Raw genomic sequence first — 45,692 nt, forward strand, 5'->3', positions numbered from 1 at the left:
TGCACATCGGCACCTCCGGCTGGTCCTACGACCACTGGACGGGACCCTTCTACCCGCCGGGCCTGCCCGCGCGGGAGCGGCTGGCCTATTACGCCCGCCGACTCGCCAGCGCGGAGATCAACGCGAGCTTCTATCGGCTGCCCTCCCCGCAGACGCTGGAGGGCTGGCAGCGCAGTGTCCCCGATGGCTTCGTCTTTGCGGTCAAGGCCAGCCGTTACATCACCCATCTCAAGAAGCTCAAGGACCCGCGCGAGGGGCTGGACCGGCTGCTCGATCGCATGCGTCTGCTCGGGGATCGGCTCGGTCCCGTTCTGTTCCAGCTCCCACCTCACTGGCATTTCGATCAGGGCCGTCTCGGGCAGTTCCTGGCCGAGCTCCCGTCCAGCGGTGCGCCGGCCATGCGGTTCGTCTTCGAGCTGCGGGACCGGACCTGGCTCAACGACGAGGCGCTCGATCTGCTCGAACGCTCCCGGGCCGCCTTCTGCATCTACGAGCTGGACGGCTTCCTGTCCCCGCGGTCCGTGACGGCGGATTTCGTCTATGTCCGCCTGCACGGACCCGACGGCCCCTACCGGGGGAGCTACGATCACCTGGCCCTCTCGGCCTGGGCGGCCCGGTGCGCCGCCTGGCTGCGTGAGGGACTCGACGTCTATTGCTACTTCGACAATGACGAGGCCGGCTATGCGGCGTCGAACGCCCTCGCGCTCAGGCGGATGCTCGAGCCGGGGGGCGCGGCGAGCGACTCCTGAGGGGCTCGGCCCTGCTTAGCGCACCGGCGCCGGCCGAGACGCCTTCGGCCGCCCCCGCATCAGAGGTAGATCGCCGATGCGACCAGGAAAAAGACCAGCACGGCGATGATGTCATTGCCGGTGGTGATGAAAATGCCGGTGGCCATGGCCGGATCGATGTGGAAGTGGTGCAGGATCAGCGGCACGGCAGCGCCCATGGCGACGGCGAGAAGCGTGACGCCGGTCAGGGCGAGGCCGGCGGTGAATGCCAGGCGCACGGGGTCTCCGACGCCGACCAGGGGGCCTGCGAGGACCACGACCCCGCCCAGGATCGTGGCGGCGGCCAACCCGTTCAGAAGCGCCCCGAGCATCTCCTTGGCGAGCCGCCACGGCAGGTCGCCGATCCAGAGCGTGCCGGCGGCCAGACCCTGGATGGCCACCGTGGCGGCCTGGATCCCGGCGTTGCCGGCCATCGACATGACGATCGGGATGAAGCTCGCGAGGATGGCCGCGGCGGCGATCTGAGTCTGATAGGCCCCGACGATGCTGCCGGACAGGGTTGCGCCCATCAGCCCGGCGAGCAGCCAGGGCAGGCGGTTCCTGACAAGACTGAGCACCGGGTCGTCGGGGCGCGCGGCGGGGGAGACCCGGCTCATGAGGTGCATGTCTTCCTCGGCCTCGTCGCGGACGACGCGCTGCAGCTCATCGGCGGTGATGCGCCCGAGCAGCCGGCCGTCGGCGTCCACGACCGGGACCGAGCTGAGCTCGTTCTCCAGCGTCACGCGGACGACCTCCTCCTGGTCCATATCGGAGCGGACCGCGACGTAATCGGTGCGCATGACCTGCGACACGCTGCGGTCGCTGGGCCGCAGCAGCAGGTCGCGCAACTTCAGGTAGCCGATCAGCCTGCGCTCGGCATCGACGACGTAGACCGCGGAGAGCTTCTTGATCAGATGGGCACGGCGGCGCACCTCCGCGACCACCTGCTCGACGGTCCAGCCCGGGGGCACCGCGACCAGCTTGCGCGTCATGATGCCGCCGGCGGAATCCTCCTGATAGTCCTGCATCTCGCGGATGACCGCCGCCTCCCTCAGCTGCGGCATCAGCCGCGCCTGTACCTCCTCGGGAAGCTCGGTCAGGGCGTGTGCGGCGTCTTCGGCGTCCAATGAGTCGAGGATCTCGGCCAGCCGCTCGATGGTCGCGTCTTCGAGCAGGGCCGCGCGGAAGTCGTCGTTCAGCCCGGCAATCACCTTGGCCGCCGGACCGGCCGGCAGGAGCAGGAAGAGCCTGCGGGCGCGCTTCAAGGGCAACTGCACCAGGAGCTCGACGATGTCGCGGGGATGCCAGGTCCGCAGCAGGCGGCGGACCCCGTCGCGCTCGCCGGCCTTGATCATCCGTGCGATCGCCTTGACCACCGGGCGGTTGACATCGAGGCTCTCACCGGGCCGGCTGCGGGTCCAGCGCAGCGGTTGGACCGTTTCGTTGCCTTCTGTCATGGCTCGGGTCGCACGGTAGCTGAGGTGGAAGTAGGATGGGGCCTCTCGCGGTCTTGCTCAGAGACCGGTCTGACGCCGCTCGGCGCCGATCATCGGACGGCTCGGCACGCGTACCGCGAACGCACGCCTGCAGATTACTGGATGCGAGACGAGCGGTCGAATCCCGTCTCCCGTGCCCGGCGCCCCTGCAGGGGGCGCGGGCCGAACGCCGGCGGCCGATGTCCCACCGATCCCGGATCGCTGGTATCCTGCCGTGGCACTGAACCCGTGCCCGGGCGCGTGCGACGCCTGGGCCTCCGATCGAGGGCCTCCCATGTCCGACCTGCGCGTCGAGCGCGTCACCGGCGCCGCACTCGGGACCTGTCTGCCCGAGCTGGCGCGCCTGCGCATCCGGGTCTTTCGCGAGTACCCGCAGCTCTGCGAGGGCCGTGCGGAGTTGCGGACCACCTTCTCGTGGCGCGACCTCGATGAGGCGGCGGAATCGCCCAAGCCGTTGGCCTTCTGGCTGAAGCGGCTCAACGGGGGTTGAACCCAAGGCCCGTCGGGCTCGAGGCTGCTCGGCCGGGCCGGCGGGCGGTCAGGGATCCGCGGTGTTGTGGATCCTTCGTGCACAGGATGACGCAAGCAGCGGTCATCAGCGGTTTCCAGGTTCCATAAGGACAGACAATGCATCGAACGACTGCGTCGCACCGCGACTGGATCCCTCAGGCCGTCGCGATCCTGCTGGTCGCTTTGGCGGGCACCGTGCCCTTCTGGCTGACCGACCTGGATATCCGGGTCGCCGGGGTGTTTTATCACCCGGAGGCGGACGACCCCTGGTTCGAGGCACAGGCCCCGCTCTGGGCCTTCCTCTATGTCGCCTCGCCGCTCTTGACCGGTCTCGTCATGCTCGGCGCTTTGCTCGTGCTCGCTGCCAGCGGGATCTGGGAGGCGTTTCGGCGTCTGCGCTGCTACGCGATCCTGCTGATCGCGGCCACGATCCTCGGACCGGGGCTGATCGTGAACGGCGTCTTCAAGGAGAACTGGGGCCGGCCGCGACCCCATCAGGTCGAGCAGCTGGGTGGGACGACCCAGTATGTCCCGCCGCTGGCGCTGTCCGAACGGGGCAAAGGCAAGTCCTTCCCCTGCGGCCACAGCTCGGTCGGCTACATGCTCGGTGTCTTTTTCCTGATCTGGCTGAGACGACGTCCGGTGCTCGCCTGGACCGCGCTGGCGGGCTCGCTCGTGCTCGGCACACTGCTCGGGATCGGGCGAATGGCGGCGGGCGACCACTTTCTTTCGGACGTCGTCTGGTCCTGGGTCATCGCGTTTGGCGTGGTCTGGGCGCTCTACTATTTCGCCTTGCGCATCCCGCAACGCGAGGCGGCCTGGGCGGCCGCATCTCCATCGCCCATGACGACCTTGCGCCGACCCAGGGTGACGGCGGCCGCCTACGCGGGGGCCGCGGCCTTGATGGTCGGCGGGGTCCTGCTCGCAACGCCCCTGAAGAACGTGCAGACGCTTCTGATCCAGCCGGGGGAGTTCGAGCCGCCGCCCAGGGTCCTGCGTCTGGTCGCCGATCAGGCCTATGTGATCCTGTTCTGGCCCGAGGGCGCACATCGTACGGCGCAGATCCGCCTCGAGGCGCGCGGCTTCGGCCTGCCCTGGAGCAAGGTCGAGCCGGAGCTGACGGAGGATCACCAGGTGCTGACGTATCGGATCAGCCATCGGGGACTGTTCACCGAGAAGGACACCAAGGTGGTCATCGGGATCGTCGCCAGCGAATGGGATCGCGTCGAGGTGCGGGTCGACGCCGGTGACATCCGGGTCCATCCCTCGCAGCAGCCGCTTCCGGAGATCGATCTGCAGACCGCCGACGGGGAGGTCATCTGGGTCGAATCCTGACCCGGGATCGGCTGCGGGTCGCGCTTGCGGGGGTCGCTTGCTTGACGCATCCTGTCGGATCCGCATGCTTGAAAGGCGGCCGCCCCTCCGCGGAGCCTTACGCAGTCGTGAACGAGCCGGGATCGCAGCCTTGCCGAAGTCCGAACCCCTGATCCGATTCATCCGCGCGACCACGGTGCCGATCCCGGCGGATGTGACCCTCACGCTCACCCTGGAGCAGCGAATGCGTTGCCGCCTGCGCGTGCTGCTCGATGATGGCCGGGAGGCCGGGCTCTTCCTGCCGCGGGGCAGCGTCCTGCATCACGGGGACTGCCTGATCGCCGAGGACGGGCTGGTCGCGGGGATCATCGCGGCACCTGAGCCGCTCGCGCGCGTCGAGACCACCGACCCCTTGCTGCTCGCACGAGCCTGTTATCACCTCGGAAACCGCCACGTACCGCTGCAGATCGAGCCGGGGCGTCTGAGCTACCGAGCGGATCCCGTCCTTGACGCCTTGCTGCGCGGCCTCGGACTCGCTGTCACACCCGTGCAGGCGCGCTTCGAGCCGGAGACCGGCGCGTACGGCGGGCACGGCTCGGATCAGCCGGCACATGGCCACGAGCATTGAGGGGGACTTGCCCCTTCTGCGCCTGATCCATCTGGTCAGCCCGTCGCTGCCAGTCGGCGGCTTCACCTATTCGCAGGGCCTCGAATGGGCGGTCGAGGCCGGTTGGGTCCGCGGCGCCGAGGACCTCGAGGCGTGGTTGGCCGATCAGATCGAGACCGGCGTCGTCTACCTGGATCTCCCCCTGCTGGTTCGCATGCAGGCGGCCGCGGCGGAGCGAGACCAGGCGGCGATGGCCGGCTGGATCGATTGGCTGTTGGCCGGGCGCGAGACCGCGGAGCTGCGGCGCGAGGAGGGCGATCGCGGGCGTGCGCTCGCCGATCTGCTGGTCGCATGGGGGTTGGACCAGGCGCTCACCTGGAAGCCGCAGCTCGCTCGCAGTCAGGCGGCCGGCTTCGCCTATGCCGCGGCGGTCTGGCGGATCGGCCCGACGGCGGCGGCCGCGGGCTATGCCTGGGCCTGGCTCGAGAATCTCGTCCTGGCCGCGGTCAAGCTGGTGCCCTTGGGACAGACCCAGGGCCAGCAGGTGCTGGCGCGGCTCGCGGCCCTCGTCCCGGGTGCGGTCGAGACCGCGATGGCGATCCCGGACGATGAGATCGGGGCCTCCCTGCCGGCGCTGGCGATCGCCAGCTCGGCCCATGAGACCCAGTACACGCGGCTGTTTCGTTCCTGAGGGAGAGACCATGCTCGATGCATCACCTTTGCGCGTCGGGGTCGGCGGCCCGGTGGGTTCCGGCAAGACGGCCCTGCTCGACGCGCTCTGCAAGCGCCTGCGCGGGCGCTATCAGCTGGCGGTGGTCACGAACGACATCTACACGCGAGAAGACGCCGAGTTCCTGATCCGCTCGCAGGCTCTGGAGGCGGAGCGCATCATCGGCGTCGAGACGGGCGGCTGCCCGCACACCGCGATTCGGGAAGACGCTTCCATGAACCTTGCGGCGGTGGAGGATCTGCAGATCCGCTTCCCGGGCCTGGACCTGATCTTCATCGAGAGTGGCGGCGACAACCTGGCCGCGACCTTCAGCCCGGAGCTCGCCGATCTGACCATCTATGTGATCGACGTCGCCGAAGGGGAGAAGATCCCGCGCAAGGGCGGCCCCGGAATCACCCGCTCGGATCTATTGGTCATCAACAAGATCGATCTCGCGCCGTACGTGGGTGCCTCGCTCGAGGTCATGGACCAGGACGCGAGACGGATGCGCGGTGAGCGCCCCTTCGTCTTCACCAATCTGCGCACCGCCGAGGGGGTCGACGCGGTGGTCGACTTCATCGAGCACCAGGGGATGCTCGAGCCCGGGCCGCTATGACTCTGGCCGTGACGGGTCCCGCCCGCGGGCCCAACGCCGCGCCGCCTGGTCGTCTGCCGGGCGCGCATCCACCCAGCGCTCGCCCTGTCTGGTCTGCTCCTTCTTCCAGAAGGGTGCGCGTGTCTTGAGGCAGTCGATCAAAAACTCGCAGGCGCGGAATGCCTCTCCCCGGTGCCGGCTGCTGACCCCGACGAAAACGATCGGGTCCTGGGGCCGCAGCACACCGACGCGATGCAGGATGCTGATGTCTTCCAGCACCCAGCGCTCGGCAGCCTCCCCGGCAATGGCGGCCAGTGCCTTCTCGGTCATCCCGGGATAGTGCTCCAGGGTCATCGAGAGCACGTCCGCCCCCTCGTTGATGTCACGCATCAGCCCGACGAAGGTCACCAAGGCACCGACCTGCGGCTTGCCCCGCCGCAGGGTCTCCTGCTCAGCGACGATGTCGATCGGTCCGGACTGAACCTGGATTCGCTGCATCGGGGTGCCTCCCGGAACCTCGTCCCATGCTATTTCGCGCTTCGAGCGACCCGATCATGCTCGGCTGCCGTACCGGCGCGCAAGCGCCGGCAGCTTGTCTAAGCTTAGGGTGAGGCCGAGTGGAGGAACGCGTGGACATGCCGAAACGAATCAGACGCTGGATGCCCGCGCTGGTGATGGGTCTGATGATGGTGATTCCGGCCGGCCTCCTCGCCCGGGAGGCCCTGCTGATCGGCGTCGAGGGCGCCATCGGACCGGCCAGCGCCGCCTTCGTCGAGGACGCGGTCTCGGCCGCCGAGGAGCAGGGCGCAGGTCTGCTCATCCTGCGTCTGGATACACCGGGCGGGCTCGATACCTCCATGCGCTCGATCGTCAAGGCGATCACCGCCTCGCGCGTGGCGGTGATCGGGTACGTGGCGCCGACTGGCGCACGGGCCGCCAGCGCCGGGACCTACATCCTCTACGCCTGCTCAGTCGCCGCGATGGCGCCGGGAACCAACCTGGGGGCGGCGACCCCGGTGCAACTGGGCGGACTCCCCAGCCCTGCGCCGAAGCCGACGACCCCGGCGTCGCCGGATGACACCTCCGACGCGGAGCCGGCTGCCACCCCGGGCGAGTCCCCGGACCGCACACAGCCGGCCGAGCGCGAGCCGCCCGCGGAGGCGTCCGGGGATGCCGGCTCGCGCAAGGCGATCCACGATGCGGCCGCCTACATCCGCAGCCTCGCCGAGCTTCACGGCCGGAACGCGGACTGGGCGGAGCGCAGCGTGCGGGAGGGCGAGAGCCTTTCGGCCGAGGAGGCCCTTGAGCTGGGCGTCGTGGATCTGATCGCACCCGACCTGGACGCCCTCCTGGAGGCATTGGACGGGCGCTCTGTGCGTGTCGGGGAGGCGCGGGTCGTCCTCGAGACGGCCGGGATGCAGGTCGTTGCACGCGAGCCAAGCTGGAAGACCCGTCTGCTCGCGATCATCAGTGACCCGAACCTGGCCTACATCCTCCTGCTGGTCGGCATCTACGGGCTGGTCTACGAGTTTTCCAATCCGGGCGCGGTCCTGCCCGGCACCGTCGGCGCGGTCAGCCTTCTGCTCGCGCTCTACGCCTTCCAGCTCCTGCCCATCAATTACGCGGGCGCGGGTCTCATCCTGCTCGGGTTGGCCCTGATGATCGCGGAGGCCTTCGTGCCCAGCTTCGGTGCCCTGGGGCTCGGTGGGGCCGCCACCTTCGTCATGGGCTCCTTGATCCTGATCGACACCGAGGTCCCGGGATTCGGGATCTCGCTCCCGCTTATCCTCGGTTTCGCGCTCTCCAGTGCCCTGCTCCTGTTTTTCGTCATCGGCATGGCCCTGAAGGCCTATCGGCGGCCCGTCACGAGCGGCGCCGAGGAGTTGGTCGGTGCCATCGGCGAGGCCGTCTCCGGGTTTCCGGGCGCGGGCAGCGTGCATCTGCACGGGGAGACCTGGAGTGCTCGAAGCGAGCGGGGCATCGCACCCGGGGCGCGGGTCAGGGTGGTCGGTCGTGACGGTCTGACCCTGCTGGTGGAGCCTGTATCGGACGCCTAAGCGCTGCAACGTTCAGCGCTTCCCGTGTGGGGCAGGAGGCCCCGCCATCTGAAGCGGCTTGGTCGCGGAAACTGAAGGAAAGCGGAAGCCGCGTGTTCGCTTTCCGTGCTGATTTTGTCCATGGACGGCCAATCATCAGCATCGCCCTATGGAGCCCATCTGATGTTCTTCGAAGCCTATCTGATCCCGCTGACTCTGATCGCCGCGCTGCTGGTGGCGTCGATCAAGATCCTCCGTGAGTACGAGCGTGGCGTCATCTTCACCCTCGGGCGCTTCACCAGCGTCAAGGGACCGGGTCTGATCATCGTCATCCCGGCGGTGCAGAAAATGGAGAAGGTCGACCTGCGGGTGCAGGTGATGGACGTGCCGAGCCAGGATGTGATCTCACGCGACAACGTGTCGGTGAAGGTCAACGCGGTGGTCTACTTCCGCGTCATCGAGCCCGAGAAATCCATCATCCAGGTGGAGCAGTTTCGCGACGCCACCAGCCAACTGGCGCAGACCACCCTGCGTTCGGTGCTCGGCCAGCATGAGCTTGACGAGATGCTTGCCGAACGGGACAAGCTCAACGACGACATTCGCCAGATCCTCGATGCGCAGACCGATGCCTGGGGAATCAAGGTCGCCAACGTGGAGATCAAGCACGTCGACCTGGACGAGTCCATGATCCGCGCGATCGCCCGCCAGGCCGAGGCGGAGCGTTCGCGTCGCGCGAAGGTCATCCACGCGGAGGGCGAGCAACAGGCCGCGGAGAAACTCATGGAGGCGGCCAGTGTGCTGTCGCAACAGCCTCAGGCGATGCAGCTTCGATTCCTCGAGACGCTGACGGCGATCGCCGGCGACCGGACCTCGACGATCGTCTTCCCAGTCCCGATTGACCTGATCGAGCCCTTGATGCGGAATGCAGGTGCGGGCAGGCGGCCGGGATCCTGATCGCCACCTTCGTGAGCTTGGCGCTCCTCGACGCCCACCGCTGATGCGATTGGACGCTGGCCGCAGCCTCCCGGGATGCCGGGTCAGCCGATCGGCGCGACTCCGATCAGGACCCGATGCAGCCAGAACATGAAGAGGAGGTAAAGGCCAACGCCGCCGATGATGGCGATGGCGTCGTTGACCTGGCTCGGCGGCGCCCCGTGCACAGGGGGGGCCACGCGGTGCTTCAATGAGATACGATCCGCGACCGCCCAGATGAGAAAGCTCCCGAACAGCAGGAGGTCAGCCAGCGTCCCATTGGCCAACAGATGGCCGGTGGCCCAGATCTTGACTGCAAGGAGCATCGGGTGCTTGGTGGCGGACTGGATCCGGCCCGGCAGATAGGCGGCGAGCAGCAGCGGGAACACCGGCAGCATCAGCAGCAGATTGATGTGCCGGAGCCAGGTCGGCGGGTCATAGATGACGATCGGCGATTGGCGCGCGAGCCCATAGCCCGAGGCGATCAAGTAGAACCCCGCCACGGCGACGAGTCCGTAAACCGCCTTCCATGGGATCTCGCCGAATCGGGCGATCAGGTCGCTGCGCCATTGGCTGTTGATGATGGACACCGAGTGGACCCCGAGAAACAAGAGCAGCCCAAGAATGAGTACCGCCATGGGATGGTTCCTCCTAGCGAGCGATGTGAAACCGGGTCGTCATTGCCGTGCGGGCGGCACCCTCGATCTGGCCAGGATCCCGTCCAAGGCATTGGCAAAGGCCTGCCGATCGCGGGATCCGAACGCAGATGGGCCGCCGGTCTGGATGCCGCTTCCGCGCAGGGTGTCCATGAAGTCGCGCATCGTCAGCCGTTCTCGGATGTTCTCCGTCGTGAAGAGGTCGCCCCGCGGACTCAATGCCTGCCCCCCCTGGCCGATGACCCCGGCGGCAAGCGGGATGTCCGCCGTGATGACCAGATCGCCGGGGTTCAACCGCTTGAGGATCTCGTCGTCGGCGACATCGAATCCCGGTGAGACCTGGATGGTGCGGATCAGACGCGATGGCGGCGAGCCCACCGGTGCGTTCGCCACCAGGGTCAGGCGCACACCGACGCGCTCAGCCGCGCGATAGAGGATCTCTTTCACGGCATTGGGGCAGGCGTCGGCGTCGACCCAGATCTCCATTCCGGCGGGAACCGTCAGCTCGACTCCGGATTGTCCACTGTCGGTCCCGGGGCCTCGGAATCGGCTACCCTCTCGCCGGCCACACCGTCAGCCGACTCGACCACTATCGGCTCATGGACCAGGACCAGACCGGCGAGCGGGGGAAGGGCGATGGGGATGGAGTAGGGTCGGCCCATCCAGCTCACCGGCTCGGCCGCGACGCCACCCTGGTTGCCGACGTTGCTGCCGCCGTAAAGCTCGGCATCGGAGTTGATCGCCTCACGATAGAATCCGGCCTTGGGCACACCGATTCGATAGTTGGTCCGCGGGACCGGGGTGAAGTTGAACACGGCGGCAACGGTCTGCTCGCCGCTTTGGTCCTTCCGCAGATAACTCAGAACGGACTGCGAGCTGTCGTGACAGTCGATCCACTCGAAGCCGGCGTTCTCGAAATCGAGCTCATGCAGGGCGGGCTCCTCGCGGTAGAGACGATTCAGATCGGAGACGATCTGTCGAACACCCTGATGCTGCGGACGCTCCAACAGCTCCCACCCCATCGCGGCATCGAAATCCCACTCCGATCCGTGGGCAAATTCGCAGCCTTGGAACAGCAGCTTCTTCCCAGGATAGGTGAACATCAGGGTGTAGAGCAGGCGCAGGCTCGCGAACCTCTGCCAGGCGTCGCCGGGCATCTTGTCGAGCATGGATTTCTTCCCGTGAACCACCTCGTCGTGCGAGAACGGCAGCACGAAGTTCTCCGTAAATGCATAGAGGAGCCCGAAGGTCAGCAGGTCATGATGGAAGTGGCGATAGATGGGGTCCTTCTGCATGTAGGACAGGGTGTCGTGCATCCAGCCCATGTTCCACTTCATACTGAAGCCCAGACCGCCGAGATAGGTCGGGCGTGAGACAGCCGGCCAAGCCGTGGATTCCTCGGCGATCATCAGGGTTCCCGGGTGCTGCTCGTGGGTGACGGTATTGAGCTGCCGGATGAAATCCACCGCCTCCAGGTTCTCGTTGCCGCCGTATTTGTTGGGGATCCATTCGCCTGCGTTGCGCGAGTAGTCGAGATACAGCATGGACGCGACCGCATCCACCCGCAGACCATCCAGGTGGAACTCATTAAGCCAGTAGAGCGCACTGGACAGCAGTAGGTTCTTGACCTCGTTGCGGCCGAAATTGAAGATCAGGGTGCCCCAGTCCTTGTGCTCGCCCAAACGAGGGTCCTCGTGCTCATATAGGGCGGTGCCATCGAAACGGGCCAGGGCATAGGCATCCTTCGGGAAATGGGCGGGTACCCAGTCGAGCAGCACCCCGATGCCGCGGCGATGCAGATAGTCGACGAAGAAACGAAAGTCGTCGGGTGAGCCGAATCGTGCCGTGGGTGCGAAGTAGCCGGTGCACTGATAGCCCCAAGAGGCGTCCAGCGGATGCTCCGTGATGGGCAGCAACTCGATGTGGGTAAAGCCCAGATCATGCACGTAGTCCGCGAGCTGTCTGGCCAGGACCCGATAATTGACGAAGTCGCCGTCCGCGGTCCGCTGCCAGGATCCGAGGTGGACCTCGTAGACCGAGAAGGGCCGGTGCTGCCAGTCCGTCTCGGCGCGTGCCTTCAGCCAGTCCTGATCGGCCCAGCGGAAGCGGCTCTCGGGGCAGATCACCCCGGCGGTCTGGGGTCGTTCCTGGAATGCCCGCGCATAGGGATCGATCTTGATGTGCAGGTTGGTGGCGCGGTCGCGGATCTCGTACTTGTAGAAGCCGCCTTGCGCGATCCCGGGAATGAACAGCTCCCAGACCCCGGTGCCACCGCGCACGCGCATCGGATGGGCGCGCCCGTCCCAGCGGTTGAAGTCGCCGACCACGCTGACCCGCTCGGCGCTGGGCGCCCACACCGCGAATCGGACACCCTCGATCCCCTCGACCTCACAAACGTGCGACCCGAGAAAGCGGTAGGCGTGCCAATGGCGGCCCTCGCCGAAGAGATGCAGATCGAAATCCGGGAGCTGAGGCGGAAAACAGTAGGGGTCGTAGTGGAGATGCCGGCCACCCGTCGTATCGACCCAATCGATCCGATAGCGTTCCGGGACCTTGGACGCCGCGCCTTCCCAGACGAAGAAATCCGTCCCCTCGATCCGGGCGAGCGGCTCATCGGCCTCGACCAGGGTCACCGCTTCGGCGTTTGGCAGGAAGACGCGCACGACCGCCCGGTCGCCGTCGAGATGCCTCCCGAGGACCTCGAAGGGATCGTGGTGGCGAGCCTGGATAATCCGCTGCATCGGCTCCGGGAACGCGGGAGCCTGGTGTGTCGCGGTTGCCATTCTTGGGATTTCCTTCACTGTGAGCTCTTGATGTCGCCCCGGAGCGGCGATCTATCCGATCGCCGCGCATCGTCGGGCTGCCTCCGAGATTCTGAGCACGGGGCGCCTGCCGGGAGCGGCGGCGGTTGGGGATCTCGCAGGGCCGGAGGTCGCCGCGACCGGGCGGGCGCCGGGGGACCGACCGGCAGGAACCCAATCGGGGGGCCGCTGCTGCAACGTTCCGCACGCCCTTGATGTTACCATAGGCGCGCCAATCGAGATGCCGATGACCACCCGACGGAAGGAGTGATCGATGCCCCAAGACAACCCTCGGTTCGTCAGCCGCCTGACCCGCAATACCCTGGCGCTGATCCTGGCCGGCGGACGGGGCTCACGGCTGATGCACCTGACGGCCTGGCGATCCAAGCCCGCCGTCCCCTTCGGCGGAAAGTTCCGGATCATCGACTTTCCTCTATCCAACTGCATCAATTCCGGGATCCGCCGCATCGGCGTCCTGACCCAGTACAAGGCCCACTCTCTGATCCTGCACATCCAGAAAGGGTGGGGGTTCCTGCGTGGGGAATTCGGCGAGTTCGTGGAGTTGTGGCCCGCCCAACAACGCGTCGCCGAGGCTGCCTGGTATGCGGGCACGGCCGACGCGGTATTTCAGAACCTCGACATCATTCGCGATCACGACCCGGACTACGTCCTGGTCCTGGCCGGGGACCACGTCTACAAAATGGACTACGGCGGCATGATCGCCTACCACGTCGAGTCCGGCGCCGACATGACGGTCGGCTGTCTGGAGATGGACACGGAGCGGGCGCGCGAGTTCGGGGTCATGTCCGTCGACACCACGGGACGGGTGCGCCAATTCGCGGAGAAGCCGAAAGACCCCGCGAGCGTCCCGGGCTCCCCGGGCCGAAGTCTGATCTCGATGGGCATCTATGTCTTCAATCGCGACTTCCTCTTCGAGCAGCTCATCAAGGACGCCGACACCCCGCGCTCCTCACACGATTTTGGCAAGGACGTCATCCCGTCGGTGATCCAGCACTATCGAGTGATGGCCCATACCTTCCGCGACCCCCGAAGCGGCGAGCAGGCCTACTGGCGTGACGTCGGGACGGTGGATGCGTTCTGGGAGGGCAACCTGGAGCTGATCGGCGTGACACCGCCCCTGAGCCTCTACGACAAAAGCTGGCCGATCTGGACCTATCAGGAGCAGCTGCCGCCAGCCAAGTTCGTCTTCGACGATGAGGATCGCCGGGGCATGGCGGTCGACTCGATGGTCTCCGGCGGCTGCATCATCTCCGGGTCCACGGTCCGCCATTCCTTGTTGTTCTCCAATGTCCGGGTCAACTCCTACGCCTACGTGCAGGATTCGGTCGTGCTGCCCGACGTCGTGATCGGGCGTAAGTGCACCGTGCGCAACGCCGTGATCGACCGGTACTGCCAGGTCGAGGAGGGGATGGTCATCGGCCTCGACCCCGAGGCCGATCGCCGCGCCGGGTTCTATGTCAGCGAGCGCGGTATCACACTCGTGACCCCGGAGATGCTCGGCCAAGATGCCAACCATGTCCGTTGAGGGGCGATACAGATGCAGATCATTCTGAACGGCGCCGCCACCGAGGTGTTCGAAGGGATCAGCATGGCGGAGCTGATCAATGAGCTGCAGCTTGCCAACCGCCGACTGGCGGTCGAGGTCAATGCGGAGCTGGTTCCCCGCAGCCAGTTTCAGGAGCGCAGGCTCCAGCCCCAGGACCGGGTCGAGATCATCCACGCGGTCGGCGGTGGATGAGGGGATTTGGGCATAGCTCGCCGAATCCGATATCCTGGTTGTTTTACGCATCCGCCTACCGGACACACATGCCCACCGATACCGCCGCTACCGATCACTTCGCCATCGCCGGCCGGGAGTATCACTCCCGGCTTCTGGTCGGCACGGGAAAATACCAGGACCTCGACGAAACCGCACGGGCGATCGAGGCGAGTGGTGCCGAGATCGTCACGATCGCGGTGCGTCGCTCCAACCTCGGCCAGACACCAGGTGAGCCGAACATCCTCGATGTCCTGCCGCCCGACCGCTACACGATCCTGCCCAACACTGCCGGCTGCTATGACGCCGAGACCGCCGTGCGCACCTGCCGTCTGGCCCGCGAGCTGCTCGACGGCCATCAGCTGGTCAAGCTCGAGGTCCTCGGGGACGAGAAGACCCTGTTCCCTGACGTAATCGCCACGCTCAAGGCCGCTGAGGAGCTGGTCAAGGATGGCTTCCAGGTCATGGTCTACACCAACGACGATCCGATCATCGCCCGACACCTCGAGGAGATCGGCTGCATTGCGGTCATGCCCTTGGCGGCTCCGATCGGCTCCGGCCTCGGCATCCGAAATCCGCTCAACATCCGCACCATCGTCGAGAATGCGCGGGTCCCGGTCTTGGTGGACGCCGGCGTCGGCACCGCGTCGGACGCCGCGGTAGCGATGGAGCTCGGCTGCGACGGTGTCTTGATGAATACCGCGATCGCCGCGGCACGTGACCCGGTCCTGATGGCCAGCGCGATGCGCAAGGCGATCGAGGCAGGGCGCGAGGCCTATCTCGCTGGCCGGATGGCACCGAAGCGCTTCGCCTCTGCATCCTCGCCGATCGAGGGGCTCTTCTTCTAAGCCGCCGAACGGCGTCCCGGTGAAGATGACGGCCGAACCGACTGTGAAGCCCCGACGCCCGATCCGCAGCTTTGTGCTGCGCGAGGGGCGGCTGACCCCGGCACAGGAGCGGGCCTTTCGAGATCTCTGGTCACGCTATGGGGTCGCTTGGATACCCGGCTCGCCGATTCGTCTGGCCCGCCTCTTCGGCAACGCACACCCGGTCGTCATGGAGATCGGCTTCGGCAATGGCGACGCACTTGCCACGATGGCCCAGCAGGATCCGGACACCAACTGGCTCGGGGTGGAGGTGCACCGCCCCGGCGTCGGTCACCTGCTGCTCGAGATCGAGCGTCGGGGCCTGGACAATCTCAGACTGATCCGCCACGATGCGGTGGAGGTGCTCGCCCAGGGCATCGCTCCCGGCTCCCTGGCCCGCGTTCACCTATTCTTCCCCGACCCCTGGCCGAAGCGGCGCCACCACAAACGCCGGATCCTCACTCCCGAGCTCGTCGCACTGCTCGCTCGGACGATCCGTCCAGGCGGGACCTTTCACGCGGCCACGGACTGGGTTCCCTACGCCGAGCAGATGCTTGCGGTCCTGGAGGCGTCTTCGGAGAGCTTCGAGAACCTCGCCGGCCAAGGTCGCTTCTCGCCGCGTCCGGCGACGCGTCCGCTGACCCGGTTCGAGCGGCGCGGCGCCCGTCTTGGACACCACGTCCGTGACCTGATGTTCCGACGGCGCTGATGTCCGAGCTCAGACTGGATGGGATCCGCTCGCGGGCCCTCGGCCCGCTCGAGCTGACCCTTGCCGCCGGAGAGCTGGTGTTTGTCTCCGGACCGTCCGGCTCGGGGAAGAGCCTCTTGCTGCGGGCGATCGCTGACCTCGATCCGCATGCCGGTGAGGCCTGGCTCGGCGAGGAGCCGCGCTCGAGCATGCCGCCCGCAGTCTGGCGCCGGCGGGTCGGTCTCCTACCGGCCGAGGCCTTCTGGTGGGCGGAGACGGTCGGAGAGCATCTTCCCCATGACGCGCGGGGACCGGGACGGGGCGCGCGCAGTGTATCCCGGCTCCCCCCGGGGCGTCTGGGCGAGTGCGTGCTTCCACAGCACGCGGCGCACACCGGCACACCCCGGCCTGCCATCGCGATTCCGGTCACCGTCACCGCCTGGCTCGAGCGGCTCGGCTTCGAGTCCGACGTCCTCGGCTGGTCGGTTGCGCGTCTGTCCACCGGCGAGCGTCAGCGCCTGGCCCTGGTGCGGTTACTCGCTCAGTCCCCTGACGCCCTGTTGCTCGACGAGCCAACCGCCAATCTGGATCCCATCAATACCGACCGCGTCGAATCCCTCGTCCAATCCTACCGGCACGCGCATGCGGCGGCCGTGCTCTGGGCCAGCCACGACCCGGCGCAGCGGACGCGACTGAGCGGTCGTTCCCTCGTCATCCGCGACGGACAGCTGGAGTCGGAAGGGTGACCCTCATCCACCTCAGCCCGGTTGATCTGGGGCTCGCCTCCATCCTGGTGCTGCTGCTCGCCGGCATGTCCTGGCGGCTGCGCCTCGGGGTCGAGCGCCGTGTCCTGGTCGCGGCGGCCCGGAGCTCGGTTCAGCTCATGCTCGTGGGGCTCGTCCTCAAGGTGTTGTTCGGCCAGACCAGTCTGCCCCTGATCGGGCTCATGGCCCTGGTGATGCTTTCGGTTGCCGGGTTCGAGGTGATGCAGCGGCAGAAACGCCGTTATCGAGGACTCTGGGGGTACGGAATCGGGGCACTCTCCATGTTCCTGTCGGCCTTCAGCGTGACCTTGCTTGCCTTGATCGTGATCATCGGTGTCGAGCCTTGGTACCAACCCCAGTATCTCATCCCGCTGCTGGGGATGCTGCTCGGCAACACCATGAGCGGGATCGCCATCGCACTCGACAGCCTGACCCGTCAGGCGTGGGACTCGCGTGGAAAAATCGAGGCGAGACTCCTCGGCGGGGGAACCTGGGACGACGCGATCGAGGAGGTCCGTCGCGACGCCCTGCGCGCGGGGCTGATCCCCATCATCAATGCAATGGCCACCGCCGGCCTGGTGAGTCTTCCAGGCATGATGACCGGCCAGATCCTCGCCGGCAGTCCGCCGATGGAGGCCGCCAAGTACCAACTCCTGATCATGTTCCTGATCGCGACCGGCACCGGCCTCGGCTCCATGGCCGCGGTCTGGATCGGCTCCCGACGCCTGTTCGACGAGCGACAGCGCCTGCGCCTCGACCGGCTGGGCACGGCCGCTCGTGCCTGATTCAGCGTCCATGCTGGAGCGGAATCACCCGGGAACACCAAAACGCGGCTCAGCGGTGATAGGGTCGGCTGAGCTCATGGACGGCCGTGACCATCGCCCCGGCGTGCTCGGGCGCCACGTCCGGTGTGATCCCGTGTCCGAGGTTGAAGACATGCCCGGGACCTTGCCCGTAGCTGGCCAGGACGCGCGCCACCTCCTCTCGGATTCGCTCGGGTGATGCATAGAGCGCACAAGGGTCCAGATTACCCTGGAGCGCGACCCGATCGCCGACCATGCGGCGAGCGTCCGCCAGGTCCGTCGTCCAATCCACGCCGAGGCCGTCACAGCCGGTCTCTGCCATCCGATCCAGCCACTGCCCACCGTTCTTCGTGAACAGGATCACGGGGACACGCCGGCCCTCGGCCTCGCGGCGCAGGCACTCGACCACCCGCTGCATGTAGGCCAAAGAGAATTCGCGGTAGTTCGCCGGCGCCAAGGCACCGCCCCAGGTATCGAAGATCATCGTCGCCTGCGCCCCCCTGGCGATCTGGGCATTGAGATAAGCCGTGACGGCATCCGCGGTCTTCGCGAGCAGGCGGTGGAGCAGCTCGGGGCGGTCAAACATCATCCCCTTGATGTGCGAAAAATTCTTCGCACCGCCCCCCTCGACCATATAGGTCGCCAAGGTCCAGGGGCTGCCGGAGAAACCGATCAGCGGCACCCGGCCGGCGAGCGCGCGTCGAATCACCGACACCGCCTCCATCACGTAGCCCAGCTCCGCCTCCGGATCCGGTACGGCGATCCGGTCGACATCCGCCTCGCTACGCACAGGCCGCTCGAAATGCGGTCCCTCACCCTCGGCGAAATAAAGCCCCAGGCCCATGGCATCCGGGACCGTGAGGATATCCGAGAAGAGAATGGCGGCATCCAGGGGAAAACGTTCGAGGGGCTGGAGGGTCACCTCGCACGCGAGCTCCGGGTTTTGGCAAAGCTCCATGAAGCTACCGGCCCTGGCCCGCGTCGTGCGGTACTCCGGAAGATAGCGCCCAGCTTGGCGCATCATCCAAACCGGAGTGTATTCAACAGGTTCGCGCAGCAGGGCACGAAGAAAGGTGTCGTTGGTGAGTGGCGTCATGAAGCTGGGACTCGGGTGTCGAGGGTGAACGAACGCGGATTGAGGGTCGCCATTCTACTACGGCTTCCAGGCAAGACGCCGCTGGTGCCGGATGGGTGTGCGAACAGCCCAACGGACCCACCGAAATGGTCGGGGCCCAGTCCCTCTCGCCCCAGCGATTGGACAAGCTGTTCAAAAGAGGCCGCCCGGTTTGTGGATAACCTGTGGCCAGGTTAGAAGGCCTGTTTTGGCCACCGATTATCCACAGCTTCAGCAGCGCCTATCCAATCAGGCATTTCAATATAAGAAAATGTTTTATATAAATAAATTCTGTTTTCGGGCTTATCCACAGAGCTTACTATATCTACAGACTGATTAGTTTCTTTTGTTTAGATACACAACCAATACGCGGCCGCCCGGATGTTCGGGCTGACCGATTCTGCAGACCTCCGGTTAGGGCTGGAGGTCTGAGATTGGTAGAATCCGGTCGATGGATGTCTCGATCCTTCTCGACTCCCTCAACGACGCTCAGCGTGCAGCTGTCGCGGCCGAGCACGGAAGCCTCCTGGTGCTTGCCGGGGCGGGCTCCGGCAAGACACGTGTGCTGGTGCACCGCATCGCCTGGTTGATTCAGGTGGAGCAGGTGCCGCCCTACGCGGTGTTGGCCGTGACCTTCACCAACAAGGCCGCCCGCGAGATGCGCACCCGGATCGAGACCATGCTCGGAACCCCGGTGGGAGGAATGTGGGTCGGGACCTTTCACGGGTTGGCCCACCGTTTCCTGCGCGCCCACTGGCAGGACGCCCAGCTCCCACAGCATTTCCAGATCTTGGATTCCGATGATCAGCTCCGCCTGATCAAGCGGATCATCAAGGCGTTGGAGCTCGACGAGAGCCGTTGGCCGCCGCGCCAGGTTCAAGGGTTCATCAATAAACAGAAGGACGAGGGCCTGCGGCCGAGTCACCTGGATGACGCAGGGGATTTCTTCCTGGAGAAAATGATCGGCATCTATCGCCAGTACGAGGAAGCGCGTGCCCGTGCCGGCCTGCTCGACTTCGCCGATCTGCTCCTCACGAGCCTGGAGTTGCTGCGTGAGCGCCCGGACCTTCTGCATCACTATCAGCGCCGCTTCGCCTGCATCCTGGTCGATGAGTTCCAGGACACCAATGCGATTCAGTACGCCTGGCTGCGCCTGCTGGCGGGGAGCAACGACAACCTGTTCGCGGTCGGCGACGATGACCAGTCGATCTACGGCTGGCGCGGTGCGCGCGTCGAGAATATTCAGTCTTTTCAGCGGGACTACCCCAAGACCCGGGTCATCCGCCTGGAGCAGAATTATCGCTCGAGCGGCAACATCCTTGCCGCGGCGAATGCCCTCATCGCCAACAACCCGACCAGGCTCGGGAAGACTCTCTGGACCCAGGACAGCGAGGGTCAGCCCATCCGCCGATACACGGCCTTCAACGAGGTGGACGAGGCACGATTCGTGGTCGAGCGGATACGCCGTTGCGTTGCGGACGAGGGCCGCCGACGCGATGAGTGCGCGATCCTCTATCGGACGACCGCCCAATCACGCCTGTTCGAAGAGGCGCTGATCCAGGCCCAGATCCCCTACCGGGTTTACGGGGGGTTGCGGTTCTTCGAGCGTGCGGAGGTCCGGGACGCGCTCGCCTACCTGCGCTTGGTCGTCAACCCTGACGATGATGCGGCCTTCGAGCGTGTGGTCAACACGCCCACCCGCGGGATCGGAGCCCGCACCCTCGATCTGCTGCGTCAACAGGCGAGAGAGACCCGCGTCTCCCTCTGGCAGGCCGCACGCGATCTGACCACGACGGCCCTCCTGGGTCCGCGGGGCGGTGGCGCCCTGTTGGGCTTTCTCGAGCTGATCCAGGCGCAGCGGCGGGGCCGCGAGGGGACTGCGTTGCCCGATCTGGTCACTGCCGTCATCGAGGCGGCGGGTTTGTCCAACTTCTACCAGAAAAGCAAGGACGGCAGGGGGCAGGATCGGATTGAGAACCTCGAGCAACTGGTCGACACGGCGGGGCGCTTCGAGCACGAGTTGGATGAGGCGGAGAGCGACGCCCTCGCCATCTTCCTGGCTCATGCCGCACTGGAGGCCGGGGAGGCGCAGGCGGATGGGTTCGAGGATAGCGTTCAGCTCATGACGCTGCACAGTGCGAAGGGTCTGGAGTTTCCGGTCGTCTTTCTGGTCGGGATGGAAGAGGGGCTCTTTCCACACAGTCTCTCGGCCGAGGACCCCAGCCGGCTCGAAGAGGAACGACGGCTGTGCTACGTCGGCATGACCCGGGCCATGCGAGAGCTCTATGTGAGCCATGCCGAGAGCCGGCGCCTCTATGGTCGCGAGGACTACCCGCTGCCGTCGCGTTTTCTGCGCGAGGTGCCGTCCGGCCTGATCGAAGATGTCCGGGCGCGCGGTGTGGCCCGTGCGGCAACCCCGCCCCCGGAAACGATGGCCCGGGACGATGCCGGGACGTTTTCGCTCGGCCAGCGCGTCGTGCATCCCAAGTTTGGCGAGGGGGTGGTCTTGAGCAGCGAGGGGCGCGGCGCCGCGGCTCGGATCCAGGTGAATTTCCAAGGGGTGGGATCGAAATGGTTGGTCTTGGCCTACGCCCGCCTTGAGCCGTTAGGTTGACCGAGAGCCCTCCCGGCAATTGGCGGGCGGCTGGGCTGTCAGGGTGCCGGTCGAATGCCATCCAGGCGTGATCCCGTTCGTCGTTGAGGCCGAACGGGCAATCGGGCCTACAATAGGCGGAATCCGCAACCCCACGATGGCGTCGTGAAACCATGTCCGAGAGCGAACGCTTCGCAGACCTCCTGAAGGAGTTTGACGAAACCCATCCGCAGCGCGGCGCACAAGAGCCGGGAATCGGGGAATCCGTCCAAGGAGTCCTGGTATCCATCGGGGAGGAGTACGCCTTCGTCGATCTGGGCGGCAAGGCGGAAGGTCGGATCGAGGTCTCGGCGCTCCAGGATGTGGGGGGTACGCTGACCTTGACCGTCGGCGACGTCGTCGAGACGCGCGTGACAGGAAAGGACGAGGAGAGCGGGACGCTGCTGCTCGGCTCCCAGCACGGTCATCGCTATCACGGCCTCCATGAGGTCGAGCGAGCCTACCGTCAAGGTCTGCCGGTGCAGGGTCAGGTGAGCGCGGCCGTCAAGGGCGGTTTGGAGGTGCAGGTGGCGGGTCTGCGCGCCTTCTGTCCGGCTTCGCAGGCGGACATCCGGTTCATTGAGGACCTCTCCGAGCTCGTCGGGCAGCGGCTGGATTTCCGCATCACCAAGCTCGAGGGGGGGCGGCATCCAAATCTGGTCCTTTCGCGTCGTGCCCTGCTGGAGGAGGAGCAGCGTCTCCTGGCTGAGCAGACGCGAGCACGACTTCGCGAAGGAGCGGTGTTTTCCGGGACCGTGACATCCCTGAAGGATTACGGCGCCTTCGTCGACATCGGCGGTCTTGAAGGCATGGTCCACGTGAGCGAGCTGGCGTTCGGCCATGTGAAGCACCCCAGCGAGGTGCTGTCGGTGGGTCAGGCCGTGGAGGTCTCGGTCCTGCGGATCGAGCCGGCAAGCGGTCCGAAAGGCCGCGACAAGATCGCGCTGTCGATCCGTGCACTCGCGCGCGACCCCTGGCAGGATGTGGTGAGGGACTTCCCGGTCGGCAAACGTGTCACCGGGACCGTGAATCGGCTTCAACCCTTCGGCGCCTTTGTCGGGCTCGGTCCTGGAATCGACGGCCTGGTGCACATCAGCGAGCTCGGCGGGGGGCGGCGCGTGAGCCATCCGAGCGAGGTGGTGAATGTCGGCGATCGCGTCGAGGCCACGGTTCTGGGAGTCGATCCGGAGCGGCGGCGGATCAGTCTCTCACTCGATCTGAGCCGGTCCATCGAGGCCGCCTCCCCGCGTTCTGAGCCTGTGCCGCACCCTGCGGCCGCCGAGGCAGAGGGGTCGGATGGAACCATGGGGAGCTTTGGTGAGCTCCTTCGGGAGACCATGAACAAGTCTCGGTGATCGAGCAATTGCCTCGCGCGCCGCTGTCGGCGTTTCGCCGCGGGTCGCGAAGGCACGACACGCGCCGTATCAACGACCAAAGAGGAGGCAGGGCATGCAACGTCGTGGGTTCATCAAGGGCCTAGGGGCCGGCTCATTGGCGGTCGGGAGCCTGGCCGGTGGCATCGGTTCGGCACGGGCCAAGGCCGAGCACAAGTGGAAGATGGTCACGACCTGGCCGAAAAACTTTCCCGGCCTTGGCACGGGCGCGAACAATCTGGCCTCGTTGATCGGCGAGATGAGCGGCGGTCGCATCGAGATCAGGGTCTTCGGGGCCGGCGAGCTTGTCCCCGCCTTCGAGATCTTCGATGCGGTCTCCCGCGGAACCGCCGAGATCGGCCACGGCTCCGCTTATTACTGGAAGGGGAAGAGCGAGGCGGCGCAATTCTTCTCGACCGTTCCGTTCGGCCTGACGGCGCAGGAGATGAACGGCTGGATCTACCATGGGGGCGGCCTGGAGCTCTGGACCGAGCTCTATGCAAAGTTCGGCCTGGTCCCCGCCCCTGCGGGGAACACCGGTGTGCAGATGGGCGGTTGGTTCAATAAGGAGATCAATTCGGTCGAGGATCTCAAAGGCCTCAAGATGCGCATACCCGGACTCGGCGGCGAGGTGCTGGCCCGCGCCGGGGGTACCCCGGTGAACCTGCCTGGCGGCGAGCTGTTCACTGCGTTGCAGAATCGGACGATCGATGCGACCGAATGGGTCGGCCCTTACAACGATCTGGCGTTTGGGCTCTACAAGGCAGCCAAGTATTACTACTATCCGGGTTGGCACGAGCCGGGAACCATCTTGGAGGCGATGGTCAACAAGCAGGTCTACGACGCGCTTCCGGCCGACCTGCAATCCATCGTCATGAATGCGTGTAAGGTGGTCAATCAGGATATGCTCGCCGAGTATACCGCCCGCAATCCGGTGGCGTTGCAGACCCTGATCACCAAGCACAACGTGGAGCTGAGGCGGTTCCCGGACGACGTGATTCTCAAGTTGCGGGCGCTCTCCGACGAGGTCGTTGCCGAGATCGCCCAAAAGGATGATTTTTCGTCCAAGGTATACAGCTCTTACAAGAAATTCCTCAGTCAAAGCAAAGAATGGAGCGGGACCACAGAGCTCACTTACCTTCGGGCCCGCGACCAGGCATGACCCGCATCTCGCGCAGTGGCAGCGCGGATGCGCTGCCGCTCGCCCTGTACGTGCACACCCCCTGGTGCGTCAGCAAATGTCCGTACTGTGACTTCAATTCCCATGCGGCAGATCAGCCGCCGTTCGAGCGCTACGTGTCGCACCTGCTGGCGGACCTGGATCGGGAGGTCGGTTCGGCGGTTGCGCGACGCGCGTTGCGGTCTGTTTACATCGGGGGTGGGACGCCCAGTCTCTTTCCCGAACCGGCGATCCGCCGTCTACTCGACGGGATCCGCGCCCGCGCCGATCTGGCCTCCGATGTCGAGATCACGATGGAGGCCAATCCGGGGAAAAGCGAATGGCGTCGGCTTGCAGCCTATCGTGAGGCCGGTGTGAATCGGCTTTCGATCGGAGCGCAGAGTCTCTCGACGGTCCGGTTGCGTGCCCTTGGCCGTGCGCATGCCGCAGATGACGTGCGCCGGACCGTCCAGGAGGCTCGGGAAGCAGGATTCACGAACGTCAACCTGGACATGATGTATGCCTTGCCGGATCAGAGCCTCGGAGAGGCGGAGCGGGATCTCGCCGCATTGATCGATCTGGGACCGGAGCACATCTCCTACTATCAGCTGACCCTGGAGCCCAACACAGGGTGGCGTGTCCACCCCCCGCATTTGCCGGATTCGGATCTGGCTGCCGACATGGCCGAGCAGGGACTGGAGCAGCTGGGGCGAGCGGGGTATCGGCAGTATGAGGTCTCCGCTTACGCGAGGGACGGTCTGCGCTGTCGCCACAATCTGAACTACTGGGAGTTCGGCGACTATCTGGGGATCGGGGCCGGCGCTCACGGGAAGCTCACGTCTGAGGCCGGCGCGACGGGCGACCGGCGGCGCGTGCGTCGCACCGCCAAGCGGCACCAACCTAGGGCCTATCTGAGCGCCTCACCGGATGAGCTGACGAGCAGCGTACGGGATCTCGATGAGGACGATCTGGTCGTCGAGTTCGCACTCAATGCCTTTCGTCTCACGGAGGGCTTCGATCGGGGCCTGTTCAGCCTGACCACCGGCATGCCATGGGCGCGGATCTCGACTGAGCTGGGGCGCGCCGAGCTGGACGGGATGGTTAGGGTCTTGCCCGACCGCGTCGAGCCGACCGCGCTCGGTCGTCGCTTCGTCAACGAGCTGGTTGGGCGCTTCGTCGCCGGCGGATGACCGTGATACCGGTTGTTGAGTCCGATGGCACCATCATCCTAGAAACGCGGGTTATCATGGCTCTGGGGATCTCAGGGACGGCACTCCCAGGTTGAGAGTGCGTCGACAGGTTTGTAGACTATCCCGTTCGACTGGTTTTTTTGCGCGCGAGCTGCGCTCACATGAAGGTCATCATGAAAGACGGAATCCACCCCAACTACGCCGACGTCAAGGTGGTCTGTAGCTGCGGTAACGAGTTTACGACCCGGTCCACCTTGGGGAAGGAGATGCACGTCGAGGTCTGCTCGTCCTGCCACCCCTTCTACACTGGAAAGCAGAAGGTCCTGGACACCGCCGGGCGTGTCGACAAGTTTAGGCGCAAGTACGCGCGCTGAAGCGATGCTGATTCATGGCCATCCGGGCCATCATCAGCTCGCCTTCCGCGAGGCGCGACGCTCGGAAGTCTGCATGTTCAGGCACCGGGGTGCCTGAACATGCTGAAGCCTCCCGTCCGGGGTGGCTGCTTCTTTGATCGGTCGGATACCCGACCGTGCGCGTCCTTGGGCCAGACAGCCGATCTGGCCTGATCTCGATCAATACGGGTCTCAAGCGGTCCCGCGCTGCAGTCAGCGAGACGGAGACCTTCCGGAAAAGCCGGAGGCTGCGAGTGTAAGATGGGCGCTCCGGAGCGGGGTACTGGCCACGGCCAAGAAGTTGACCCGCGCGACCGTGGTTATTAGACCACTGATGGGAGAAACAGTCACTTGAACAAGATCACCATCATCGGCGCGGGCCGGGTCGGCGAGACGACGGCCCAGATACTGGCAGAAGAGGAGCTCTGCCGCGAGATTGCCCTTTTCGATGTGCGCGAGGGTGTCCCCGAGGGCATCGCGCTCGACATCCTTCAGATGGCGCCCTTCTTCGAATTCGACTGTGTCATCAGCGGCAGCAATGATCCTCGGATCCTGGGGGATTCAGAGCTGGTCATCGTCACCGCCGGACTCCCCCGCAAGCCAGGCATGTCACGTTCCGATGTCCTTGAGGCGAACGTGCGCATCATCGATACCGTCACCGACGAGATCATGCGGTATGCGCCGAACGCCATTGTGCTGATGGTCTCCAATCCCGTCGATGCCCTGACCTATCGCGTGGCCCGGCGTACCGGTTGGAACCGCAGTCGCGTCCTTGGACAGGCGGGCGTGCTCGACGCGTCCAGAATGGCGAGCTTCATTGCCCAGGAGACCGGATTTTCGGCCCTCGACATCACGACCATGGTGTTGGGGGGGCATGGGGACACCATGGTGCCGGTGCCGCGTTATTGCACCATTAACGGGATACCGATCACCCAATTCATTTCCGAGGAGCGCATCGCCGCCATCATGGAGCGCACTCGTCAAGGCGGTGCCGAGATCCTTGCGTTGCGAAAAAACTCGAGCGCCTACGATGCCCCGGGTGCCGCGGTTGCTACCATGGTCGACGCCATCGTCAACAACCGGCGACGTCTGCTCTCGTGTGTCGCCCTGCTCGAGGGCGAGTATGGTGAGACCGACCTGGCGATGGGCGTCCCTTGCGTGCTTGGTGAGAAGGGCATGGAGTCGATCGTCGAGGTCGATCTAAGCGCTCGTGAGCGCGCCGACTTCGACCGTTCGGCCAGCTCGGTTCGCGCGGACATTCAACGCCTGCGCGACATCGCCTAGGAAGGCGCTGAAGAATTCAGCGCTTCCCGTGCGGGGCCGGAACCCCGTCAGTAGGGAACCGCGTTTTCGACTTCCGTGCTGATTTCTGGTCACGCTGGCCAATCAACCAGCGTCTCCCTCGAAGTCTGCCAGGCTCCTACCTGGCCACGCATCAGCACGGAACGGCCCCGGATCCGTCGAGACTCGAAACCGAAAATCAATGCCGCTGGGGTTCCTTACTCAGCGCGGTCAGGAGCGAGCTTATGGCGAACCAAACCATCACCATCACCAACAACGTCACCGGTGAAAGCTTCGAATTCCCGCTGCGTCTCGGCAGCATTGGACCTGCCGCCGCCGACATCTCGTCATTGTATAAAGAAGCCAGGATCTTCACCTATGACCCCGGCTTCATGTCGACCGCGAGCTGCCACAGTGCGATCACCTATATCGACGGTGAGCAAGGGGTGCTTCTCTATCGTGGATACCCCATCGAGCAATTGGCAACCAAGGCGAGTTTTCTGGAGGTCACCTATCTGCTTCTGTACGGTGAGCTGCCGAATGAGAGTGAGCTCGTCAGCTTCGAGAAGCTGATCACGCGTCACACCATGATCAATGAGAATCTAAAAGATTTTCTTGACGGCTTCCATTACGATGCTCATCCCATGGCGATCCTGGTCGGCGTGGTCGGATCCCTTTCTGCATTCTATCACGACTCACTGAGCGTCAATGACGCGGATCATCGCGAGATCTCGGCTCATCGTTTAATCGCGAAGCTTCCGACGATCGCCGCTGCGGCTTACAAGCACAACGTAGGCGAGCCGATCATGTATCCGCGCAATGACCTCCGGTACTGCGCAAACTTCTTGCATATGATGTTTGCAACACCCTGCGAAGACTATAAGCCGACGTTGATTGCGGAAAAGGCGATGAATCTTCTGTTCATTCTGCATGCAGACCATGAGCAGAATGCGAGCACGTCGACGGTTCGACTTGCCGGCAGCTCAGGGGCGAACCCCTTTGCCTGCGTGGCCGCCGGGATCGCTTCACTGTGGGGTCCGGCACATGGGGGCGCCAATGAGGCGGTCTTGGACATGCTCCAGGAAATCGGGGATGTGAACAATGTCCAGAATTATATGGAGAAGGCGAAGGACAAAGACGACCCGTTTCGGCTGATGGGTTTCGGACACCGTGTCTATAAGAACTATGATCCGCGCGCGAAGATCATCCGGGAGGTTTGTCACCAGGTCCTCGATGAGCTAGCCGACAGTAACAATCCACTGTTCGAGTTGGCCATGAAGCTGGAAGAGATTGCGCTGAGCGATGAGTATTTCGTTGAGCGGAAGCTCTATCCGAACGTCGACTTTTATTCCGGGATCATCTACCAGGCTCTCGGCATCCCGCGCAACATGTTCACCGTCATGTTCGCCGTCGCTCGGACGGTCGGTTGGGTATCCCATTGGATGGAGATGATGTCGGATCCGAATAACCGCATCGGGCGACCACGCCAGATCTATCACGGCCCGACACAACGCGATTATCTACCGATCTCACAACGGTAAGGGGCAGGGGTCAAAACCGGGAAACGCTGAATACTGCAGCGTTGGCTGCAAGCGGTTCCCGGCTGGGCCACGGATGGCCGAGCATTGTCAGTCACAGAAGCGACTGAGAATGGAGCCCCCGAAGGCTGCCCCTGTTGGAAGCAGAGCCGCGGAAAAGCCACGAGGGCTTTAATCGGCATCTCCCTTGGAGCAAGGGCCCATCATCTCATCTTGATCGGCGGACAGCAGGTGCTCGACCTCGACGCGATCGGCCCCGCGAAACGGACGATCAGTGATGGGATCCAGTGGAAGGTCGCGTAACGCGCGCGGCGGCAGGACGATCAGCTCAATCGGCAGGTCGCCGGCCAGGAAGTGGAACGCGGGGTAGGGGCATCGTTGACCGCGACGATGGCGCAGGATGCGCTCGGCCTCTCGCCAGGGTATCTGTTGCTCGATCAGCGCAAAGATGACATCTTCGGCTCGATCCGCGAACAGCAGGAGCTCGATCCGGGTTTGCGGACTCAGGGCGCCGGTCAGCGCGCCGCCGACGAGACGCGGCGAGAAGGGGGCAAAACACTCCATCGCTTGCAGCGCCGCTGCCCTGAGGCGCCGCCGCTCCTCAGTGTCTGCGCGACCCAGGAACAGGCGGCGCTGCGTCAACACGGCAGCTTGGACCGCCTCATTGGTCGGCCAGTGCCGCCGATCTGGGGTGCCGACGCGTTCGGCCGCCTTGCGTCTGGCGCGATCGAAATCGGTCAAGCCTTGCTCGAGGATGATGCGGGCTGCTTCATAGGCGAGGCGGTCCCGCTGGGCGGCGATGCGTTCTCTCGTGGACATGGAATACCTCTCAGGCCTGTTCCCAGGGCAACTCCTCGAGCCGTCGCAGCGAGTCGCGCGAGCGGGGCTCCAGGGAAGCGGGAGCAATCTGCCGCCATTCTCTGTCAACGCACACGTTGACTCATAGGCTATTCTTGCCGCCAATCCGCAAGGAAAACGAAAACGCGGTTTCCATTTTCTTTCATTTTCGGCCGCTTACGCGGCAAAAACGCGGGGCCTCCTGCGCCGAACGCGAAGCGCTGAAGAACTCAGCGCTTCGCAAAGTGACAAGAGATGAAGGAGGAGCGAAACCGCGCGTTGCTGTTCCGCGCGGATTCCTAGCCGGGACGGCAGATAAATCTTTGTCCCCCGAGGCGGCATTTTATGCGCACATTCATCCCAGTCGTGTCTATAATAGGGCCAGTTGTCAGCTTCCCGAGATAGGTGTCTGTATCCGGGCGGTGAGCACCCGGCGCACTGTGGACAGTGCGGTTCCTGGTCCGAGCCGGCGCAACATGGATGGGAGTCAGCGAGCCTGATGTTCGGCCTGAGCCTCAAGAAAAAACCCCTGATCGGGATCGACATTAGCTCGACCTCGATCAAGCTCATCGAGCTTTCCCAGCAGCCCGGCGGCGCAAGTCCGCATTTTCGGGTCGAGCATTCCGCCATTGAGCCTCTGCCGGCTGGTGCCGTGGTCGAGAAGAAGATCGCGGATGTCGAGCTGGTCGGGAAAGCCGTCCGTAAGGCCGTCGTGGGCAGCGGAACCCGGACAAAGGGCGCGGCGGTGGCGTTAGCCGGCTCTGCTGTGATCACCAAGGTCATCTCCATGTCGGAGGCGCTTGGTGACACCGAGATAGAGAATCAGATCCAGCTTGATGCGGATCAGTACATTCCCTATCCGCTGGAGGAGGTCAACATCGACTTCCAGGTCTTAGGCCCGACGAAGGGTTCCCCGGCGATGGTGGACGTCCTCTTGGTTGCTTCGCGCCAAGAGAATGTGGACGATCGCGTCAGCGTCTTGGAGCAGGCCGACTTGACGCCCGTCGTCGTCGACGTCGAGGCGTATGCGATGGAAAACGCCTGCACGCTGGTTTTGGGCGCTGAGTCCGAGGTGCAGCCCGAGCCGACCCAAACGGTTGCCGTCGCCGACATCGGCGCCTCGACAATGACGCTCCACGTGTTGCATCAGGGTCGGATCGTCTACACCAGGGAGCAGAATTTCGGCGGCCAGCAGCTCATGGACGAGGTTCAGCGCCGCTACGGCCTATCGAACGATGTCGCGGCCCGTAAGATTCTGGACGGCGAGGTCGCCGAAGGGTATCAGAACGACGTGCTTGGTCCCTTCAAAGAGGCATTGGCTCAGCAGATCGGCCGAGCGCTGCAGTTCTTCTACTCGGGAACCAGCTTCAACCGGGTGAGCCGGATTTTGCTGGCGGGTCGCCCCGCGAGTATACCGGAGATCGACCTCCTGGTAGCGGAGCGGCTCAGGCTCCCAACCCGAGTTGCCAATCCGTTTCATCAGATGTCCCTGTCGCGGGCGATCAAAGCTCAGGACCTCAAGCGCGAGGCCCCAGGCATGATGATCGCCGTCGGGCTGGCGCTGCGGGGTTTCGATTAGATGGCTCGCATCAACCTCTTGCCATGGCGTGAGGTGGCGCGTAAGCGGCGGCAGATGGAGCTTGCTGTCGCGGGCGTCGCCGCACTTGGCGTTACCCTGCTCGCCGCGGTCCTGGTCCATCTCCAGATCGAGGGCTGGATCGGAGATCAGCGGGCCCGCAACCAGCTGCTGGAGGCAGAGATCTCGCAATTAGACCGCAAGATAACGGAAATCAATGGCCTGGAGAAGACAAAAGCGGATCTGTTGTCGCGAATGGGGATCATCCAAGAGCTTCAGAAGAGCCGTCCCGAGATCGTGCGATTGTTCGACGAGCTCGTGGTGGGCATTCCCGCGGGCGTCTATCTGACGAAGCTCGATCAGGACGGACGCTCAGTCGTGGTCGAGGGTCGCGCACAATCGAACGCTCGGGTGTCGGCCTTCATGCGGAATGTCGAGGACTCGGACTGGATCGGCAACCCGCGTCTGCTCCTGATTGAGAACAAAGACAAGACCGGGACCGGTCTGAGCCATTTCCGCCTCATGTTCGACCAGATCAGCCCTGGGGCGAGCGCGGAGGTGAGGCAATGGGGGGACGGCTCGAGGGATGAGGCCGGATAGCCTGAGTGCTGATTGGAGCCAGCGCTTGGCACGGCACAGGGATGTGCCGACATGGTCAGTGGGTTAGGCGACTGGCCATGCAGGAGTAGCGACGCCGCGTTGTGGTGTGCTGATTGTTCGCGAGGATGGCCAGAATAGTCGGCGTTCTCTTCGTGCAGCTCGCGGTCCGAGAGGCCCGACTCTCGCGCCGCGTGGTTGGCAGGTGCCGGGACGCCTGAACATGGCGGGCGTTCCTGCGCCCCGGGTCAAGGCTGATGAACCAGCGTTGACCGAAGGGACGTGCAAGCCTGGATGATGACTCGGTCAGGGAAGCCACGATGAACCTAAGCGAGCTTAATCAACTCGACCTCAACAATATCGGTGAGTGGCCGCTTGTCATCAAGGCGATCCTCATTGGAATCGTTTGCGTCGCAGCGGGGGGCGCAGTCTATTACTTCGACACGCAGGAGCAATTGGGGCGACTGGATCAGGCCAAGGCGATGGAACGCGATCTACGAAGGTCTTTCGAGACGAAGCAGCGCAAGGCGGCCAATCTCGAGGCATATCGACAACAGGTCGAGGAGATGAAGGAGTCCTTCGGCGCGATGTTGCGCCAGCTCCCCAACCGAACGGAGGTGGCCTCCCTGCTCGTCGACGTGTCCCAGACCGGACTCGCTTCCGGGCTCGAGTTCGAGCTCTTTCAGCCGGGCAGCGAGCAGGTCAAGGACTTCTACGCGGAGCTGCCGATCCAGATCCGGGTCACCGGCGACTATCACGAGTTCGGGCGCTTCATTAGCGGTCTGGCTTCAATGCCGCGGATCGTCACCGTCCACGATACCAAGATTGCGAGCACTGGGGGGGCGAAAGGCTCGAAAGCCTCTGCCGACGCAGAGCTGTCGCTTCAAGCCACGGTGAAGACGTATCGCTATCTGGATGAGGAAGGGCCATGAAGAGTCGCCGAGGCCACGCAGCCGGGGCGCGATGGTGGATCATCTCGTTTGTCTCGGTCTTGTTGGGTTGTGACACGAGCGGGATGGGCGAGCTGCGGTCCTATATCGACGAGGTTAAGAGCCGTCCGTCTGCACCGATCGAGCCATTGCCCGAGATCGCGCCGATCGACAGCTTCGTTTTCGAGCCTGCGGGTCGACGTGATCCATTCGTCATGGATACCCAAAGCGCCGCGGCGGCCAATCAGGGCAACAGTCTAGCCCCGGATCGTACTCGCCCGAAAGAGGAGCTTGAGAGCTTCCCACTGGATTCCTTGCGCATGGTCGGCACGCTGCAGCAGGAGGACGTCCGCTGGGCGCTCGTGCGTACCCGCGAAGGGATCGTGTACAGGGTCCGCGTCGGCAACTATCTCGGATTGAACGATGGGCAGATCGTGGACATCAGTGACGACGCCATTCGAGTGACGGAGATCGTCTCGGACGCGCCCGGCGAATGGCGCGAGCGCCCGGCGACGCTCGCACTGACCGAGTGACAGGCAGAGGAGTGCTGCGATGAACAACCCGAGCCGACGGAGCCCGCGCAAGCGACGCGCGATCTCCCTGTGCGCGCGCTCGTGCGCCCTCGTGACAGGGATGCTGGTGTGTATGGAGATGGTCGGGGCGGCCGACCTCACGGATATCCAGTTCGCGGCGCAGCCGGGTAACGGCGTGGAGATCGAGCTCCAGTTCTCGGACCCGGTGGAGGCTCCGCGCGCCTTCGACACGGTCTCGCCGGCACGGATCGCCCTGGACTTCGAAGGTATCGGCAACCGATTGGAACGCAAGTCCATGCCGATCGGTGTGGGCTCGGTCCACAGTCTGGTTGCGGTCGAGGCGAGCGACCGGTCCCGCATCATCGTCAACCTCAACGATCCGGTCCCGTATCGCGTCACCACGGAGGGGAATCGGGTTCGGGTCAGCATCGACGGCCCGGGCCAGCCGGCCGAAGCCCCGCGCCCGGCGCCGGTGGCAGCGACCGGACCCGCGCCGGCATCCGCTCCGCCGGCGCGCGCCGCGGCGGGACGCCGTGTCCCCGTTCCGGCACGTGCCTCCAGCGGCGGGCCGAGCGTTCGCGACATCGATTTCCGCCGGGGCCCCGAGGGCGAAGGGCGGGTCCAGGTGAGGCTCCCGAGCGCCGGGACCCGGGTCACGGTCCGCGAGCAAGGCACTCAGGTGCTGGTCGACATCATCGACGCCTCCCTGCCGCAGCGACTGTTCCGCCGGCTCGACGTGGTCGACTTCGCCACGCCCGTGGTAGCCATCGAGTCCCGGCCCAAGGGACCGAATGTCCAGGTCGCCGTCCAGACCGGCAGCGAGTTCGACTATATGGCCTACCAGACCGACGACCTTTTCACCCTGGAATTCCGGCCCCTGACGTCGGCGGAGAAGGAACGGCTCGCGCGTGAGCGAGTCACCTACGACGGCGAGCGGCTCTCGTTGAACTTTCAGGACATCGAGGTGCGCGCGGTCCTGCAGCTGCTCGCGGACTTCACCGACCTGAATCTGGTCGCGAGTGACTCGGTCGGCGGCAATATCACCCTGCGACTGAAGAACGTCCCCTGGGATCAGGCGCTGGACATCATCCTCAAGACCAAGAATCTCACCAAGCGCCAGGATGGCAATGTCATCATGGTGGGTCCCTTCGACGAGATCGTGGGCCATGAAGAGCGTGTCTTGAGCGCCGATCAGCGGCTCGAGGAGCTCGCCCCGTTGCGCTCTGAGTTCATCCCGATCAAGTTTGCGAAGGCCTCGGAGATCGCCGCCTTCATCCGCGGCGCATCGAGTGTCACCTCGAGCATCAGCAGCGAGGGAGGCTTCGAATCGGTCGGCCGGGAATCAAGAAGCCACGGCCGGACGATCACCGCCGCCGGCAAGGATTCGGTCCTGACACCGGGACGCGGAAGCGTGACCTTCGATGAGCGGACCAACACCTTATTGGTGATGGACACCGCGGCAAAGCTCGATGAGATCCGAGAGATCGTCGGTCGACTGGACATCCCGGTCAGGCAGGTCATGATCGAGTCGCGGGTGGTCATCGCCAACAACGATTTTGCGCGGGATCTGGGCGTCCGCTTCGGGCTCTCCACGTCCATGGGTTCCCTGAACGAGAACGAGATGCTCATCGGGGGCGGCCTGCCAGGCAATCTGGATGATCTCGGCGGCTTCAATGCCGGTCCCTTCGGACTCAACACCGATGGCCAGCGGTTCAACTCGATCATCCTCAATCCCGCCGAAACCAATACGCCCTCTCTGCTCGTGAATCTCCCTGCGGCCGACCCTTCCGGCGCGGTGAACTTCCTGATTGGCAAGGTCGGGTCCTACCTGCTTCAACTCGAGCTGTCGGCGATGCAGCGCGAAGGGCGAGGCGAGGTGATCTCGAGCCCTCGGGTCATCACGTCGGATCAGAAGGAGGCGAAGATCGAGGTCGGCAAGAAGATCCCATATGAGACCGTCTCTCAGGACGGCACGAACGTCCAGTTCGAGAATGCCACCCTGAGCCTCAAGGTGACCCCCGCGATCACCCCGGACGATCGCATCATCATGGACCTGGTGGTCACCAAGGACGAGCCGGATTTCAGCCTCACCGCCGCCGACGGGACGCCGACCATCAATACCCGCGAGATCGACACGCGGGTGCTGGTCGACAATGGCGAGACGGTCGTCCTGGGTGGCGTCTACGAGCGCACGAAGAGCTACAACAAGGAGCAGGTCCCCTGGATCGGGGACGTGCCGGTCCTCGGCCGTCTGTTCAAGCAGGAGCTGCGCCAGGATATCAATTCGGAGCTCCTGATCTTCGTGACGCCGAAAATTCTCAAAGGCGACCTGGCGGGGCGTTAGTCCGGTCCGTCGGAGACTGTGGGTCGCGCCCGGAGGGCCGGCCCTCCTAGATTGGGCTCGCCCCGCAAACCGAGCGGGCGTCTGCTCGACGCGCCCGTCATCCGCCCCGGAGCCGCGACCCCGCTCACCCCACCCCCACCCCCACCCGTCGTCCCCGTCGGATCACCGCGCCCGGCAGGGCTTCCGCCCTTGCCCGCGAGCGGAAAATCTGGCATACCTTCCGACATGATGCGCGCACAGAACATCTTCATCGTCGGTCCCATGGGCGCGGGCAAGAGCACGGTCGGACGGCAGCTGGCCGAGACCCTGTCCTACACCTTCAAGGACAGCGATCAGGAGATACAGCGACGGACTGGTGTGGACATCCCGACCATTTTCGAGTTTGAAGGCGAGGCCGGATTCCGCGCGCGCGAACGTCAGGTCATCGAGGAGCTGGTCAGCGAGGAGCGGATCGTCCTCGCCACCGGGGGCGGGGTGATCCTGTCGCCGGAGAACCGCCAGGATTTGGCCGCACGAGGGGTTGTCATCTACCTCCACTGCAGCCCGGAGCAACAGCACGCGCGGACTGCCCGAGATCGCAACCGCCCCTTGTTGGATACGGACGATGCCCTGGGCCGATTGCGTGAGCTGATGGAAGAACGTGAGCCCCTTTATCGACAAGTCGCGGACATGGTCGTCTCGACTGAGAAACGCGGGACGACCTCCGTCGTAAAGGAGATCTGCCGGCGCCTGGAGTCCGAGGAGATCTGAGCGGCGGCACCATCCCCCGCCTGTGGTGTCGCCGGCCCTGCGACGGTCGGCGACTCGTGCCGCGTCGGTCTCGCCCGTACCTTCAGAGCCCGCCGGCAGCCCCCTTGCGACGGGATCGCCCGACCGGAGTCAAGCCATGACCACGACCCTGACGGTGGCCCTCGGGGCACGGGCCTACCCCATCTATATCGGTGCTGGCCTGCTCGTGGAGGCCGACCTCTATCGACCGCACATCGTCGGCTCGCAGGTGATGATCGTCACCAACGAGACCGTGGCACCCCTCTATCTGGATGGGTTGCGGACGGCCCTCGCAGGTTACCATCTCAGCGAAGTCGTCCTCCCCGATGGTGAGCAGTACAAGACCCTCGAGGTCTGGAACCGGATCTTTGATGCCCTGCTGCAGGCCCGCTGTGGGCGCGACTGCACCTTGATCGCCTTGGGCGGGGGGGTGGTCGGCGACATGGCCGGGTTCGCCGCCGCCTGCTATCAGCGTGGGGTCGCCTTCATCCAGGTGCCGACGACGCTCCTGGCTCAGGTCGACTCGTCGGTCGGGGGCAAGACCGGGATCAACCACGCCGCCGGGAAGAATATGATCGGGGCCTTCCACCAACCCCGAGCGGTGATCGCCGATACCGCGACCCTTGCCACCTTACCTCAGCGAGAGCTCTCGGCCGGTCTGGCCGAGGTGCTGAAGTATGGGCTCATCCGGGATGCGGTCTTTCTGACCTGGCTCGAGACGCATATGGCCGAGCTCCTCACGCGTGACGCGGATGCCCTCGCTTATGTGATTCGGCGCTCCTGCGAGATCAAGGCGGACATCGTGGCCGCCGACGAGCTGGAGTCAGGACAGCGCGCCCTGCTCAACCTCGGCCATACCTTCGGACATGCGATCGAGACGGGCATGGGATACGGGTCCTGGCTGCATGGCGAGGCGGTGGGGGTCGGACTCTGCATGGCCGCCGATCTCTCGGCGCGGATCGGCTGGCTGTCGGAGACGGATGTGGGACGCATCCGTCGTCTCGTCGCCAGTGCCGGTTTGCCTGTCGAGCCTCCCCCCGACCTCTCCGCAGAACGCTTCATGGAGCTCATCGCGGTCGACAAAAAGGCGGTGGACGGGCGCTTGCGTATGGTGCTGCTCCGGCACCTGGGCGATGCCGTGGTCACCGGCGATGTCGATCCGAGCCACCTCCATGCAACCCTTCGCGCGGGCTCGTGCTGAGCTCGATCTCGAAGGAAGCCCCCGATCGATCGGACGCGATATGCACCAGGCTGGTGCAGCTTGGCTCATAACGGGTCGGGCGAACGGCGCGGCGGTCAAGGTCGCGAGTGGTCCGACCCTTGCCGGATCGAACGGGTTCGCCGTCATCAAGCGAGGACATTGGCCGACCGATGATTGTCCCTCGAGTCGCTCAGGTCTGAGCACCCGGGGGCGAGATGGCCACTGCGGATCGAAGGGCCCGCGGACTCGCTCAGACGTTGTGGCATGGTCTCTGCTGGCGCGATATCCTTGGGCATTTTGCGAATCTTCGGCGTCTGTCGGCAGGGGCGTCGGTTTCGAACCGATCCTATTCAACCCAGTCGTCAGTCGCAGCTCGAACGCACGGCGGCGGGATTGTGATGACCAGAGCCGATGGCGACAATCACACACAAGGTTGACGGTTTAAGGGCGCCGTTCTCGGCTGCACACTCCTCAAATTAACCCCTTCGGTCACAGCGAGGTCAATGATGAGCCTTCGTGCCTTCCCGCCCGCACAGGGTCTCTACGATCCGGTCAACGAACGCGATGCCTGCGGCGTCGGCTTCGTCTGTAACATCAGGAATCAGAGCAGCCATGCCATCGTGCGTCAGGGGCTCGAGATCCTCGAGCGCCTCACCCATCGGGGCGCTGTCGGCGCCGACCCGAAAGCGGGCGACGGTGCGGGCATCCTGGTTCAGATCCCGGATGCCTTCCTGCGGGCGCGGGTTGGGTTCGATCTCCCTCCGGCGGGTCAGTACGGCGTGGGGATGGTGTTTCTGCCGCGAGACGACGACGCCCGCGCGCTGATGCAGGACATCGTCATTCGGCATGTCGACGCGGGTGGGCAACAGGTGCTTGGCTGGCGGGATGTGCCGGTCGACAACCGTGATCTCGGCGAGAGTGTGCTCCCGACCGAGCCGGTCATTCGGCAGGTGTTCATCGGCCGCGGTGAAGGCTGTATCGACCAGGATGCCTTCGAGCGCAAGCTGTTCGTGATCCGCAAGCGGATGGACAACGAGATCCGGGGATCCGGTTATGGTCAAACCGACTACTACACGGCATCCCTCTCGTCGCGGACCCTCAACTATAAAGGCATGCTGCTCGCCGGCCAGGTCGGCAACTACTATCTCGATCTGATGGACGAGCGGTTCGAGTCCGCGCTGGCACTCGTCCACCAACGTTTCTCGACCAATACCTTTCCGACCTGGGACCTCGCGCAGCCGTTTCGTATGATCTGCCACAATGGCGAGATCAACACCCTGCGCGGGAACGTCAACTGGATGGCCGCGCGTCGACACACCATGCGCTCGGATGTCCTCGGTGAAGACCTGGACACCATCTGGCCTTTGATCCCGGAGGGCCAGTCCGATTCCGCCTGCTTCGACAATGCGCTCGAGCTCTTGGTGATGGGCGGCTATTCACTGGCGCACGCCATGATGGTCCTGATCCCCGAGGCCTGGACCGGCAATCGCTTGATGGACGAGAAGCGCCGCGCCTTCTACGAGTACCACACGGCCTTGATGGAGCCCTGGGATGGCCCCGCGGCGGTTGCGTTCACCGATGGGCGGCAGATCGGTGCGACACTCGACCGGAACGGGCTGCGTCCGGCGCGCTACCTGGTCACCAAGGACGACCTGGTCGTCATGGCCTCCGAGATGGGTGTGCTCGATATTCCGGAGGAGCGAATCGTCAAGAAGTGGCGACTGCAGCCTGGCAAGATGCTCCTGATCGACCTGGAGCAGGGGCGAATCATCGACGATGCCGAGGTCAAGACCGAGCTCGCCGAGGCTAAACCCTACGGGGAGTGGTTGAAGAAGACCCAGATCCGCCTCGACGAGCTCCCGACCAGCGTGGGCCCCATGTCTCCAGATGATGCCACGCTCTTGGACGCGCAGCAGGCCTTCGGGTACACCCAGGAGGACCTCAAATTCTTACTGACCCCAATGATCCTGACGGGGCAGGAGGCGGTCGGCTCGATGGGCGCGGACAACCCGCCTTCGGTGCTCTCGAGCCGGCCCAAGCACCTCTCGACCTATTTCAAGCAAAATTTCGCTCAGGTCACCAATCCGCCGATTGATCCGATCCGCGAGGAGCTGGTGATGTCGCTGGTCTGTATGATCGGCCCACGGCCCAACCTGCTCGGCATCAACGAGGCGGGAAAGCACTGGCGGCTCGAGACGCCTCAGCCGGTTCTCACCAACCAGGATCTGGAGCGCATCCGACACATCGAGTACAGCGCCGGCGCAGCCTTTCGGACACGCACACTGGACATGGTCTATCCGGCGACCGAGGGCGCGCAGGGCATGGGCCCGGCCCTGGATCGGCTGTGCGATCAGGCCGAGCAGGCCGTCCTGGCGGGCTACAACATCCTGATTCTCTCCGACCGCAATACCAACCTCGAACAGATTCCGATCCCGGCTCTGCTCGCGACCTCTGCGGTGCATCATCACCTGATTCGGCGTGGGCTGCGCACCAGCTCAGGGATCGTGGTCGAGACGGGCGCCGCTCTGGAGGTCCATCACTTCGCGACGCTGGAAGGGTATGGAGCCGAGGCCATCAACCCGTATCTCGCCTTCGACACCATCCAGTCGCTGTTGCCGAGACTGCCGGAGACCCTGACCTTCGAGGAGGCGCAAACGCGTTACATCAAAGCGGTCGGCAAGGGGTTGCTCAAGGTCATGTCTAAGATGGGCATCTCGATGCTTGAGTCCTATTGCGGCGCCCAGATCTTCGACGCGGTCGGGCTCAACTCGGGATTCATCCAGCAGTACTTCACCGGCACCCAGTCCAGGGTCGAGGGGATCGGGCTGCGCGAGGTCGCCGAGGAGGCGGTACGCTGGCATTTGCACGCCTATGGGCGCGAGCAGATCTACCGCAAGCATCTGGACGTCGGCGGTGACTATGCCTATCGACTCCGCGGCGAAGACCACGTCTGGACTCCGGAGACGATCTCGAAGCTCCAGCATGCGACGCGCGCCAAGAGCTTCGAGACCTTCGGGGAGTACTCCCGCCTGATCAACAACCAGTCCGAGCGGCTCCTGACCCTGCGGGGCCTCATGGAGCTCAGGTTTGCACCCGAGCCGATTCCGATCGAGGAGGTCGAGCCGGCCGGCGCGATCGTCAGGCGCTTCGCCACTGGGGCCATGTCGTTCGGATCCATCTCCCAGGAGGCCCATTCGACCCTCGCCCGGGCGATGAACGCCATCGGCGGCAAGTCCAATACGGGAGAAGGGGGCGAAGAGCCCGAACGGTTTCATTCCCTCCCGGACGGGCGTCCGAACCCGGAGCGCTCGGCCATCAAGCAGGTCGCCTCAGGGCGCTTCGGCGTGACAACCGAATATCTGGTGAATGCCGATGACATCCAGATCAAGATCGCCCAGGGCGCCAAGCCGGGTGAGGGAGGGCAGCTACCCGGACACAAGGTGAGCAGCCAGATCGCCCGGGTGCGCCATTCCACCCCGGGCGTCGGGCTCATCTCACCCCCGCCGCACCACGACATCTATTCGATCGAGGATCTGGCCCAGCTCATTCACGATCTCAAGAACGTCAACCCCCGCGCCCGCATCTCGGTGAAGCTGGTCTCGGAGGTCGGGGTCGGGACCGTCGCGGCGGGTGTCTCGAAGGCCCACGCCGATCACGTGACGATCGCGGGTTATGACGGCGGGACGGGCGCAAGCCCGCTGACGTCGATTAAACATGCCGGGTCGCCCTGGGAGATCGGTCTGGCGGAGACCCATCAGACGTTGGTGCTTAATCGGCTGCGCGGACGCATCGCGGTGCAGGTCGACGGGGGCATGCGCACCGGAAGGGACGTGGTCATCGGGGCCTTGCTTGGCGCCGACGAGTTCGGGTTTGCGACCGCGCCGCTGATCGTGGAAGGCTGCATCATGATGCGCAAATGTCACCTGAACACCTGCCCAGTCGGTGTCGCGACCCAGGATCCTGAGCTGCGCAAGCGCTTTACGGGTAAGCCCGAGCACGTAATCAATTATTTCTTCTTCATCGCGGAGGAAGTGCGTCAGTTGATGGCCAAGCTCGGATTCCGCACGATGAACGAGATGATCGGTCATTCGGAGCGGCTGGAGATGCGGCGGGCGATCGCCCATTGGAAGGCGCAGGGGCTGGATTTCTCCCGCCTGCTTGCGCGTCCGGAGGTCGGCCCGGAGGTGGCCATCCACAACTGCGAGAGCCAGGATCACGGGATCGAGCAGGCGCTCGACCGCGCGCTGATCCGCGAGGCAGGCCCGGCACTGGAGCATGGAGAGCCGATACGGATCGAGACCGATGTCCGAAACTACAATCGGTGCTTCGGCACCATGCTCTCGGGCCGGGTCGCCGAACGCTACGGGCACGCCGGGCTTCCGGATGACACCATCCATATCAAAGCGAAGGGGACCGGCGGTCAGTCCTTCGGCGCGTGGGTCGCACGTGGTGTGACCATCGAGCTTGAAGGCGAGGCGAACGATTACGTCGGCAAGGGGCTTTCCGGCGGGCGACTGATCATCTATCCCCCTGCGGAGTCGGCGATTGCTCGGGCGGAGGACAATATCATTGTCGGCAACACGGTCCTCTATGGCGCGATCACCGGTGAGTGTTTTTTCCGCGGAGTCGCCGGAGAACGCTTCTGTGTGCGCAACTCCGGGGCCATTGCGGTGGTCGAAGGCGTCGGCGACCACGGCTGCGAGTATATGACGGGCGGGATCGCGGTCGTCCTCGGGCCCACCGGGCGAAACTTCGCCGCGGGGATGTCGGGTGGAGTCGCCTATGTGTTGGATCAGGACGGCGGGTTCGCGGACCGCTGTAACCTGGCGATGGTCGAGCTCGAGCCGATCGCCCGGGAGGATGAGGCGCTGGAGGCCCTGGAGCATCAGGGCGGCGATCTGGAGACCCACGGACTCGTCGATCTCAGTCATGATATGAGCCGCCATGATGCCATGCGGCTCAGGCAGCTCGTCCTGAAACACCTGCACTACACCAATTCCGATGTGGCACGGCGGGTCCTGGATGATTGGGAGGGCTACCTGCCGAGGTTCGTCAAGGTGATGCCGGTTGATTACCGCCGGGCGCTTGAGACCATGCAGTTGCGCCAAAGCCGCCCGCCGCAGGCGATCAAGCAGTCTAAGGGGATTGTGGATCATGGGTAAGCCGACCGGATTCATGGAGTTCGACCGACGCGACCGACGCTACCAGCCGGCCGCGGACCGCGTCGTGCACTACGACGAGTTCGTGATCCCGATGAGCGATGAGGAGGTCAGCGAGCAAGGGGCGCGCTGCATGGATTGCGGAATCCCTTACTGCCATCAGGGGTGTCCGGTCAACAACATCATCCCGGACTGGAACGATCTCGTTTATCGGGGCGACTGGCAGTCCGCGATCGAGGTGTTGCACTCGACCAATAATTTTCCCGAGTTCACCGGACGCATCTGTCCGGCGCCTTGCGAGGCTGCCTGCACCCTGAACCTGGATGACGAGCCGGTCACGATCAAGACGATCGAATGCGCCATCGTCGACCGGGCCTGGCAGGAGGGCTGGATCAAGCCGCAAGTCCCGGAGCGGCGCAGCGGGAAACGGGTCGCGGTCGTGGGTTCAGGCCCGGCTGGGCTGGCCGCGGCGCAGCAGCTTGCGCGGGCCGGGCACCAGGTTCACCTGTTTGAGAAGGCCGACCGCATTGGTGGTCTGCTGCGTTACGGCATCCCGGATTTCAAGCTGAGCAAGGTGCTGATCGACCGGCGGATGGCGCAGATGCGCACCGAGGGCGTCGAGTTCCATACCAACGCGCACATTGGGATCGATATCCCAGTTCAGAGTCTCCGCGCAGACTATGATGCGGTTGTCCTCGCCGGCGGATCGGAGGAGCCACGGGATCTGGCGGTTCCTGGTCGCGACCTGTCGGGGATCCATTTCGCAATGGACTTTCTGACGAAGAACAGCCGGCGCGTACAGGGCACCTATGTGTCCGATGACGAATTCATCAGCGCTTACGGAAAGCATGTCGTCGTGATCGGGGGCGGGGACACTGGCTCCGACTGTATCGGGACAGCCAACCGTCATGGCGCCAAGTCGGTCACGCAGATCGAGATCCTGGACAAGCCACCAGCGCAGGAGGACAAGGGGCTCACATGGCCGGACTGGCCAAATCGGCTGCGTACCTCCAGCTCGCAGGAAGAAGGGTGTGAGCGCATGTGGAATGTTGCGACCAAGGGTTTTGTCGGCAACGAGGCCGGTCGAGTCCAAGGCCTCCAATACGAGTTGGTGCGCTGGGAACGGATCGCCGGCGGACGCTGGGAGATGCATCCGGTACCCGATAGCGGCGGCGAGCTCAAGGCAGATCTGGTCCTGCTGGCGATGGGGTTTGTCCATCCGGTTCACGAGGGCATGATTGCGGAGCTGCGCGAGACCGCCGGTCTGGAGCTGGATCCGCGCGGGAATGTAAAAGGATCGACCGATGGGCCGGAGGCGTATTGCACCTCCGTCGAGGGCATCTTCTGTGCCGGGGACATGCGCCGGGGCCAGTCTTTGGTCGTCTGGGCAATTCGCGAGGGCCGGCAGTGCGCCCGCGCCGTGGACGCATGGCTGATGGGTCGGTCCGACTTGGCGCGCTGAACCATTCGGCGGTTCCCGCTGCACGCGGCGTTGCCGCCATGGTCAGACGCCTCGGTGACCGGGCATGAAGGAGTAGGGAAGCGGAGTTTCGCTGCCCTTGGCCAGGACGGCCAATCAATCAGCGTGCCCTGATCTCATTTCTGCCGGTGTGGCAGGGTGAGCGCTGGCCATGTCGGGGTGGATGCGTTGGTCGGGCGGGCTCGTCGATACCCGGGCGCCGGTGGTGGCCGAGAGGATCTGTCAGGGAAATTGGATCAGACCGAGAGGATGGAGTTTGCAATGGATCGTCAACAAGCCGCCCGCTTCATGCTTGATTGTCTGCGCAAGATGGTCGCAAAGAACGGCTCCGACCTGTTTGTCTCGGCGGGCTTCCCGCCGGCCGTCAAGATCGACGGACGCATGACGCCGATCAGCGATCAGGTGCTGAGCGCGGCCCAGACCAATGTCTTGGTGCGGTCGATCATGAACGATCGGCAGATCCGTGACTTCGATGCGACCAAAGAGTGCAATTTCGCGGTCAGCCCTCAGGGGATCGGTCGATTTCGTGTCAACGCCTTCATCCAGCAGGGCAATTGCGGCGCCGTGCTCCGCACCATCAATGCGAGCATCCCGGAGCTGGATGCGCTCAAGCTGCCTCCGATACTGAAAGATATCGTGATGACCGAGCGTGGTCTGGTGTTGGTCGTGGGGGGGACCGGCTCCGGAAAATCGACCTCGCTCGCTGCAATGCTCGGTCATCGCAACGCAAACACCTATGGTCATATCATCACGATCGAGGATCCGGTCGAATACGTTCACCCTCATCGCAATTGTCTGATCACCCAGCGCGAGGTCGGGGTCGACACCGAAAGCTGGGAAATCGCTCTCATGAATACGCTGCGTCAGGCCCCTGATGTGATCCTGATCGGCGAGATCCGCAGTCGAGAGACCATGGAGCATGCGATCAATTTTGCTGAGACCGGCCACCTCTGTCTATCGACACTCCATGCGAACAATGCCAATCAGGCCCTCGATCGCATCATCAATCTGTTCCCGGAGGAGCGTCGCCCCCAGTTGCTGATGGATCTGTCATTGAATCTGAGGGCGGTGATCTCGCAACGTCTATTGCCCTGCACGGACGGGGGACGGATTGCTGCAGTCGAGGTGATGATCAATACACCCCTCATCCAGGATCTCATCTTCAAGGGGGAGGTCGGAGCGATCAAGGGCATCATGAAGCGCTCGCGCGAGCTTGGTATGCAGACCTTCGATATGTCGCTGTTCGATCTCTACGAATCGGGAAAGATCAACTACGAGGATGCGTTGCGGAGCGCCGACTCGATGAACGAGCTCCGCCTCGCCATCAAGCTGGAGGGGCAGGAGGCGCGGGGACGAGACCCGTTTGCCGACGCCCAGGGATTGACGATCCTCGGCGAGGACGGCAGCGAAGCACTGGATGCGCCTCTGTTCGGCGACCCGCAGGTCGAGGCGGCGATGAACGATGGTTTGACAGCGGCCCGCGGGCCGAAAGCAGTAGCCGCGGGAGGGGGCAAGGGTCGGTGATGTTCGAGGCAAGGCGTCCGACGACGGCCCTGATTCCGTCGGCGTGGGACGTGTCGTGTGGGGCGCGGAGGAGTGATGAGTCCCGAAGCTGGGCGAGACGCTGATCGCTCTCAAGGTGAAACCATGGATATCACGCCTTATCTTGAGATGATGATCCGACACGAGGCGTCGGATCTCTTCTTCACGCCGGGAGCGCCAGCGAAGATCAAGATCGACGGGGTCATCCGTTCGATCGGCGAGAGCTCCCTGACTGCGGCCTTTTGCCGGGAGGCGGTCGCCTCGTTGCTGGATGCCGAGCAGGCGAGGGAGCTTGAAGAGTCGCTGGAAATCGACTTCGCCGTCGCCCTGGAGGACAGGGGGCGCTTTCGGGTGAATGCGTACCATCAGCGTGGCCAGCTGTCCATGGTCTTGCGATATATCCGGACCAGTATCCCGACCGCGGAGGAGTTGGATCTCCCTCCGACCCTGACCCAGTTGGTCATGCACAAGCGCGGGATTATCCTGATGGTCGGCGCGACGGGCTCCGGGAAGTCGACGACCCTGGCGGCCATGATCGATCATCGCAATCGGTCCGCGCCGGGGCACGTCATCACCATCGAGGACCCGATCGAGTTCCTGCACCCCCACAAGCAGTGCATCATCAGTCAGCGCGAGCTCGGCTTGGATACGAAGAGCTATCGACGCGCGCTGAAGAGTGCCCTGCG

39 protein-coding genes are annotated in these 45,692 nt (G+C 64.5%); 32 read left to right on the forward strand and 7 right to left on the reverse strand.

Going from position 1 to position 45,692, the window contains the following annotated elements; all coding sequences use genetic code 11:
- The coding region (locus LJE61_RS02475) for a DUF72 domain-containing protein (RefSeq protein ID WP_296917313.1) at nt 1-749 on the forward strand (749 nt) is incomplete at its 5' end.
- Between the two features lie 59 nt (nt 750-808).
- Here LJE61_RS02475 and mgtE read toward each other — a convergent pair.
- Nucleotides 809-2,224: a magnesium transporter gene (gene mgtE, locus LJE61_RS02480; protein ID WP_296911173.1), complete on the reverse strand. Its 1,416-nt coding sequence runs from the start codon at nt 2,222-2,224 to the stop codon at nt 809-811.
- 313 nt (nt 2,225-2,537) lie between these two features.
- Between mgtE and LJE61_RS02485 the strand changes: the two genes are divergently transcribed.
- The 5 genes from LJE61_RS02485 (at nt 2,538) to ureG (ending at nt 6,019) form a co-directional block, all read left to right on the forward strand.
- On the forward strand, nt 2,538-2,753 hold the full coding sequence (locus LJE61_RS02485; protein ID WP_296911171.1) for a hypothetical protein: 216 nt from the start codon (nt 2,538-2,540) through the stop codon (nt 2,751-2,753).
- Nucleotides 2,754-2,890: 137 nt separating this feature from the next.
- A complete protein-coding gene (locus LJE61_RS02490) occupies nt 2,891-4,108 on the forward strand; it encodes a phosphatase PAP2 family protein (RefSeq protein ID WP_296911169.1) in 1,218 nt (405 codons plus the stop codon).
- Nucleotides 4,109-4,256: 148 nt separating this feature from the next.
- Nucleotides 4,257-4,715, forward strand: coding sequence for an urease accessory protein UreE (gene ureE / locus LJE61_RS02495; RefSeq protein WP_296917325.1), 459 nt, complete (start codon nt 4,257-4,259; stop codon nt 4,713-4,715).
- Nucleotides 4,699-5,385 (forward strand): urease accessory protein UreF, encoded by a 687-nt coding sequence (locus LJE61_RS02500; protein ID WP_296911167.1) that lies wholly within the window; start codon nt 4,699-4,701, stop codon nt 5,383-5,385. Before ureE ends, LJE61_RS02500 begins: the two co-directional genes overlap by 17 nt.
- A gap of 10 nt (nt 5,386-5,395) precedes the next feature.
- Nucleotides 5,396-6,019, forward strand: coding sequence for an urease accessory protein UreG (ureG, locus tag LJE61_RS02505; RefSeq protein ID WP_296911165.1), 624 nt, complete (start codon nt 5,396-5,398; stop codon nt 6,017-6,019).
- Here the strand turns inward: ureG and moaE are convergent.
- Nucleotides 6,014-6,496, reverse strand: coding sequence for a molybdopterin synthase catalytic subunit MoaE (gene moaE / locus LJE61_RS02510; RefSeq protein WP_296911162.1), 483 nt, complete (start codon nt 6,494-6,496; stop codon nt 6,014-6,016). The genes ureG and moaE overlap by 6 nt on opposite strands.
- A gap of 137 nt (nt 6,497-6,633) precedes the next feature.
- On the opposite strand from moaE, the gene LJE61_RS02515 reads away from it, so the two are divergent.
- Nucleotides 6,634-8,055, forward strand: coding sequence for an NfeD family protein (locus LJE61_RS02515; RefSeq protein ID WP_296917315.1), 1,422 nt, complete (start codon nt 6,634-6,636; stop codon nt 8,053-8,055).
- A 162-nt stretch (nt 8,056-8,217) separates the two neighbouring features.
- Nucleotides 8,218-8,988 (forward strand): slipin family protein, encoded by a 771-nt coding sequence (locus LJE61_RS02520; protein WP_296909459.1) that lies wholly within the window; start codon nt 8,218-8,220, stop codon nt 8,986-8,988.
- An 83-nt stretch (nt 8,989-9,071) separates the two neighbouring features.
- On the opposite strand, the gene LJE61_RS02525 is transcribed toward LJE61_RS02520, so the two are convergent.
- Genes LJE61_RS02525 through glgB form a run of 3 tightly spaced genes read right to left on the reverse strand, consistent with a single transcriptional unit; the run spans nt 9,072 to nt 12,445 of the window.
- The gene (locus LJE61_RS02525; RefSeq protein WP_296909458.1) at nt 9,072-9,644 is read right to left on the reverse strand and encodes an NnrU family protein; all 573 of its coding nucleotides are present in this window, start codon (nt 9,642-9,644) and stop codon (nt 9,072-9,074) included.
- 39 nt (nt 9,645-9,683) lie between these two features.
- Nucleotides 9,684-10,148: a YaiI/YqxD family protein gene (locus LJE61_RS02530; RefSeq protein WP_296909457.1), complete on the reverse strand. Its 465-nt coding sequence runs from the start codon at nt 10,146-10,148 to the stop codon at nt 9,684-9,686.
- Between the two features lie 14 nt (nt 10,149-10,162).
- Entirely contained in the window at nt 10,163-12,445 is a 2,283-nt protein-coding gene (gene glgB, locus LJE61_RS02535; RefSeq protein WP_296917317.1) for a 1,4-alpha-glucan branching protein GlgB, read from the reverse strand.
- Between the two features lie 292 nt (nt 12,446-12,737).
- Here glgB and glgC point away from each other — a divergent pair, with 292 nt between their 5' ends.
- The 6 genes from glgC (at nt 12,738) to LJE61_RS02565 (ending at nt 17,343) form a co-directional block, all read left to right on the forward strand.
- Nucleotides 12,738-14,009 carry a glucose-1-phosphate adenylyltransferase gene (glgC, locus tag LJE61_RS02540; RefSeq protein WP_296909455.1) on the forward strand — a complete coding sequence of 424 codons (1,272 nt, stop codon included), beginning with the start codon at nt 12,738-12,740 and terminating at the stop codon, nt 14,007-14,009.
- Between the two features lie 12 nt (nt 14,010-14,021).
- Nucleotides 14,022-14,222 (forward strand): sulfur carrier protein ThiS, encoded by a 201-nt coding sequence (gene thiS, locus LJE61_RS02545; protein ID WP_296909454.1) that lies wholly within the window; start codon nt 14,022-14,024, stop codon nt 14,220-14,222.
- A gap of 68 nt (nt 14,223-14,290) precedes the next feature.
- Nucleotides 14,291-15,088, forward strand: a complete 798-nt coding sequence (locus LJE61_RS02550) for a thiazole synthase (RefSeq protein WP_296917319.1) — start codon at nt 14,291-14,293, stop codon at nt 15,086-15,088.
- Between the two features lie 25 nt (nt 15,089-15,113).
- Nucleotides 15,114-15,815, forward strand: coding sequence for a tRNA (guanosine(46)-N7)-methyltransferase TrmB (gene trmB / locus LJE61_RS02555; protein ID WP_296909453.1), 702 nt, complete (start codon nt 15,114-15,116; stop codon nt 15,813-15,815).
- Nucleotides 15,815-16,540 carry an ABC transporter ATP-binding protein gene (locus LJE61_RS02560; RefSeq protein ID WP_296909452.1) on the forward strand — a complete coding sequence of 242 codons (726 nt, stop codon included), beginning with the start codon at nt 15,815-15,817 and terminating at the stop codon, nt 16,538-16,540. Before trmB ends, LJE61_RS02560 begins: the two co-directional genes overlap by 1 nt.
- A complete protein-coding gene (locus LJE61_RS02565; RefSeq protein ID WP_296909451.1) occupies nt 16,537-17,343 on the forward strand; it encodes an ABC transporter permease in 807 nt (268 codons plus the stop codon). Before LJE61_RS02560 ends, LJE61_RS02565 begins: the two co-directional genes overlap by 4 nt.
- A 49-nt stretch (nt 17,344-17,392) precedes the next feature.
- Here LJE61_RS02565 and hemE read toward each other — a convergent pair whose 3' ends face one another.
- On the reverse strand, nt 17,393-18,457 hold the full coding sequence (gene hemE / locus LJE61_RS02570; RefSeq protein ID WP_296909450.1) for a uroporphyrinogen decarboxylase: 1,065 nt from the start codon (nt 18,455-18,457) through the stop codon (nt 17,393-17,395).
- 469 nt (nt 18,458-18,926) lie between these two features.
- Here hemE and uvrD point away from each other — a divergent pair, with 469 nt between their 5' ends.
- The 7 genes from uvrD to LJE61_RS02605 all read left to right on the forward strand — a co-directional run bounded on the left by uvrD (nt 18,927) and on the right by LJE61_RS02605 (nt 28,043).
- Entirely contained in the window at nt 18,927-21,089 is a 2,163-nt protein-coding gene (uvrD, locus tag LJE61_RS02575; RefSeq protein WP_296909449.1) for a DNA helicase II, read from the forward strand.
- Nucleotides 21,090-21,241: 152 nt separating this feature from the next.
- Nucleotides 21,242-22,462 (forward strand): 30S ribosomal protein S1, encoded by a 1,221-nt coding sequence (locus LJE61_RS02580; protein ID WP_296909448.1) that lies wholly within the window; start codon nt 21,242-21,244, stop codon nt 22,460-22,462.
- A 94-nt stretch (nt 22,463-22,556) separates the two neighbouring features.
- Nucleotides 22,557-23,642 (forward strand): TRAP transporter substrate-binding protein, encoded by a 1,086-nt coding sequence (locus LJE61_RS02585; protein ID WP_296909447.1) that lies wholly within the window; start codon nt 22,557-22,559, stop codon nt 23,640-23,642.
- Nucleotides 23,639-24,829 (forward strand): radical SAM family heme chaperone HemW, encoded by a 1,191-nt coding sequence (hemW, locus tag LJE61_RS02590; RefSeq protein ID WP_296909446.1) that lies wholly within the window; start codon nt 23,639-23,641, stop codon nt 24,827-24,829. Before LJE61_RS02585 ends, hemW begins: the two co-directional genes overlap by 4 nt.
- Before the next feature lie 173 nt (nt 24,830-25,002).
- On the forward strand, nt 25,003-25,203 hold the full coding sequence (gene rpmE, locus LJE61_RS02595; RefSeq protein WP_296909462.1) for a 50S ribosomal protein L31: 201 nt from the start codon (nt 25,003-25,005) through the stop codon (nt 25,201-25,203).
- 369 nt (nt 25,204-25,572) lie between these two features.
- Nucleotides 25,573-26,505, forward strand: a complete 933-nt coding sequence (gene mdh / locus LJE61_RS02600; protein WP_296909445.1) for a malate dehydrogenase — start codon at nt 25,573-25,575, stop codon at nt 26,503-26,505.
- A 242-nt stretch (nt 26,506-26,747) separates the two neighbouring features.
- On the forward strand, nt 26,748-28,043 hold the full coding sequence (locus LJE61_RS02605; RefSeq protein WP_296909444.1) for a citrate synthase: 1,296 nt from the start codon (nt 26,748-26,750) through the stop codon (nt 28,041-28,043).
- 168 nt (nt 28,044-28,211) lie between these two features.
- On the opposite strand, the gene LJE61_RS02610 is transcribed toward LJE61_RS02605, so the two are convergent.
- Complete coding sequence (locus LJE61_RS02610; protein WP_296909443.1) at nt 28,212-28,859, reverse strand: hypothetical protein; 648 nt, start codon at nt 28,857-28,859, stop codon at nt 28,212-28,214.
- A gap of 517 nt (nt 28,860-29,376) precedes the next feature.
- Here LJE61_RS02610 and LJE61_RS02615 point away from each other — a divergent pair.
- The 11 genes from LJE61_RS02615 to LJE61_RS02665 form a co-directional block, all read left to right on the forward strand.
- Nucleotides 29,377-30,456: a pilus assembly protein PilM gene (locus tag LJE61_RS02615; RefSeq protein ID WP_296909442.1), complete on the forward strand. Its 1,080-nt coding sequence runs from the start codon at nt 29,377-29,379 to the stop codon at nt 30,454-30,456.
- Nucleotides 30,457-31,053 (forward strand): PilN domain-containing protein, encoded by a 597-nt coding sequence (locus tag LJE61_RS02620; protein WP_296909441.1) that lies wholly within the window; start codon nt 30,457-30,459, stop codon nt 31,051-31,053.
- Between the two features lie 317 nt (nt 31,054-31,370).
- Nucleotides 31,371-31,982, forward strand: a complete 612-nt coding sequence (locus LJE61_RS02625; protein ID WP_296909440.1) for a type IV pilus inner membrane component PilO — start codon at nt 31,371-31,373, stop codon at nt 31,980-31,982.
- The gene (locus tag LJE61_RS02630; protein WP_296909439.1) at nt 31,979-32,512 is read left to right on the forward strand and encodes a pilus assembly protein PilP; all 534 of its coding nucleotides are present in this window, start codon (nt 31,979-31,981) and stop codon (nt 32,510-32,512) included. Before LJE61_RS02625 ends, LJE61_RS02630 begins: the two co-directional genes overlap by 4 nt.
- Before the next feature lie 19 nt (nt 32,513-32,531).
- Nucleotides 32,532-34,856 carry a type IV pilus secretin PilQ gene (locus LJE61_RS02635; RefSeq protein ID WP_296909438.1) on the forward strand — a complete coding sequence of 775 codons (2,325 nt, stop codon included), beginning with the start codon at nt 32,532-32,534 and terminating at the stop codon, nt 34,854-34,856.
- A 225-nt stretch (nt 34,857-35,081) separates the two neighbouring features.
- A complete protein-coding gene (gene aroK, locus LJE61_RS02640) occupies nt 35,082-35,606 on the forward strand; it encodes a shikimate kinase AroK (protein ID WP_296909437.1) in 525 nt (174 codons plus the stop codon).
- Between the two features lie 136 nt (nt 35,607-35,742).
- On the forward strand, nt 35,743-36,825 hold the full coding sequence (gene aroB / locus LJE61_RS02645) for a 3-dehydroquinate synthase (protein ID WP_296909436.1): 1,083 nt from the start codon (nt 35,743-35,745) through the stop codon (nt 36,823-36,825).
- Between the two features lie 506 nt (nt 36,826-37,331).
- Entirely contained in the window at nt 37,332-41,987 is a 4,656-nt protein-coding gene (gene gltB, locus LJE61_RS02650; RefSeq protein ID WP_296909461.1) for a glutamate synthase large subunit, read from the forward strand.
- The gene (locus LJE61_RS02655) at nt 41,980-43,446 is read left to right on the forward strand and encodes a glutamate synthase subunit beta (RefSeq protein ID WP_296909435.1); all 1,467 of its coding nucleotides are present in this window, start codon (nt 41,980-41,982) and stop codon (nt 43,444-43,446) included. Before gltB ends, LJE61_RS02655 begins: the two co-directional genes overlap by 8 nt.
- 279 nt (nt 43,447-43,725) lie before the next feature.
- Nucleotides 43,726-44,988: a PilT/PilU family type 4a pilus ATPase gene (locus LJE61_RS02660; protein ID WP_296917322.1), complete on the forward strand. Its 1,263-nt coding sequence runs from the start codon at nt 43,726-43,728 to the stop codon at nt 44,986-44,988.
- Nucleotides 44,989-45,111: 123 nt separating this feature from the next.
- The coding region (locus LJE61_RS02665; RefSeq protein ID WP_296917324.1) for an ATPase, T2SS/T4P/T4SS family at nt 45,112-45,692 on the forward strand (581 nt) is incomplete at its 3' end.

The sequence above is a fragment of the Thiocapsa sp. genome (assembly GCF_022340925.1).
GTDB lineage: Bacteria > Pseudomonadota > Gammaproteobacteria > Chromatiales > Chromatiaceae > Thiocapsa.

Bases quoted from the DNA above. Each gene is read 5' to 3' on its own strand.
- mgtE (WP_296911173.1), bottom strand. From the start codon at position 2,224: ATGACAGAAGGCAACGAAACGGTCCAACCGCTGCGCTGGACCCGCAGC.
- LJE61_RS02485 (WP_296911171.1), top strand. From the start codon at position 2,538: ATGTCCGACCTGCGCGTCGAGCGCGTCACCGGCGCCGCACTCGGGACC.
- LJE61_RS02490 (WP_296911169.1), top strand. From the start codon at position 2,891: ATGCATCGAACGACTGCGTCGCACCGCGACTGGATCCCTCAGGCCGTC.
- LJE61_RS02500 (WP_296911167.1), top strand. From the start codon at position 4,699: ATGGCCACGAGCATTGAGGGGGACTTGCCCCTTCTGCGCCTGATCCAT.
- ureG (WP_296911165.1), top strand. From the start codon at position 5,396: ATGCTCGATGCATCACCTTTGCGCGTCGGGGTCGGCGGCCCGGTGGGT.
- moaE (WP_296911162.1), bottom strand. From the start codon at position 6,496: ATGCAGCGAATCCAGGTTCAGTCCGGACCGATCGACATCGTCGCTGAG.
- LJE61_RS02515 (WP_296917315.1), top strand. From the start codon at position 6,634: ATGCCGAAACGAATCAGACGCTGGATGCCCGCGCTGGTGATGGGTCTG.
- LJE61_RS02520 (WP_296909459.1), top strand. From the start codon at position 8,218: ATGTTCTTCGAAGCCTATCTGATCCCGCTGACTCTGATCGCCGCGCTG.
- LJE61_RS02525 (WP_296909458.1), bottom strand. From the start codon at position 9,644: ATGGCGGTACTCATTCTTGGGCTGCTCTTGTTTCTCGGGGTCCACTCG.
- LJE61_RS02530 (WP_296909457.1), bottom strand. From the start codon at position 10,148: ATGGAGATCTGGGTCGACGCCGACGCCTGCCCCAATGCCGTGAAAGAG.
- glgB (WP_296917317.1), bottom strand. From the start codon at position 12,445: ATGGCAACCGCGACACACCAGGCTCCCGCGTTCCCGGAGCCGATGCAG.
- glgC (WP_296909455.1), top strand. From the start codon at position 12,738: ATGCCCCAAGACAACCCTCGGTTCGTCAGCCGCCTGACCCGCAATACC.
- thiS (WP_296909454.1), top strand. From the start codon at position 14,022: ATGCAGATCATTCTGAACGGCGCCGCCACCGAGGTGTTCGAAGGGATC.
- LJE61_RS02550 (WP_296917319.1), top strand. From the start codon at position 14,291: ATGCCCACCGATACCGCCGCTACCGATCACTTCGCCATCGCCGGCCGG.
- trmB (WP_296909453.1), top strand. From the start codon at position 15,114: ATGACGGCCGAACCGACTGTGAAGCCCCGACGCCCGATCCGCAGCTTT.
- LJE61_RS02560 (WP_296909452.1), top strand. From the start codon at position 15,815: ATGTCCGAGCTCAGACTGGATGGGATCCGCTCGCGGGCCCTCGGCCCG.
- hemE (WP_296909450.1), bottom strand. From the start codon at position 18,457: ATGACGCCACTCACCAACGACACCTTTCTTCGTGCCCTGCTGCGCGAA.
- uvrD (WP_296909449.1), top strand. From the start codon at position 18,927: ATGGATGTCTCGATCCTTCTCGACTCCCTCAACGACGCTCAGCGTGCA.
- LJE61_RS02580 (WP_296909448.1), top strand. From the start codon at position 21,242: ATGTCCGAGAGCGAACGCTTCGCAGACCTCCTGAAGGAGTTTGACGAA.
- LJE61_RS02585 (WP_296909447.1), top strand. From the start codon at position 22,557: ATGCAACGTCGTGGGTTCATCAAGGGCCTAGGGGCCGGCTCATTGGCG.
- hemW (WP_296909446.1), top strand. From the start codon at position 23,639: ATGACCCGCATCTCGCGCAGTGGCAGCGCGGATGCGCTGCCGCTCGCC.
- rpmE (WP_296909462.1), top strand. From the start codon at position 25,003: ATGAAAGACGGAATCCACCCCAACTACGCCGACGTCAAGGTGGTCTGT.
- LJE61_RS02605 (WP_296909444.1), top strand. From the start codon at position 26,748: ATGGCGAACCAAACCATCACCATCACCAACAACGTCACCGGTGAAAGC.
- LJE61_RS02610 (WP_296909443.1), bottom strand. From the start codon at position 28,859: ATGTCCACGAGAGAACGCATCGCCGCCCAGCGGGACCGCCTCGCCTAT.
- LJE61_RS02615 (WP_296909442.1), top strand. From the start codon at position 29,377: ATGTTCGGCCTGAGCCTCAAGAAAAAACCCCTGATCGGGATCGACATT.
- LJE61_RS02620 (WP_296909441.1), top strand. From the start codon at position 30,457: ATGGCTCGCATCAACCTCTTGCCATGGCGTGAGGTGGCGCGTAAGCGG.
- LJE61_RS02625 (WP_296909440.1), top strand. From the start codon at position 31,371: ATGAACCTAAGCGAGCTTAATCAACTCGACCTCAACAATATCGGTGAG.
- LJE61_RS02630 (WP_296909439.1), top strand. From the start codon at position 31,979: ATGAAGAGTCGCCGAGGCCACGCAGCCGGGGCGCGATGGTGGATCATC.
- LJE61_RS02635 (WP_296909438.1), top strand. From the start codon at position 32,532: ATGAACAACCCGAGCCGACGGAGCCCGCGCAAGCGACGCGCGATCTCC.
- aroK (WP_296909437.1), top strand. From the start codon at position 35,082: ATGATGCGCGCACAGAACATCTTCATCGTCGGTCCCATGGGCGCGGGC.
- aroB (WP_296909436.1), top strand. From the start codon at position 35,743: ATGACCACGACCCTGACGGTGGCCCTCGGGGCACGGGCCTACCCCATC.
- gltB (WP_296909461.1), top strand. From the start codon at position 37,332: ATGAGCCTTCGTGCCTTCCCGCCCGCACAGGGTCTCTACGATCCGGTC.
- LJE61_RS02655 (WP_296909435.1), top strand. From the start codon at position 41,980: ATGGGTAAGCCGACCGGATTCATGGAGTTCGACCGACGCGACCGACGC.
- LJE61_RS02660 (WP_296917322.1), top strand. From the start codon at position 43,726: ATGGATCGTCAACAAGCCGCCCGCTTCATGCTTGATTGTCTGCGCAAG.